General features: G+C 71.8%; 54 protein-coding genes and 1 pseudogene. 33 read left to right on the top strand and 22 right to left on the bottom strand.

From position 1 onward, the window contains the following. Positions 1-100: 100 nt before the first annotated feature. Positions 101-739, bottom strand: coding sequence for a hypothetical protein (locus ABZW11_RS18960; protein WP_355418674.1), 639 nt, complete (start codon positions 737-739; stop codon positions 101-103). A 141-nt stretch (positions 740-880) separates the two neighbouring features. On the opposite strand from ABZW11_RS18960, the gene ABZW11_RS18955 reads away from it, so the two are divergent. The 3 genes from ABZW11_RS18955 to ABZW11_RS18945 are packed head-to-tail and all read left to right on the top strand — an operon-like array spanning position 881 to position 2776. Further along, positions 881-1654 carry a DUF4184 family protein gene (locus tag ABZW11_RS18955; protein WP_355418672.1) on the top strand — a complete coding sequence of 258 codons (774 nt, stop codon included), beginning with the start codon at positions 881-883 and terminating at the stop codon, positions 1652-1654. Beyond that, complete coding sequence (locus ABZW11_RS18950; RefSeq protein WP_355418670.1) at positions 1602-2483, top strand: RNA methyltransferase; 882 nt, start codon at positions 1602-1604, stop codon at positions 2481-2483. The genes ABZW11_RS18955 and ABZW11_RS18950 overlap by 53 nt, the downstream gene beginning before the upstream one ends. Positions 2484-2533: 50 nt before the next feature. Next, entirely contained in the window at positions 2534-2776 is a 243-nt protein-coding gene (locus ABZW11_RS18945) for a DUF4235 domain-containing protein (RefSeq protein ID WP_355418668.1), read from the top strand. Positions 2777-2783: 7 nt separating this feature from the next. On the opposite strand, the gene ABZW11_RS18940 is transcribed toward ABZW11_RS18945, so the two are convergent. Further along, positions 2784-3077 carry a hypothetical protein gene (locus ABZW11_RS18940; RefSeq protein WP_355418666.1) on the bottom strand — a complete coding sequence of 98 codons (294 nt, stop codon included), beginning with the start codon at positions 3075-3077 and terminating at the stop codon, positions 2784-2786. Positions 3078-3270: 193 nt separating this feature from the next. On the opposite strand from ABZW11_RS18940, the gene ABZW11_RS18935 reads away from it, so the two are divergent. Next, positions 3271-4062: a hypothetical protein gene (locus ABZW11_RS18935; protein ID WP_355418664.1), complete on the top strand. Its 792-nt coding sequence runs from the start codon at positions 3271-3273 to the stop codon at positions 4060-4062. Between the two features lie 37 nt (positions 4063-4099). On the opposite strand, the gene ABZW11_RS18930 is transcribed toward ABZW11_RS18935, so the two are convergent. Beyond that, a complete protein-coding gene (locus ABZW11_RS18930) occupies positions 4100-4939 on the bottom strand; it encodes a serine hydrolase (protein WP_355418662.1) in 840 nt (279 codons plus the stop codon). Between the two features lie 110 nt (positions 4940-5049). Here ABZW11_RS18930 and ABZW11_RS18925 point away from each other — a divergent pair, with 110 nt between their 5' ends. Next, positions 5050-5250: a DUF1508 domain-containing protein gene (locus ABZW11_RS18925; RefSeq protein WP_355418660.1), complete on the top strand. Its 201-nt coding sequence runs from the start codon at positions 5050-5052 to the stop codon at positions 5248-5250. A 7-nt stretch (positions 5251-5257) separates the two neighbouring features. On the opposite strand, the gene ABZW11_RS18920 is transcribed toward ABZW11_RS18925, so the two are convergent. Then, a complete protein-coding gene (locus tag ABZW11_RS18920) occupies positions 5258-5803 on the bottom strand; it encodes a VTT domain-containing protein (RefSeq protein ID WP_355418658.1) in 546 nt (181 codons plus the stop codon). Between the two features lie 154 nt (positions 5804-5957). Here ABZW11_RS18920 and ABZW11_RS18915 point away from each other — a divergent pair, with 154 nt between their 5' ends. Next, positions 5958-6479 carry a hypothetical protein gene (locus tag ABZW11_RS18915; RefSeq protein WP_355418656.1) on the top strand — a complete coding sequence of 174 codons (522 nt, stop codon included), beginning with the start codon at positions 5958-5960 and terminating at the stop codon, positions 6477-6479. On the opposite strand, the gene ABZW11_RS18910 is transcribed toward ABZW11_RS18915, so the two are convergent. The 3 genes from ABZW11_RS18910 to ABZW11_RS18900 form a co-directional block, all read right to left on the bottom strand. Beyond that, complete coding sequence (locus tag ABZW11_RS18910) at positions 6448-9843, bottom strand: BTAD domain-containing putative transcriptional regulator (protein WP_355418654.1); 3396 nt, start codon at positions 9841-9843, stop codon at positions 6448-6450. The genes ABZW11_RS18915 and ABZW11_RS18910 overlap by 32 nt on opposite strands. Positions 9844-9924: 81 nt before the next feature. Then, positions 9925-10980 (bottom strand): lysylphosphatidylglycerol synthase domain-containing protein, encoded by a 1056-nt coding sequence (locus ABZW11_RS18905; RefSeq protein WP_355418652.1) that lies wholly within the window; start codon positions 10978-10980, stop codon positions 9925-9927. Between the two features lie 62 nt (positions 10981-11042). Continuing rightward, positions 11043-11861, bottom strand: a complete 819-nt coding sequence (locus tag ABZW11_RS18900) for a PIG-L family deacetylase (protein ID WP_355418650.1) — start codon at positions 11859-11861, stop codon at positions 11043-11045. A 38-nt stretch (positions 11862-11899) separates the two neighbouring features. Here ABZW11_RS18900 and ABZW11_RS18895 point away from each other — a divergent pair, with 38 nt between their 5' ends. Further along, positions 11900-12991 carry a glycosyltransferase gene (locus ABZW11_RS18895; RefSeq protein ID WP_355418648.1) on the top strand — a complete coding sequence of 364 codons (1092 nt, stop codon included), beginning with the start codon at positions 11900-11902 and terminating at the stop codon, positions 12989-12991. Positions 12992-13145: 154 nt separating this feature from the next. On the opposite strand, the gene ABZW11_RS18890 is transcribed toward ABZW11_RS18895, so the two are convergent. Further along, the gene (locus ABZW11_RS18890) at positions 13146-13517 is read right to left on the bottom strand and encodes a hypothetical protein (RefSeq protein ID WP_345388751.1); all 372 of its coding nucleotides are present in this window, start codon (positions 13515-13517) and stop codon (positions 13146-13148) included. Positions 13518-13605: 88 nt separating this feature from the next. Beyond that, on the bottom strand, positions 13606-14169 hold the full coding sequence (locus ABZW11_RS18885) for a TetR-like C-terminal domain-containing protein (RefSeq protein WP_355418646.1): 564 nt from the start codon (positions 14167-14169) through the stop codon (positions 13606-13608). A gap of 51 nt (positions 14170-14220) precedes the next feature. Here ABZW11_RS18885 and ABZW11_RS18880 point away from each other — a divergent pair, with 51 nt between their 5' ends. Then, the gene (locus ABZW11_RS18880) at positions 14221-15312 is read left to right on the top strand and encodes an NAD(P)/FAD-dependent oxidoreductase (protein ID WP_355418644.1); all 1092 of its coding nucleotides are present in this window, start codon (positions 14221-14223) and stop codon (positions 15310-15312) included. Between the two features lie 64 nt (positions 15313-15376). Then, positions 15377-16489 (top strand): aromatic ring-hydroxylating dioxygenase subunit alpha, encoded by a 1113-nt coding sequence (locus tag ABZW11_RS18875; protein WP_355418642.1) that lies wholly within the window; start codon positions 15377-15379, stop codon positions 16487-16489. Positions 16490-16559: 70 nt separating this feature from the next. Here the strand turns inward: ABZW11_RS18875 and ABZW11_RS18870 are convergent. Next, positions 16560-16706 (bottom strand): annotated as a pseudogene (locus ABZW11_RS18870) (DUF1707 domain-containing protein); the annotation flags it as partial. 155 nt (positions 16707-16861) lie between these two features. Between ABZW11_RS18870 and ABZW11_RS18865 the strand changes: the two are divergent. The 7 genes from ABZW11_RS18865 to ABZW11_RS18835 all read left to right on the top strand — a co-directional run bounded on the left by ABZW11_RS18865 (position 16862) and on the right by ABZW11_RS18835 (position 22587). After that, positions 16862-17824, top strand: a complete 963-nt coding sequence (locus ABZW11_RS18865) for an anti-sigma factor RsbA family regulatory protein (RefSeq protein WP_355418640.1) — start codon at positions 16862-16864, stop codon at positions 17822-17824. A gap of 186 nt (positions 17825-18010) precedes the next feature. Next, entirely contained in the window at positions 18011-18625 is a 615-nt protein-coding gene (locus ABZW11_RS18860; RefSeq protein ID WP_355418638.1) for a DUF998 domain-containing protein, read from the top strand. Between the two features lie 46 nt (positions 18626-18671). Continuing rightward, the gene (locus tag ABZW11_RS18855) at positions 18672-19130 is read left to right on the top strand and encodes a universal stress protein (RefSeq protein ID WP_355418636.1); all 459 of its coding nucleotides are present in this window, start codon (positions 18672-18674) and stop codon (positions 19128-19130) included. A 137-nt stretch (positions 19131-19267) separates the two neighbouring features. Continuing rightward, positions 19268-20173, top strand: a complete 906-nt coding sequence (locus ABZW11_RS18850; RefSeq protein ID WP_355418634.1) for a methionine--tRNA ligase — start codon at positions 19268-19270, stop codon at positions 20171-20173. Positions 20174-20278: 105 nt separating this feature from the next. After that, positions 20279-21256: a phosphotriesterase-related protein gene (locus ABZW11_RS18845; protein ID WP_355418632.1), complete on the top strand. Its 978-nt coding sequence runs from the start codon at positions 20279-20281 to the stop codon at positions 21254-21256. A gap of 41 nt (positions 21257-21297) precedes the next feature. Beyond that, on the top strand, positions 21298-21684 hold the full coding sequence (locus ABZW11_RS18840; RefSeq protein ID WP_169789150.1) for an STAS domain-containing protein: 387 nt from the start codon (positions 21298-21300) through the stop codon (positions 21682-21684). Between the two features lie 9 nt (positions 21685-21693). Then, the gene (locus ABZW11_RS18835; RefSeq protein ID WP_355418629.1) at positions 21694-22587 is read left to right on the top strand and encodes a sigma-70 family RNA polymerase sigma factor; all 894 of its coding nucleotides are present in this window, start codon (positions 21694-21696) and stop codon (positions 22585-22587) included. 238 nt (positions 22588-22825) lie between these two features. Here the strand turns inward: ABZW11_RS18835 and ilvD are convergent, their stop codons facing one another. After that, complete coding sequence (gene ilvD, locus ABZW11_RS18830; RefSeq protein WP_355418627.1) at positions 22826-24475, bottom strand: dihydroxy-acid dehydratase; 1650 nt, start codon at positions 24473-24475, stop codon at positions 22826-22828. A gap of 76 nt (positions 24476-24551) precedes the next feature. Beyond that, positions 24552-25772, bottom strand: a complete 1221-nt coding sequence (locus ABZW11_RS18825; RefSeq protein ID WP_355418625.1) for a saccharopine dehydrogenase C-terminal domain-containing protein — start codon at positions 25770-25772, stop codon at positions 24552-24554. 104 nt (positions 25773-25876) lie between these two features. Between ABZW11_RS18825 and ABZW11_RS18820 the strand changes: the two genes are divergently transcribed. From ABZW11_RS18820 to ABZW11_RS18810, 3 genes are read left to right on the top strand one after another with little or no spacing between them, the layout of a single operon-like run. Next, positions 25877-26635, top strand: a complete 759-nt coding sequence (locus ABZW11_RS18820; protein WP_355418623.1) for a TetR/AcrR family transcriptional regulator — start codon at positions 25877-25879, stop codon at positions 26633-26635. Between the two features lie 10 nt (positions 26636-26645). Continuing rightward, positions 26646-27392 (top strand): DNA-formamidopyrimidine glycosylase family protein, encoded by a 747-nt coding sequence (locus ABZW11_RS18815; RefSeq protein ID WP_355418621.1) that lies wholly within the window; start codon positions 26646-26648, stop codon positions 27390-27392. 36 nt (positions 27393-27428) lie between these two features. Next, positions 27429-28478 carry a spore photoproduct lyase family protein gene (locus ABZW11_RS18810; RefSeq protein ID WP_355418619.1) on the top strand — a complete coding sequence of 350 codons (1050 nt, stop codon included), beginning with the start codon at positions 27429-27431 and terminating at the stop codon, positions 28476-28478. Between the two features lie 72 nt (positions 28479-28550). On the opposite strand, the gene ABZW11_RS18805 is transcribed toward ABZW11_RS18810, so the two are convergent. The 4 genes from ABZW11_RS18805 to ABZW11_RS18790 form a co-directional block, all read right to left on the bottom strand. Next, positions 28551-29774 carry a hypothetical protein gene (locus ABZW11_RS18805; RefSeq protein ID WP_355418617.1) on the bottom strand — a complete coding sequence of 408 codons (1224 nt, stop codon included), beginning with the start codon at positions 29772-29774 and terminating at the stop codon, positions 28551-28553. 232 nt (positions 29775-30006) lie between these two features. Beyond that, positions 30007-32526, bottom strand: a complete 2520-nt coding sequence (locus tag ABZW11_RS18800; RefSeq protein ID WP_355418615.1) for a Tex family protein — start codon at positions 32524-32526, stop codon at positions 30007-30009. 27 nt (positions 32527-32553) lie between these two features. Further along, positions 32554-33768, bottom strand: a complete 1215-nt coding sequence (locus ABZW11_RS18795) for an amidohydrolase (protein ID WP_355418613.1) — start codon at positions 33766-33768, stop codon at positions 32554-32556. A gap of 151 nt (positions 33769-33919) precedes the next feature. Beyond that, positions 33920-34354 carry an RpiB/LacA/LacB family sugar-phosphate isomerase gene (locus tag ABZW11_RS18790; protein ID WP_355418611.1) on the bottom strand — a complete coding sequence of 145 codons (435 nt, stop codon included), beginning with the start codon at positions 34352-34354 and terminating at the stop codon, positions 33920-33922. A 138-nt stretch (positions 34355-34492) separates the two neighbouring features. Here ABZW11_RS18790 and ABZW11_RS18785 point away from each other — a divergent pair, with 138 nt between their 5' ends. The 7 genes from ABZW11_RS18785 to ABZW11_RS18755 are packed head-to-tail and all read left to right on the top strand — an operon-like array spanning position 34493 to position 42210. Further along, entirely contained in the window at positions 34493-35551 is a 1059-nt protein-coding gene (locus tag ABZW11_RS18785; RefSeq protein ID WP_355418609.1) for a DUF917 domain-containing protein, read from the top strand. Next, positions 35544-37073, top strand: coding sequence for a hydantoinase/oxoprolinase family protein (locus tag ABZW11_RS18780; protein WP_355418607.1), 1530 nt, complete (start codon positions 35544-35546; stop codon positions 37071-37073). Before ABZW11_RS18785 ends, ABZW11_RS18780 begins: the two co-directional genes overlap by 8 nt. Before the next feature lie 19 nt (positions 37074-37092). Then, positions 37093-38694 carry an ABC transporter substrate-binding protein gene (locus ABZW11_RS18775; protein WP_355418605.1) on the top strand — a complete coding sequence of 534 codons (1602 nt, stop codon included), beginning with the start codon at positions 37093-37095 and terminating at the stop codon, positions 38692-38694. Between the two features lie 3 nt (positions 38695-38697). Then, entirely contained in the window at positions 38698-39714 is a 1017-nt protein-coding gene (locus ABZW11_RS18770) for an ABC transporter permease (RefSeq protein WP_355418603.1), read from the top strand. After that, positions 39711-40601, top strand: coding sequence for an ABC transporter permease (locus tag ABZW11_RS18765; protein WP_355418602.1), 891 nt, complete (start codon positions 39711-39713; stop codon positions 40599-40601). The genes ABZW11_RS18770 and ABZW11_RS18765 overlap by 4 nt, the downstream gene beginning before the upstream one ends. Beyond that, positions 40598-41335 carry an ATP-binding cassette domain-containing protein gene (locus tag ABZW11_RS18760; RefSeq protein ID WP_355418600.1) on the top strand — a complete coding sequence of 246 codons (738 nt, stop codon included), beginning with the start codon at positions 40598-40600 and terminating at the stop codon, positions 41333-41335. Before ABZW11_RS18765 ends, ABZW11_RS18760 begins: the two co-directional genes overlap by 4 nt. Continuing rightward, positions 41332-42210 (top strand): ABC transporter ATP-binding protein, encoded by an 879-nt coding sequence (locus ABZW11_RS18755; protein ID WP_355418598.1) that lies wholly within the window; start codon positions 41332-41334, stop codon positions 42208-42210. The genes ABZW11_RS18760 and ABZW11_RS18755 overlap by 4 nt, the downstream gene beginning before the upstream one ends. 36 nt (positions 42211-42246) lie before the next feature. Here the strand turns inward: ABZW11_RS18755 and ABZW11_RS18750 are convergent, their stop codons facing one another. Continuing rightward, positions 42247-42603, bottom strand: a complete 357-nt coding sequence (locus tag ABZW11_RS18750; RefSeq protein WP_106249159.1) for a DUF742 domain-containing protein — start codon at positions 42601-42603, stop codon at positions 42247-42249. Then, positions 42596-44464: a nitrate- and nitrite sensing domain-containing protein gene (locus ABZW11_RS18745; RefSeq protein WP_355418595.1), complete on the bottom strand. Its 1869-nt coding sequence runs from the start codon at positions 44462-44464 to the stop codon at positions 42596-42598. The genes ABZW11_RS18750 and ABZW11_RS18745 overlap by 8 nt, the downstream gene beginning before the upstream one ends. Positions 44465-44662: 198 nt before the next feature. Here ABZW11_RS18745 and ABZW11_RS18740 point away from each other — a divergent pair, with 198 nt between their 5' ends. Beyond that, positions 44663-46222, top strand: a complete 1560-nt coding sequence (locus ABZW11_RS18740; RefSeq protein ID WP_355418593.1) for an ABC transporter substrate-binding protein — start codon at positions 44663-44665, stop codon at positions 46220-46222. Here ABZW11_RS18740 and ABZW11_RS18735 read toward each other — a convergent pair. Next, the gene (locus ABZW11_RS18735) at positions 46198-46374 is read right to left on the bottom strand and encodes a hypothetical protein (protein ID WP_355418861.1); all 177 of its coding nucleotides are present in this window, start codon (positions 46372-46374) and stop codon (positions 46198-46200) included. The genes ABZW11_RS18740 and ABZW11_RS18735 overlap by 25 nt on opposite strands. Between ABZW11_RS18735 and ABZW11_RS18730 the strand changes: the two genes are divergently transcribed. After that, positions 46373-47023, top strand: coding sequence for a hypothetical protein (locus ABZW11_RS18730; RefSeq protein WP_355418591.1), 651 nt, complete (start codon positions 46373-46375; stop codon positions 47021-47023). The two genes, ABZW11_RS18735 and ABZW11_RS18730, sit on opposite strands and share 2 nt — an antisense overlap. 28 nt (positions 47024-47051) lie before the next feature. Then, on the top strand, positions 47052-50150 hold the full coding sequence (locus ABZW11_RS18725; protein WP_355418589.1) for a BTAD domain-containing putative transcriptional regulator: 3099 nt from the start codon (positions 47052-47054) through the stop codon (positions 50148-50150). 16 nt (positions 50151-50166) lie between these two features. On the opposite strand, the gene ABZW11_RS18720 is transcribed toward ABZW11_RS18725, so the two are convergent. Continuing rightward, entirely contained in the window at positions 50167-50895 is a 729-nt protein-coding gene (locus ABZW11_RS18720; RefSeq protein ID WP_355418587.1) for an AfsR/SARP family transcriptional regulator, read from the bottom strand. Positions 50896-51030: 135 nt separating this feature from the next. Here ABZW11_RS18720 and ABZW11_RS18715 point away from each other — a divergent pair, with 135 nt between their 5' ends. From ABZW11_RS18715 to ABZW11_RS18700, 4 genes are all read left to right on the top strand, one after another. Next, the gene (locus ABZW11_RS18715; protein ID WP_355418585.1) at positions 51031-51840 is read left to right on the top strand and encodes a hypothetical protein; all 810 of its coding nucleotides are present in this window, start codon (positions 51031-51033) and stop codon (positions 51838-51840) included. A gap of 74 nt (positions 51841-51914) precedes the next feature. Then, a complete protein-coding gene (locus ABZW11_RS18710; protein ID WP_355418583.1) occupies positions 51915-52415 on the top strand; it encodes an HIT family protein in 501 nt (166 codons plus the stop codon). Between the two features lie 37 nt (positions 52416-52452). After that, positions 52453-53250, top strand: a complete 798-nt coding sequence (locus tag ABZW11_RS18705) for an exodeoxyribonuclease III (RefSeq protein WP_355418581.1) — start codon at positions 52453-52455, stop codon at positions 53248-53250. 94 nt (positions 53251-53344) lie between these two features. Next, positions 53345-53578 carry a hypothetical protein gene (locus tag ABZW11_RS18700; protein ID WP_355418579.1) on the top strand — a complete coding sequence of 78 codons (234 nt, stop codon included), beginning with the start codon at positions 53345-53347 and terminating at the stop codon, positions 53576-53578. A gap of 54 nt (positions 53579-53632) precedes the next feature. On the opposite strand, the gene ABZW11_RS18695 is transcribed toward ABZW11_RS18700, so the two are convergent. Then, the gene (locus ABZW11_RS18695) at positions 53633-54571 is read right to left on the bottom strand and encodes a cobalamin biosynthesis protein (RefSeq protein WP_355418577.1); all 939 of its coding nucleotides are present in this window, start codon (positions 54569-54571) and stop codon (positions 53633-53635) included. Then, positions 54555-55346: an aminoglycoside phosphotransferase family protein gene (locus ABZW11_RS18690; protein ID WP_355418575.1), complete on the bottom strand. Its 792-nt coding sequence runs from the start codon at positions 55344-55346 to the stop codon at positions 54555-54557. The genes ABZW11_RS18695 and ABZW11_RS18690 overlap by 17 nt, the downstream gene beginning before the upstream one ends. Between the last annotated feature and the right edge of the window lie 271 nt (positions 55347-55617).

Raw genomic sequence — 55617 nt, 5'->3', positions numbered from 1 at the left:
ACCCTAGCGGGAGATGCTCCGCAATACTCCGGGAACGATACTCGGTGCGGTCTCTGTGGCAAAACAGCCCTTTTGGTGCGACGATGACGCAGAGTGACGGTCAATGGCAACAAGTGTGACCGATCCAGGCGCGCCTCCCCTCGCGTACGGCGACCGCCGCGAGGAGCACCGCCACCGCCGGATCGACCCACCACCACCCGAGTGTGTTCAGGTACAGACCGGCCAGCACTCCGGCCGCCATGGCCGCGCACATGAGGTTCTGGGTGCCCTCGCCCGACGTGGCCGCCGACGCCAGCCGCGCCCCCAGCCGCCGCTTCGCCAGGCCCAGCGCCGGCATGCTGACCAGGCTGACCGCCGTCACCACGATGCCCAGCACGCTCGGCGTCGCCCGGTGTCCCGCGTCCAGGTCGTGCGCCACGTGCAGGATCAGGTAGGGGGCCAGCAGCCAGAAGCTCACCGCCACCGCGCGGCGGGCCGTGCGCTCAGCGTGCGGCGACAGCGTACGCGTGCCGGTGAACCGCCACACCACGATCAGGCTGGCCGCCGCCTCCACCAGGGCCGCCAGCCCCCAGCCGATCAGCGCGACCGAATGTGCCGCGAGCCCCGCGGCCAGGCCGAGCGCGCTCTCCACGCCCAGCCAGGCCAGCGTGACCAGCGAGAGCGTACGAGCGGCGCGTGCCGCGCGCAGCCAGTCCGCTGACGCGGCCGGACGCTCATGAATCCGCTGATCAGGCACCATGAACCCCCGAACTCCGGCTTATCCGGCCGTCGACAGCGATATGTACCGTACCCACTGCGGAGCGTGACGAGGAATGGCGGCGGCAAAGCCTGATCAAGATTCGCCCGCATAATGAGGGCCGATCATGAGGGGGAGGTCCTGTTGCCGTTCACGCCCAGCCACATCGCCGCCGTCTTACCGCTCATCGGGCCGTCGGCCCGGATCCGCAGGGTCCTCGACCCCTGGGCGCTGGCGTTCGGCGCCATGGTGCCCGACCTGCCGCTCTTCCTGCCGTTCCTGCCCGACTACAGCGACTGGCACTCCTGGCTGGGCGTCGTCACCATCGACCCGCTCGCCGTGCTCATCCTGCTGCCGTTCTTCCACCTCGTGCTGCGCGACCCGCTGATCGCGCTGCTGCCCGCCTCGCTCGCCGGGCGGGCCGCGCTCCTCGCCCCTGAGCGGCTGCGCCTGCTCCCGATGGCGGCCGGCGCCGTGACCGGGGCCGCCACCCACGTGCTGTGGGACTCCTTCACCCACTCCACCGGCGTCGTCGAATGGGGGGCCTGGCTGTCGGTGAGCGTTCTGGGGGTGATCAGCCTCTTCCGCCTCCTCCAGTACGTCTCGTCCGCCGTCGGGCTCGCCGTCGTGGTCTGGTGGGGATGGCGGGGTCTGTCCGGGATGCCGGCGGCGCCCGTACCCGAGCGGCTGCGCCTGTCCGCGCGCGCCCGCGCCGCCGTCCTGTCCGTGGCCGGGCTCGGCGTGCTGGCCGGCGGCCTCGTGTGGCCGATCATCGACGAGCCCAACCCCCGCTACGGCATCGCCAGCGTCATCACCAAGACCGGCGCGGGCACCGTGGTCGGCCTCTGCCTGGTCCTCGCCTGCTATGCGCTGGTCTGGCAGGTCAGGCGGCGCATGGCAGTATCGGAAGGTGCTTGAGTACGTCACCGACCCCGACGACCCCCGCCTGTCCGACTACACCCGGCTGCGGGACGTCGAGCTGCGCAAGAGCCTTGAGGCCGAGCGCGGCCTGTTCCTCGCCGAGGGCGAGAAGGTCATCAGGCGGGCCATCGGCGCCGGCTACCCCATCCGCTCCGTCCTGACCACCCGCCGCTGGCTCACCCCGCTGCAGGACGTCCTCGGCGACGCCACCGTCTACGTCGTCAGCGACGAGCTCATGTCCGGCATCGCCGGCTTCCAGGTGCATCGCGGCGCCCTCGCCTCCATGGAACGCCTCCCTCTCCCTTCCGTCGACACCCTCCTCAAAGGCCCGGCCCGCCGCATCCTCGTCCTGGAGGATTTGGTCGACCACTCCAACGTGGGCGCGATCTTCCGCTCGGCCGCCGCCCTCGGCGTGGGCGCCGTCCTCCTGTCACCCCGCTGCGCCGACCCCCTCTACCGCCGCGCCGTGAAGGTCTCGATGGGCGCCGTCTTCTCCATCCCGTACGCCCGCATGGACGACTGGTTCGAGGGCCTGACGCGCCTGCGCGAGGCCGGCTACCACACCCTCGCCCTCACCCCCGACCAGCACGCCACCCCCATGGACCGCGCCCACCTCACGGACCGCGTGGCCCTCCTTCTCGGCTCCGAAGGCGACGGCCTGTCCTCCCACTGGCTCCAGGAAGCCGACGAGGCGGTCTGCATCCCGATGAGCCCCGACGCGATGGCCGCCGGCGTCGATTCACTCAACGTCGTGGCCGCCGCCGCAATAGCCTGCCACGGCCTGATGCGCGCAACAGATCCATTGCCTGAGCTGGGGGACGTTTAAGCGTGGTTCATAGGGCACGGGCATACGCCACGTGAGGGTAAGGAGTGGAAATGCAGCCCGTGGAGAAAGTCACGTCGCTGGGGATAAGTCTGGTGAGCGGGGCGGTGGCCGCTGCGTTGTTCAGGCGGGCCTGGGCGATGGTGTCGGGGGAGGATGAGGCGCCCGATGCCGAGGACCTGAGCCGGGGGTGGACCGAGGTTCTCGTCGCCGCCGCCGTGCAGGGAGCCGTCTTCGGGGTGGTCAGGGCGGCGGTTCAGCGTACGGGGGCCAAAACCTATCAGCGGCGGCGGTGATCCCCCGTCACTGGTTGTCGTCGGTCAGCCAGTCGGGGTAGCCGTTGAAGTCGTGGGCGATCGGCTCGCGGTCGATGGGGTGGCGCGCCCCGATGCTGCGCATGTGACGTTCGAGCGCGGGCACCTGCTGCCCGGTCGTGACGAGGGTGAGCTGCCAGGTCGTCGCGTCGGCCGCGGACGGATGCGGGACCTCGGCGATGTCGATCGACGTGGCCAGCCCGGCGAGCAGGATGCCGTGCGCCAGCTCGGCCGCCGCCTCGTGACCCTCGATCATGGTGCGGACCTCGAAGAATTCCGCCATCAGGGTGTCCTTAGAGAGGGGTGTGTGGCACACCCTACTCGGCAACGGACGGCGGGCCGAATCCATCGGAAAACGTACAGCGGCGTCGTGGCGGGACGTCCGGCCGCGGACGAGGGCGGATGGCGCGGCCGATGAGGCACACTGTAATCGTTCGATTACCGTACGTGCGTCCATCGCGCAGGCCGGAGGGTCCATGAACGGGGCTTGGATCATCACGCTCACCGTCGCCACGGGGTTGCTGGCCCCGCCGTCACCCGCCACGACGGCCTCCCCTTCCGGTTCCGTGGAGGGTGGGGCGGCGCCTTTCCGGCTGGCGGCGCCGTTCTGGCCGGCCACCGCCGGGGCCCCGGGCGGGCCGGCGTTCGGGTTCTCGGCGGGACGGGGGTTCGGGCCGGCGTTCGGGGCGGCGGCCGGCCGGTCCGCGGGGGCGGACTTCGGGGCGGCGCTCGGCCGGTCCCTGGGGGCGGTGTTCGGGGAGGCGTCGGGAGCCAGGGTGGCCCGGTGGCCGGGGGAGAGGGCCAGGAGCGGGGCGCTGACCTGTGCCGTGTCGACGCCGTCGGGGCGGCCGCTGACGTTCGTGCCTAGGGTGGGGCTGACGACGCGGCGCATCTCGGCGCGCGGCTACCTGGAGTTCACCGGGTGCACCTCGCCTGACGGCTCGGCCACGTTCCTGCGGTCGGGCTGGGTGAACGTCAAGGCCACCGCCCAGGCGTCCTGCGCCACCGCCCACCGGGTACGCGGCACCGCCAGGATCACCTGGTTCGGCGCCACGGGACGCCCGGCGGGCACCTCGAAGCTGGGCATCAAGGCCGACCGCCTGGTCGCCAGGCACCCGGCCGACACGCTGCTCACCGGCACCGTACGTACGGGCTGGCTGGCCGGGCGGCGGGCCAGGGGCGGCATCGCACCGCCCACGGCCATCCTCGGCTGCGCCGCCAGCGGCCTGCACGCCTACCCCGGCCACGGCACCATCACCTTCGACTGACCGGACCAGCCGAAAACCTCATCATTGTGTCGGCCGGTCAGCCGAAGGCGACCTGTTCGCCGGCGTAGTCCAGGAGCTTCTCCGCCGTCGAGAAGCGGCGTTCGTTCTGGTCGCCGAGCAGGACGCCGACGATCTGCAGGCCGTTGCGCTCGCCCGCGAACAGCAGGCAGTAGCCGGCCGCGTTCGTGTACCCGGTCTTGACGCCCAGCACCCCGTCCGCCCGCGACAGGAGCTTGTTGGTGTTACGCCAGGTGTGCGCCCGGTGCACGGCGGTCTTGGACACCTTGTGCACCTGGGTGCCGACGACGGTCGTGAAGATGCTGCTGCGCAGCGCGTACTGCGCCAGCTTGGCCTGGTCGGCGGCGGTGGAGTAGCCGCCGTTGGCGGGAGTGGGCATGCCGTCCGCGTTCGTGTAGCGGGTGTCGGTGAGGCCGAGCGAGCGGGCGGTACGGTTCATCTTGGCGATGAAGGCCGTCTTGCCGGGGCCGTAGTGGCGGGCCAGGGCGTTGGCCGCGTCGGCGCCCGAGGGCAGCATGAGCGCGTACAGCAGATCCCTGACCGTGAACCGCTCGCCCTTGCGCAGCCCGGCGGTGGCGGCGCCGCCCTTGGCGGCGTACTTGACGTCGGCGGCGCTGATCGTGATGACGTCGCTGAGGTCGGCCTCGCGCAGCACGACGTACGCCGTCATGACCTTGACCAGGCTGGCCACCGGCACCCGCCTGGTCTCCCGCTTGCCGAGGTGGACCGTTCCTGCTGAATCGACGATGTACGCCTCTTTCGCCTTGACGGCGGGCGCGTTAGCGGCCTGGGCCGGAGTGCTGCCGAACCCGACAACCAGCGCGACCACCGCAGAGCTGATCAAACCCCCAATACGCATGACAATCATGGTGACAGGAGATCAAGGATTCGTTTGCCTAACCAGGCCACGCGTCGGCCTCAGATGGGGGTAAATCCTTCATAGATCCGATATGGCGGGGGGCGGTGGCCATGGCGGGAAAGTTCGTCATCACTGAGGATGAGCAGGGCGGATACCGGTTCGCACTTGTCGCGAACAACGGGCAGACCCTGGCGGTGGGGGAGGGATACTCCAGCAAAGTGGCATGCGTAAACGGCATCGAGACCCTCCGCAGGAACGCGCCGGAGGCGACGATCGAGGACCGTACGACGAGTCCGGCCGCTACCGGGTAGCGGGCGGTTACGAGTCCTGGGCCACCAAGGGCTGGTCGTCGGCGGTGCGGCGGCGCCGGCGGCGGATCATGAACCAGGCCACTCCGGCGACGGCCACCACCGCGACGACGGCGGCCGTGATGGGCGACCGCGCGGCCAGCTCCAGCCATCCCCACACGACGGCGGTCAGCCCGAACCACCACAAAGGCGCCCAGGTCAGGCAGCCGAGCGCGCTGGCCACGACGTACCAGGGGTAGGAGACGCGCAGCGCCCCTGCCACCCAGGGCAGCGTGTGGCGCAGCATCGGCACCCAAAAGCAGCCGTAGACGGCGAGCGCGCCCCAGCGCTCGACGACGCTCTCGATCTTCGCGATGCGATCGCGGCCGAGCTTGACGCCGACCCGCGACTCGTACAGCTTCTCGCCGAGCCTGCGGCCGACCCAGTAGTAGACCTGGAACGCGCCGAACAGGGCGATGATGAGGATGACTCCGACCTGCCAGTACTCCAGACCGAACCAGAACGGCGCAGTGGGGGCGGGGACGGCCATCGTCAGGTGCCACATGTCCAGGCCCACCCCCTCCGAAATCCTTAGGCCAGCCTTACCTTAATTCACGTCACCGGCCGGTGCCATATCGGGTTGCAAGCAGCGCGCAACGGGTGCAACTCACCGACAACCGCTACTCAACCACCCGGTCTCACTCTATGGGTGAGCAAAAGGGGTGTTGACCATGCCGACGACAAGCGCAACCGTCCTGACCAGCGGAACGTCGAACGCCGCGAAGCTGTTCGTGGCCGCTCTGGCGTTCACCAGCGCGTACGTCGGCTTCTCCGCCTACAGTAACGCCGGCACGACCGAGCCGCGGAAGGCCGCCGAGCCTGCCCCGATCGTCCTGGCCGCCCGCGCCATGCCCGCCTCCGAGCGGCTGGCCGGCGGCATCGCGGGGGAGCCCGGCGCCCTCACGGTGAGCGCCCTGCCCGCAGAAGGCTGCGCGAGGTCGTACGTGGCCCGCACCTTCCTCGCCAACCCCGACCCCGACGACACCGTCCTCTACCGCTGGAAGCTGACCCGCTACAGCCCCGCCACCAAGACCTGGCGCACCTACCTGTCGGACCACGACGGCTTCGCCACGGCAGGCAGGACCGTCGAGTGGCGCGCCGAGGTCAACGGCACCCCGGGCTGGTATCGGGTCGAGCTGTCGGCCGAGGGCGCCGAGACCGTCAAGAGCCCCCGTTTCGAAGTGAGCTGCTGACCGACTGCCGCGCCGCGTCGACCCAGCGCGGCACGCCGATCCGCTCAGCGACCTCCAGCGCCTTCTCGTAGTGCTGCCGGGCCGCGTCAGGCTGCCCCAGGCGGATCGCCAGGTCGCCGAGCGTCAGCGCCACCGGCCACAGCGCGACCACGCCGGTGCCGGCCCCCGCCACCCGGTCGGCGAACGGCTTGAGCTTGTCGTAGCAGTCGACCATCCGCTCGCGGTCGTCGAGCAGCATGCCGGCCAGCGCCCGCCAGGTCATCACCAGCTCGTAGAGGAAGTCGGGCCGCACCGGAGGCCGGGTGGCGGCCACGGCCCTGGCGTCGTCGAGCCGACCCGCGGAGGCGAGGGCCAGCGCGTACGCGTCGAGCGTCCACTTGGCGCCCCGCTGGTGCGCCTCGGCCAGCGGCGCGACCATCTCGGCCGCCCGCCCGGCCACCAGGTGCAGGCAGAACGTGGTGATCAGCGGCAGGTCCTGGCGGCCCTCCAGCATGCCGGCCCGCTCGGTCATGCGGGCCGCGTCGCGGTAGGCCCGTTCGGCGCCCTCGTAGTCGCCGGAGATCATCAGCCGCTGCCCGGCGTACCAGACCACGACGGCGGCGGGCGCGGACAGGTCGTACTGCTTGGCGAGCTGGTCGGCCGACGCCGCGTGCTCGTCGGCCGCGGCGAACTCGCCCATGGCCGCCGCGCACTCCAGCAGCACCAGGTGGGCCAGCGCCTGCGTGGCCATCTGGCCCGAGCGCTGTGCCACTTCGAGCAGCTCGCGCCCGATGCTCTCGCGCGAGTCGACGGCCGGGATGTCGTACGACTGCCGCAGCCGCCCGCTCAGCGCCGCCGCGATCAGCGCGGGGTCGCCGCTCTGCCGGGCCAGCTCCAGCGCCTCGAGCGAGGCCTGCCTGCCCCGCTCGGGCGAGGAGGAGCCCTCCAGCTCAAGGGCCAGCGTGGTCAGCAGGCTGGCGCGCAGCCGCTGCTCACCGGCCGGCAGTTCCATCAGCGCCTTCTCGGTGACGTCGACGATCTCCCACGCCGTACGGGTGAAGTCGCGCGCCATGCCCTTGTGCGGCACGGCCAGCGACGCCGCCACCTTCGCGGTGATCTCGAGGTCGCCCAGCGGCAGCGCGGCGTCCATGGCCCGGCGGCGCAGCAGCCGCGCCGCGTGCATGTCACCGCACAGCGCGAGCGCCCTGATCTGCCGCAGCATCAGGTGCAGCCGCTCCTTGGCCCGCTCGGGCGCCTGGTCACCCTGGTCGTCGGCGCGCGAGCGGTCGAACGCGGCGATCGCCTGCTCCCACAGCGTGGCCGCCTCGCGGTGGGCGAAGCGCCGCTCGGCCTGCTCGGCGGCCAGGCCCGCGTAGTGGACGGCCTTGCCGGCCGCGTCGGCCAGGAAGTAGTGGTGGGCCAGCGCCGCCACGTCGGACGGCGTGTGCCGCTCGATGACCGCCGCCACCGCCGCGTGCAGCCGGGTGCGGCGCAGCCGCGAGGCGTCGGAGTAGATCGTGTCGCGGACGAGGTCGTGGTCGAAGCGCAGCAGCCCGGGACCAGGCTCGGTCACCAGGCCGGCCAGCAGCGCCGCCTCGACGGCCTCGATGACCGCGTCCTCGTCGCCGGCCACCGCGATCAGCACGTCGAGGTCGACGTCGCGGCCGATGACGGCGGCCTGCAGCAGGATCTGCTGCGCGCCGGCGGGCAGCCGCGAGATGCGCCGCCGCAGCACGTCGCGCACGCCGGACGGCACCTGGGAGAGCACCTCGGTGGCGCTGGCGCGGTCGGCCGCGCCCTCGGAGTCGAGCAGGCGCACGGTCTCGCGGACGAAGAACGGGTTGCCGCCGGTGCGCTCGACGATGGACTCGACCGCGTCCTCGTCGATCTCGCGTACGCAGGTGGCCTTGACCAGCTCGGCCACGGCCTTCGGGTCGAGGCCCGAGAGCCCCACGCGCACGGGACCGAGCCTGGCCAGCGCGGCCAGCACGTCGGACTGGCGGTCGTCCAGCTCGCTCTCCCTGCACGTCACCACCAGCAGCACCCGGCTGGTCGCGAGCAGGCTGGGCAGCGCGCGCAGCAGCGCGAGCGTCTGGTCGTCGGCCCAGTGGAGGTCTTCGAGCGTCAGCAGCACGGGCCCCCGCCGCGCCACGCCGGCGAGGTAGCCGCCGACCGCGCGGTGCAGCCGGAACCCGCCGGACGCCTCGTCCTCGTCGGGGTCGGGGGCGGCGTCGTCGAGCAGCGGCGCGAGCAGCTGCGCGTATTCGCCCGCGCCGGTCATGTCGATCAACGTGCGCAGGAGCTCCACCCACGCCCAGCCCGGCGGGGTGGCGCTGGAGTCGGGGCAGGCGCCCGACGCGGTGGTCCAGCCGTCGGCGGCGAGTTTGCCTTCGAGCTGGCGCAGCAGCGTCGTCTTGCCCGCGCCCGCCACACCGGTGACGACCGCGACCTGGAACCTGCCGGTGCGCGATGCCGCGGTGGTGAGCCTGGCCAGCTCGGCGTCGCGGCCGACGAACGGCTCGGGCTCCAGCGGCGGCGGCTCGATGTGGGCGGCGGGCCGCGGCGGCCAGGTGTCGGTGACGGGCGCCGCGGGCCTGGCGGCGCGGGCGGGCAGGGCGAGGTCGAGCTCGGGCGACTGGGCCAGGATGTCGGACTCGAGCTTGCGCAGCGCGGGGCCGGGGTCGATGCCGAGCTCGTCGGCCAGGATGTTGCGCGCCCTGCGCAGCGCGGCCAGCGCGTCGCCCTGCCGGCCGCAGCGGTAGAGGCCGAGCGCCAGCAGCCGCCAGCCCTCCTCGCGCAGCGGATGCTCGGTGGTGAGCGCCTCGAGGTCGGGGACGGTCTCGGCGTGCAGCCCGAGCCGCAGCCCCGTGTCGGCGTGGCGCTCGCGGGAGACCAGGCGCAGCTCGGTCAGCCGGTTGACCTCGGCCTCCGCCCACGCCTGGTCGGCGAAGTCGGAGTAGGGGGTGCCGCGCCACAGCCCGAGCGCCTTCTCCAGGCGGCCTCTGGCGGCCTGCGGGTCGCCCTCTTCGAGGTGCTCGCCGGCCGCGCGGACGAGCTGCTCGAACCTGAGCGCGTCGACCTGGTCGGACGCCACGCGCAGCGCGTAGCCGGACGCGACCGTCACCAGCAGCCGGTTGGGGCCGCCGCGCGGGCGGCCCGGCTCCAGCACCCTGCGCAGGCGCGAGATGTAGACCTGCAGGCCCGACTGCGCGCCTTTTGCCGCGTCGTCGTCCCACAGATCGTAAAGAAGTGTGTCAACGGGCACGACCTGACCTCTGGCCACGAGCAGGCGGGCCAGGACGGCCCGCTGTCGCAACCCGCCGAGGTCGAGTTCGTCGTCGTGTTCGTACGCCTCGACTGGCCCCAGAACTCGGAACGCCACCATGTCAGCCGCCACGCTATGCGGGCCTACGAATCACGCACAAGGGCCGTGGTCGATTAGCACGCGATGGGTTTGGGATTGTCACTAGGTGGCCTTCGAGATCGCGGACGGGGGCTCCGCGCCGGCGTCCCGGCCGCCGCGCCTGCGCAGCAGTGCCCAGGCGCCGAGAGCCAGGCCGCCGAACGGGATCTCGATAGTGTAAGTCCAGAAGCCGAAAAGCAGTGCGGTGGCGATGGCGGGCGTGGCGCCCACGCCGAAGGCGATGAGGAGCGCGGCCACTCCGCTCTCCATGATCCCGGCGCCGCTCGGCGTGATCAGGGCGCTGGTCAGCACCCGCGACAGCGCGAAGACGGCGATCGATTCGGCGAGGCCGGGCCAGGCGCCGGTGGCCGACATGCAGGCCGCCATGATGGCCCACTGGAAGCCGAGGAAGAACACCATGCCGAGCGACAGCCCGGGCCACCGGGTGCGTACGACGCCCGCGGTGTCGGCGCGCAGCCGGTGGAACGCCTCCGAGGCGTGCACCTTCAGCCGCAGCAGCCGGGTGACGCCGTCGAGCGCCTTGCCGAGCGCCTGCGCGGCGCGGTCCCAGTAGAGGGCGGCGGCCACGACCAGGCACAGCACGAGGATGGAGATCGCGCCCGTCCAGCCCGCGTTGGCGACGGTGGCGTTGGCCGCCTTGCCCGCGGCGAGCAGCGCGATGATGCCCACGGCCGGCAGGACGAACCTGAACAACGTGTTCCAGATGCCGCTGACCAGCGTCATCACCACGAACGCCCGGCTGGTGAACCCCCAGCCCTTCGTCATCGCGAACGACAGCGCCACGCCCACCGCCCCGCCGAACGGCAGCAGGTTGCTCACCGCGCTGCCCGCCGCGTTGAGCGTCAGGCCCTGGAGGTTGTTGAGCCCCGGCAGCGAGCTGGTCAGCACGAACGTGTAGGACAGCAGGCTGAGCAGCCACAGCGCGGTCATCAGCGCGATCTCGCCGCCGCCGAGGGTGGCGAACAGCGCCCCGATCTCGCTCCACGAGACCGGCTTGCCGGTCAGCGCCCGCACGATCTCCGGCAGGTAGACCACGAGCAGCACGGCCAGGCCGAGCGAGAGCACGGACAAGGCGATCTGCAGCCACTTGTTCTTCATCGGGGTCCAGTCTGCCGGTTGGCAGCGGGCCGCGCGTCACCCCCAGGTATGAGGCGTAGGTATCAGGCGGGCCACCCGTCGAAGGGATGACGCAGGCGGGCGCCCGGCGGCAGGTCGCGGCGGACGTACCACTCGGTGCCGAAGACGAAGCGGTAGAGCGGGCCGGGGACCTTGAGCATCACGGCGAGCGTGCGGTCGCTGTCGCCCCCGCTGGCCTGCGAGGCGTGCGCGGCCATGGAGGCCCGCTTCTGGCGGGCGTAGCGGCGGACGTTGACGCGGTGGGTGATCGCCTCGCCCGGTGAGTACGCGCTCTCGAACGTGCGGACGTCGAACTCCGGCGGGAACCGGTAGACCTTCCCCGCCAGCTTCAGCAGCCGCACCAGCGGGTCGCGGTTGACCGTCGCCTCCAGGACGATCTCCGTGCCCGCGATCTTCGCCGCCCGCCTGCCCACCCGGTGCACCTGCACGTGGTCGGGGTGCCCGTAGCCGCCCGCCGGGTCGTAGATGGTCAGCAGGTCGGCCCGCTCCTCCTGGAGGATCGCGGCCAGCGCCTTCGCGGCCTCCTCGGTGTCGGCGTCGATGAAGGCGTTGTCGGGACGCTCGTCGGCGACGCCGCCCTGCGGGCTCAGACCCGAGTCACCGTAGCCGAGGCACTCGACGCGGGCGCAGCCGAGCAGCGCGGCCGACTCGTACAGCTCCTTGAGCCGGGTCTCGCCCAGCTCGTCGCCCGGCTCCATCTCGGCCAGGCCGCGCTCGCCCGCGGTGGCCACCACGAGCACCACGCGGTGTCCTTCGGCCGCGAGCATCGCCATGGTGCCCGCCGTCAGCAGGGCCTCGTCGTCGGGATGGGCATGGAAGAACACAGCGGTACGTGGAGGCACAGGCCCAGATTAGTCTGGGAGGGGTGCGGATCTTTCACGTGAGTGACTGTTACCTGCCGCGACTCGGGGGGATCGAGGTCCAGGTCGCCGATCTCGTGCGCGTGCAGCGGGAGGCCGGGCACGAGGTGTCGGTGGCCACGGCGACCAGGGGAGAGCCGCTGCCCGGTGTGCACAGGATCGTCGCCCCGATGCCGTTCGACCTGCCCGTCCACCCGTTCGGAGTGGGGCATCTCACGCGGCGCATCACCTCGGCGCGTCCCGACGTCGTCCACGTGCACGCGGGGGCGGTGTCGCCGTTCGCGTGGATGGGGGTGCGGGCCGCGCATCGCGCCGGGGTGCCGTGCGTGGTGACCGTGCACAGCATGTGGGATCCGGTGACGCGGGCGCTCTATCGGCTGCTCCGGCTGGCGTACGGGTGGGAGCGGTGGCGGCTGGTGGCCACCACGGTCAGCAACGCCGCGGCCGCTCCGATCCGCGCGGTGGCCGGGCCGCTGGTGCCGGTCCGCGTCGTCTCCAACGGGCTCGACCTGTCCGGCTGGGCGCCGCCGCCCGGCGCGCCCGCCTCCCGGCCCGACGTGCACGTGGTCGCCGTCGGGCGGCTGGCTCCGCGCAAGCAGCCGGTACGCCTGCTGAAGCTGCTGCTGGCGGCCCGGGCCCAGGTGCCCGCCCACATCCCCATGCGGGCCACGATCGTCGGTGACGGGCCGGCACGGGGGCAGATGGAGCGGTTCCTGGAGCGCCACGGCATGGCGTCCTGGGTGTCCCTTCCCGGGCGCCACACCCGGGAGCAGATCGCCAAGGTGCTGGAGTCGGCCGACGTGTTCGTGGCGCCGGCGCCACGCGAGTCGTTCGGCATCGCCGCCCTTGAGGCTCGCGCGGCCGGGCTGCCGGTGGTGGCGCGGGCGCAGAGCGGCGTCGCCGACTTCGTCAAGGACGGCGTCGAGGGCCTGTTGGGCCGCACGCTGGGCGATCTGGCCAGGGCGGTCGCCCGCCTGTGCCGCGACCCCGACCTGCGTGTGGCGATCGCCGCCCACAACCGCACCACCCCACCGACCGCCGGCTCCTGGGAAGCGGTCCTCGACGGCTTCGACCACGCTTACACCCAGGCCCTCACCCTCCGCGGAACGTAGGAAAGCCCACCACGGCGGTGGCGGGCTTTCCCCAGGCCTGAGGCGGAGGGTGGTGGTGGGTGCCCCCGTGGCGTCACGCCGCCCTCCGGGCAGGCCGGGACGCGGCCGCCGGAGCACCTGTCCCCCACAGGTGTTCACGGCGACCGCGAGTCCGCTAGGAGCAGGCCGAGACGATCTTGCTCTGGAAGCCGCTGACCTTGCCGGTGAACTCGCTGGCCTTGGACAGGTCGCCGCCCTCGATCGAGGCGAACCCGTCGGCCAGGTCGGTCAGCGCGGCGCCGACCTCGCCGTCGTACTTGCCGGCCAGCTCCTTGGTCTTGGTGGCCGCCGTCTTGGAGGCCTCACCGATCGCGTCCTTGTCGGTCGCGCTCGCGCTGATCGCCGAGCTCCACTCGGTGACGATCGTGGTGGCCTCCTGGGCCGCGGAGTTGCAGTCGACGGCCTGGCCGAACGCGCCACAAGCGGTGGTGAGAGCGGCAAGAGTGAGCGTCGCGGCCACAGCGGCGAGGCGACGAGGGGGAGTCATGTACGTGCCCTTCGTTGGTTCAACTTACGAAAAGCACCTTATGGGCGCTCGCTTGATCGTCACTTGCACCCCACTAACACCACCCGTATCAACCCAGCGTAAAGCCGTGCAGCAAAGCCCGCACGATCTCGTCCGGTTCGGGTAGCGGGAGCTCGAAAATCCCCCGGTAGGTGATGAAACCGACGAACATGTCAGTCAGCATCCACAGGTCCGCGTCGGGCCGCAGCTCGCCGCGCCCGATCGCCCGCTCGTACACGACCCACGACCGCTCCATGCGGGTGCGCATGGAGGTGCGGACGACGTCCGCGATCGCCGGGTCGCGCCCCGCCGCGGCGTACACCTGCCTGGCCAGGCGCGACACCTCGGGGCGCCGCCACAGCGCGATCGTGTCGGCGACCACCCCGCGCAGGTCGCCGGCGAGCGTGCCGGTGTCGGGCACGGCGACGTGGACGTCCATGAGGCCGCCGAGGGTTTCGAGAAGCATGTCCCGTTTGCCGCCGTATCGGCGGAACACGCTCGCCCTGCCGACGCCTGCCGCCGCGGCGACGTCGTCCATGGTGAAGTCGAGGCCGTGGGAGAGCACCAGCGTGGCAGCGGCCTGCCTGATGCGGTGATCAACCGAGGGGTCGGGTTTACGACCGCGCGCAGGCATTGTGATACTCCAAGTATCCGATATTGAGCGTCTCACTATTCAGGGGTCGTTATGAGAGTAGTCGTCATCGGGGCGGGGGTCGCGGGGCTCGCCCTGGCCAGGGGGTTGCTGCGCAAGGGCCACGACGTCGAGGTGTACGAGGAGTCGCCCGAGCCGCGCACGGCCGGCGGCTCCGTATCCCTCTGGCCCGGCAGCACGGCCATCCTGGAGGAGCTCAAGGTGGATTGGGCCGGCGTCGGCCGCCGCCTGGAGACGCTGGAGTCGTGGGCCCCCGACGGCCGCCGCCTGCTCACCCTCGACCTGACCGTCCCCGAGCGCCGCTTCGGCCACCCCGTCGTCCACGTCGCCCGCAGCGAGCTGGTGGAGCTGCTGGCCGACGGCGTGCCGGTGACGTACGGGGCCCGCGCCGAGCACGTGGTGCCGGAACGGGCCGAGGCGCGGCTGTCCGACGGCCGCACGGTACGCGGCGACGTGCTGGTGGGCGCCGACGGCCGCCGTTCGGCGGTGCGCTCGGCCCTGTGGGGCGCCGACGCGGCCACGCTGAGCCCGTGGGTCACCTGGCAGGGGTTCACCACCGAGCCGACCCTGCTGACCGAGTCGCGCAGGGCGGTGATGATCGCCGGCAGGCACGGGCTGTGCGGGCTGATCCCGGCGGGCAGGGGGCGGCTGCTGTGGTGGTTCGACGTCAGGTCGGCGCCGGGGCGGCCGTTCTGGGCCGGCGACCCGCACGTGGTGGAGCGGCTGCGGGAGCGGTTCGGGGAGTGGGCCGACCCGGTGCCGAAGGTGCTGGCCTCGATCGAGGACATCGACTTCTTCCCCCACCACCGCCAGCCGATCCCCAAGGTCTGGGGGAGGGGGCCGACCACGCTGGCCGGTGACGCGGCCCACACGATGCCGCCCACCATGGCCCAGGGCGCCAATCAGGCGCTGGAGGACGCCTGGCTGCTCAGCCGGTCGATCGGGGACCTGCGGGCGTATGAGAAGGCCAGGTCGAAGGTGGTGCGCAGGCCCGCCAGGCTGGCCGCCACGGAGGCCACCGACATGCAGCGGCCCATCGCCGGACTGCTGCCCGACGGCCTCATGACCCGCGTCTACACGCTGTTGTTGCGCCGCTACAGCAACTACCTCTTGACAGCCCCCTGAGGCCGCCTGACTATGTCGCATATAGAGCAACTCGGTGCGTAATACGCAACAAGGGCGGTGCCGGTTGACCATCACGTCCAGCCTGATCTCCACGCTCCCAGGCAGCGCCTACACCGATCCCGAGGCGTTCGCCGAGGAGCAGGAGAAGATCTTCGAGAACCTCTGGTTCTGCGCCGTCAGGTCGGCGGAGCTGGCGAAGCCGGGCGCGTTCAGGACCGTTCAGGTGGGCCGGGAGAGCGTCATCATCGTACGCGGGCGCGACGAGCAGGTGCGCGCCTTTCTCAACGTCTGCCGGCACCGCGGGGCGCGCTTGTGCCTGGAGGAGGCCGGCGAGGTCAAGCGGACGATCAGGTGCGCCTACCACGCCTGGTCCTACGACCTGGACGGCCGGCTCGCCGCCGCCCCCAACCTGGCCAGGATGCCGGACATCGACCGGGTCGCGTACGGCATGGTCCCCGTGCACCTGCGCGAGTGGCTCGGCTACGCCTGGGTGTGCCTCGCCGCCGAGCCGCCCTCGTTCGAGGAGACCGTCACCCAGGCCGCCACCGAGCGACTCGGCGACCCCGCCGCCATCGAGCGCTACCACGTCGAGGACCTCGCGCTCGGCCGCCGCATCGTCTACGACGTCAAGGCCAACTGGAAGCTCCTGGTCGAGAACTTCATGGAGTGCTACCACTGCGCCACCATCCACCCGGAGCTGACCGCCGTGCTGCCGGAGTTCGCCGGCGGCTACGCGGCGCAGTACTACGTGGGTCACGGCGCCGAGTTCTCCGAGCGGGCCGCGGGGTTCACCGTGGACGGCAGCCCCGGCTTCGGCAAGCTGCCGGACGTGGCGCAGGAGCAGGACCGCCGCTATTACGCGATCACCGTCAAGCCGCAGGTGTTCGTCAACCTGGTGCCCGACCACGTGATCCTGCACCGCATGTTCCCGCTGGCGGTGGACAGGACGGTGGTCGAGTGCGACTGGCTCTACCACCCGGACGTGGTCGCGTCGGGCGCCGACGTGTCGCTGTCGGTCGAGCTCTTCCACCGGGTCAACGAGCAGGACTTCGACGCGTGCGAGCGCACCCAGCCCGGCATGTCGTCACGGGCCTACCGGGACGGCGGCGTGCTCGTGCCCAGCGAGCACCACATCTCGCTCTTCCATCAGTGGGTGAACCAGCGCCTGCGCGGATAGCGCACGGGAGCTCCACGACGTCGCCGGCCCGCGGTTCGTCGGCGGGCAGGTCGTCGGCGGGCAGGTCGTCGATCAGGGTCAGCAGGTCGGCGTACGTCTTCGCGGTGAGCGCGCGTTCAAGCCGCTCGTCGAGCTCGGGGTGGGTGAGGCGGCCCTCGGAGAACGCGCGTTGCAGCCGCTGTGCGGTCTGCTCGCGGTCCTCATCCGAGACGCGCATCCGCAGTTCCGACATGTCCTGAGAGTAGGTTCGCTTGGCTCAGAAGGGGAGTTGCCGCCCTGAAGGGGTGCGGAGATCGAGGGGCAACGGACGGTTTCCTGGACGGGGGCGCTGAATGACCTGGACTCTCTTCACACCCAATAGGTACCCATCGGATGGCTTTGAAGACACCAACCTTAGGTAGCCTGTGGCTGATGCAGGCAGACCCTTTCCACCATCCCGCACTGCTCTATCGGAGCGATGGGGAATATGTGGCTGCCACCACGGCCTTCGTGGCCGACGGCCTGGCCGCGGGCGACCCCGTCGCGGTGGCCGTTCCCGGCGCCAGGCTCGCGCTCATCGAGGGCTCGCTCGGCGCCGCCGCCCGCGACGTGCTCATGCTCGACATGACCGAGGCGGGGCGCAACCCCGGCCGCATCATCCCCGCCGTGCTGCGCGGCTTCGCCGACCGGCATCCCGGCCGCCACGTGCGGATCATCGGCGAGCCGATCTGGCCGGGGCGCACGCGCGACGAGTACCCCGCCTGCGCGCAGCACGAGGCGCTGATCAACCTGTCGTTCGCGGGGCGGCCCGTCACGATCTTGTGTCCGTACGACGTGCGGGGGCTGAGCGACGAGGTCATCGCCGAGGCCGCGCGCACCCACCCCGTGCTGTGCGACGCGTCCGGCACGTGGGCGAGCGCCGACTACGCGCCCGAGCAGGTCGTCGAGGACCACAACCGGCCGTTCGACGAGCCCGAGAGCTGCGTCTCGCTGCACTTCGACGGCTCCAACCTGTCGGCCGCGCGAGCCCTGGCCGCCCGCGAGGCCGCCGCCCGCGGGTTCACCGGCGACCGGCTCGACGACATCAGGCTCACCGTGGCCGAGCTGGGCGCCAACAGCCTCGACCACGGCGGCGGCGCCGGGCTGCTGCGTGTGTGGCAGGCCGACGGGCGGCTGGTGTGCGAGGTCAGCGACCGCGGCCACATCACCGACCCGCTGGTGGGCCGCCGCCCGGTCGATCCGCGTATGGCGGGCTCGCGCGGCCTGCTGATCGTCAACCTGCTCAGCGACCTCGTACGCGTCCACACCCGCCCGGGCGCCACCACCGTACGCGCGTACTTCGACCCCGTTTCCTGACCCCCGCCCGGGCGTGGGGACGGCCGCCCGCACCCTGAGGGGGCCGGCCCTACCCAGGGTCACGAAACGCCAGCTCAACGACCACGGCTAGGGGCAGGTCAACCCAAGGTATTAGGGGATCCTTCAGGGCGAGTTCGGGCCGATCTCCGATGTTCGGAAAAGCCGCCTTCCACGAGCTTTGAAGGCATGAAGGGATTGCTCGTCAGTGGATTCGCGGCCATCGGCGCCGGCAGCGGCGCGATGCTCACGCTGCACGCCGCCTCGAACCTGGACCCGATGCACGCCGTGATCAGTGAGTACGTCTGGCAGTCGGCCGGCTGGCTGCTGCCCGCCGCGCTGACCCTGTTCGCCGTGGGCTCCGCGCTGATCGCGGAGGCGCTGCGCCGGGCCGGTGTGAACCGCTGGGTCGTCCTGCTGCTGCTGGGCTGGGGCGCGAGCATGTTCCTGGTGGGCGCGTTCCCGACCGACCGGCCAGGGCTGCCGCTGTCGATGTCGGGGGGAATCCATCGCTATGCCGCGTTCGCCGCTTTCGTCATGATGCCGCTCGCCGGGCTGCTGCTGGCCAAGGCGCGGGTCCGCTACGCGAAGGCGTTGCGCGTGCTCAGCGTGGTCGCCGTCGGCGCGCTGCTGCTGGTCGTGGTCCCCTACGTGGTGCGCATGTTCGGCATCCCGCTGTCCAACGACGACATCCCCGCCGGCCTGACCCAGCGCGTGGTGGTCGTCACCGAGCTGGGCGTGCTGGCCTTGGCCGGTCTGACGATGCTGCGGACCTCCGCCCGCCGCGTGCCGGCCCTCGTTTAGATCACATTGTCAGGCGTGAAAGCCGCACCTCGGGAAGAGGGAGGACATGACGATTGTGATCGCGTACGACGGGTCCGACGACGCCAAGGCCGCCATCGAGTTCGCGGGCCGGATGTTCCCGGGGGAGCACGCCGTGGTGCTGACCGTGTGGGAGCGGCTGGCGATGACCTCGGCCCGCGCGTCGGCCGGGCTCATGGTGACGATCGACCAGGCGGGCGCCGAGGACGAGGCGATCGGGCAGGCGATGAGCGAGCTGGCCATGCAGGGCGCCGAGCTGGCCAGGGAAGCGGGGCTGGACGCCACCCCGCGCTGCGACGTCGACTCCGTGGCCGTCTGGTCGACCATCGTGGACGTGGCGGAGGAGCTGGACGCCTCGCTCATCGTGACCGGCACCAGAGGACTGGGCGGAGTGCGCTCGCTGCTGCTGGGCAGCACGTCCGACCGAGTGCTGCACCACGCGCACCGGCCCGTGCTGGTCGTTCCGGGCCCCCGCAAGGACGGGTGAAACGAGGTATGGTGTCGGCATGATCGCGACGTGCCGCCGCATGATGGCCCCCTAGGGGGTTTCACCGGCACGTCCACGTTGAGGCCCTGCTAGCCGGGGCCTCTCTTCGTGTCCGGGGCCCCTTCGGGAGGCATCCGATGTACGTCACGACCACCATCCCCTACGTCAACGCCAGGCCGCACCTCGGCCACGCGCTGGAGCTCGTCCAGGCAGACGTGCTGGCCAGGCACCACCGGCGGCGCGGCGCGCCCGTACGGTTCCAGACCGGCAGCGACGACAACTCGCTGAAGAACGTGCTGGCCGCGGAGGCGGCGGGCGTGCCGGTGCGCGAGCTGGTCGGCCGCAACGCCGCCGCGTTCGAGGCGCTGCGCGGGCCGCTCGGCGTGTCGTTCGACGCCTTCATCAGGACCAGCGCGCACCCCGCACACCGCGCCGGCGTCGAGCGGATCTGGAAGGAGACCGCGCACGACCTCTACCAGCGCCACTACGAGGGGCTCTACTGCGTGGGCTGCGAGCAGTTCTATCAGGAGGGCCCCTGCCCCGACGGGCACCCCGGCCCGCTGCAGACGGTCTCGGAGCAGAACTGGTTCTTCCGGCTCTCCCGCTACCAGGACGCGCTGCTCGGCCTCATCGGCAGCGGGCGGCTGCGCATCGAGCCGGCGGCCCGGCGCAACGAGGTGCTGGCGTTCGTGGCGGCCGGGCTGTCCGACATCAGCGTCTCCCGCTCGGCCGCACGCGCCCGCGGCTGGGGCATCCCCGTGCCCGGCGACCCCGGCCAGGTGATCTACGTGTGGTGGGACGCGCTGGCCAACTACGTCACGGCGCTGGACGAGCCCGGCGCGTACGGGCGGTGGTGGGTGCGCGAGCAGGACAAGGTGCACATCGTGGGCAAGGGCGTGATCCGGTTCCACGCGGTCCACTGGCCGGCCATGCTGCTGTCGGCCGGGCGCCCGCTGCCCACCGCCATCTTCGTGCACGACTACATCACGGCCGCCTTTCCTGCCGACGGCGGCCCGCCGCGTGGCGGCGGCGGTCGGCGGTGAACGGCTGGCGAGACCGCGCCCGTTGTTCCCGCGCAGCGGCGTTTGACGATCTTGACTGTCCGGCTTAGGTTGGCGCGCAACCGACCACCTGGTATGGAGGCGCGCATGCCCACTGTCGAAACCCTTCGCGGCCCCGTCGATGTCAACACGATGGGTCAGACGCTGATGCACGACCACGTCTTCGTGCTCGCCACAGAGCACGTGGACAACTACGGCGCGGGCGCCTGGTGGGACGAGGAGACCAGGGTGGCGGACGCGGTCACCAAGCTGCGCGCGGTGGCGGCCAAGGGCGTGCGGACGATCGTCGACCCGACCGTGTGGGGGCTCGGCCGCTACGTCCCGCGCGTCAAGCGGGTCGCCGACCAGGTGCCCGAGCTGAACATCATCGCCGCCACCGGCCTCTACTCCTACGACGAGGTGCCCCACCAGTACGAGCACCGCGGCCCCGGCCTGCTCATCGACTGCCCCGACCCGATGATCGACGACTTCGTGCGCGACCTGACCGAGGGCATCGCCGGCACCGGTATCAAGGCGGCCTTCCTCAAGTGCGTGGTCGAGGCCAAGGGGCTCACGCCGGGCGTCGAGCGCATCTGCAAGGCCGTGGCGCAGGCCCACCTGCGCACGGGCGCGCCGATCACCGTGCACACCAACTCCTTCACCCAGAGCGGGCTGCTCGCGCTCGACCTGTTCGGCAAGGAGGGTGTCGACCTGACCAAGGTGGTCATCGGGCACGCCGGCGACAGCAACGACCTCGACTACCTCATGCGCCTCGCCGACACCGGCGCCATCCTCGGCATGGACCGTTTCGGCCTCGACCTCTACAACCCGACCCCGCAGCGGGTGGCCACGGTCGCCGCGCTCGCCGCCCGCGGCTACGCCGACCGCATGGTCCTCAGCCACGACACGGCCTGCTTCATGGACTACTTCGGCGGGCCCTGGGACGAGACCCGCGACGCGGTCGCGCCCAACTGGCGCTACGATCACATTCACGACGATGTCTTGGCCGCACTGCGGGACTCGGGTGTGACCGACGACCAGATTGAGCAGATGCTGGTGTTCAACCCGAAGCGCTACTTCTCATAGAGTGGTTGCGTCGGGAGAGCGACGCGGGTAGGTGGAACTGGGTGACTTCGGAGCAGGCCTTGTCGATAAGCCTCGGACTCCAAGGACCCTGCGTCATCGCACGGTTGACGGGGGACTTCGACTTCGGCTCCGCCGCCGAGGTCCGAGACCGCGTGACCAAGGCCCTCGATCTCACCCAGCCGCCGCTGCTCGTGATCGACATGCAGGCCGTGAGCGTCTGCGACTCCTCCGGCCTGTCGGTGCTGGTCTACCTGCACAAAGCGGTCACCGCCTCCGGCGGGCGGCTGCTGCTGTCCGGGCTCAACGGCCGGTGCAAGCACCTGTTCGCGATCACCGCGCTCGACAAGTTCTTCGACATCCGCAGCACGGCCGAGCTGGCCATCGCCGAACTCAACGAAGCAGGGAATTCGCCGCCGTTTACCGGGTAGGGCCCGTGCATGGCGGCAGAAGAGCCCGACCTGCTCGGCATGTACCTCGAGCAGATCGGCAAGACCCCCTTACTCTCCGCTGACGACGAGGTCGACCTCGCCCGGCGGATCGAGGCCGGCCTGTACGCGGGCCATCTCATCGAGCGCGGCGCCGGCACGCCCGAACTCGAACACATCGTCCTTGACGGGCGGCGCGCCAAGGAGAAGCTGATCAGGTCGAACCTGCGGCTGGTGGTGGCGGTCGCCAGGCGCTACTCCTACCGGGGGCTGCCGCTGCTCGACGTCATCCAGGAGGGCAACCTGGGGCTGATCAGGGCGGTGGAGAAGTTCGACTACCGGCGCGGCTTCAAGTTCTCGACGTACGGGATGTGGTGGATCAAGCAGGCCATCGAGCGCGGCATCCACGACAAGAGCCGCACCGTACGCCTGCCGACCCACGTCGCCGAGGAGCTGGCGCGGCTGCTGCGCGTCGAGCGGCGCCTGGCCGTCGAGCTGGGCAGGGAGCCGACGGACGCCGAGCTGAGCGCGGCGGCGGAACGCACGCCCGCGCAGGTGGCCACGTTACGCCGGCTGGGCCAGGAGACCGTCAGCCTCGACCTGCCCGTCGGCGAGCACGGCGAGAGCAGGATCGGCGACATGATCGCCGACGAGGACGGGCTCGCGGTGCAGGAGCTGACCGAGCGCCGCGCGCTCAGCGCCGAGCTGCGCCAGGTGGTCACGTCGCTGCCGCCGCGCGAGGCGTTCGTGATCAACCTGAGGTACGGGCTGAGCGGCGAGCAGGCCCAGAGCTACACCGCGATCGCCGCGCATCTGGGCCTGACCAGGGAACGCATCAGGCAGCTGGAGAAACAGGCGCTCAAGCGGCTCAGACAAGGGGGGCCGCTGCTGGCCTGGGCGTCGTGAAACTCTCCTGAGCCTGCCTGGATCTGCTGAGGGGGACTCGCCGGGGGTTCAGGCGGTGACGAGGAGTGCCACCCCGATCAGCACCACGACCGGGACGAGCCACATCACGACCTCGGCGGCGAACTCCTTCATCATCGGGCAGGTCTCCATTCAGGTGAGGGCACGCGAAACGTCACTGCGCAGCATAGCCGCCCCGGGCGGCTGCCCGGTCCCCGGGGCGTGCCCCCACCCTCCTGGTTCAGGCGGTGACCGCGCCGTCCGAGGCCGAGCGGACCGAGGCGACGTACTTGGTCAGGACGCCGCGCTCGACCTCCCGCTCGGGCCGCCGCCACGCGGCCCTGCGCCGGGCCAGCTCGTCCTCCGGCACCAGCACGTCGAGCGTGCCGGCCGCGCTGTCGATCACCACCGGGTCGCCGTCCTGCACGAGCGCGATCGGCCCGCCGTGGTACGCCTCGGGCGCCACGTGCCCGATCACCAGGCCGTGCGAGACGCCGCTGAACCGGCCGTCGGTCACCAGCGCAACGGAGGTGCCGAGGCCCCGGCCGACCAGCGGACCGGTGATCGACAGCATCTCGCGCATGCCGGGGCCGCCCGCCGGGCCCTCGTACCTGACCACGATGACGTCGCCCGGCACGATGCGGCCCTCCTGGATCGCGACGTAGCAGTCGTTCTCCGAGTCGAACACCTTCGCCGGGCCCTCGTGCCGGAAGTCGTCCTTGCCGCCCAGCTTGAGCACCGCCCCGTCGGGCGCCAGCGAGCCGCGCAGGATGGCCAGCGCGCCGCGCTTCTTGAACGGCTTGTCCGCGCTCGCCACCACCCGCTGGCCCGGCGTCTCCACGGCGGCCTCGGCCACCTCGGGCAGCGTGCGGCCGTCCACCAGCGTGACGTTCTCGCGCAGCAGCCCCGCCTCCAGCAGCCGGCGCACCACCAGCGACGTGCCGCCGGCCCGCCACAGGTCGAGCGCCGTCGCGTCGCCGCCGCTCGGCTTGAGGCCGGTGATGATCGGCACCTCGCGGCAGACCTCGCCGATGCGGTCGATCTCCAGCGGCAGTCCCGCCTCGCGGGCGATCGCCAGCAGGTGCAGCACCGCGTTCGTGGAGCCGCCCATGGCCGCCACCGACACGATCGCGTTGTGCAGCGCGTCGGCGGTGAGCACCCGCGACGGGCGGGCGTCGCGGGCCAGCGCGTCCATGGCGATCTCGCCGATGCGGCGGGCCGCCGCGTTCTTCTCCTCCGCCACCGCCGGGATGTCGCCGATCCCGAACGGCGCGAGGCCCAGGAAGTCGGCGACCGCGCCCATGGTGTTGGCGGTGTACTGGGCGGCGCAGGTGCCCGCGCCGGGGCAGGCGTGCCTGGCCAGGTCGTCCAGGTCGGCCTGGTCGAGGCGGCCCACCTCGCGCTCGCCGAGCGCCTCCCACATGTCCTGGATCGTCACGTCACGTCCCCGCCAGCGGCCCGGCATCATGCTGCCGCTGTAGAGCACCACCGACGGCACGTCCAGCCGGGCCAGCGCCATGATCGCGGCCGGTACGGTCTTGTCGCAGCCCACGATGGCCACCAGCGCGTCGAACTGGTGGGCCCGTCCCATCAGCTCGATCGAGTCGGCGATCACCTCGCGGCTGATCAGCGACGTGCGCATGCCGGGCGTGTGCATGGTGAGGTTGTCGGAGACGGCGATCGTGTTGAACTCCATCGGCAGCCCGCCCGCCGCGCGCACCCCCTCCGCCACGTGTTCGGCCAGGTCGCGGTGGTTGAGGTTGCAGGGCATGGTGCCGGTCCAGGTGGAGGCGATGCCCACCACGGGGCGGCGCATCTCCTCCTCCGACAGGCCCATGGCGTACAGGTGGGAGCGGGCCGGTGCGCGGTCGGGGTCGTCGGCGATGCTCAAGGGGTCTTCCTCCCAAGTACGGGTCGAGGCACCTTTATGATCCAACGTCCCGTTTCCGTGCCGTCGCCCGGCCCCCTCACTGCTCGCGCATGCCCCACGGTGAGCCGTACGCGACCAGCAGATCCAGGAACGGGCGCGGCTCGAACGCCTCGGGCCCCAGCACGCCCGTGCCCTTCCAGACCCCCTCGGCCAGCAGCTCCAGGGCGATCACCGGGTTGACCGCGGTCTGCCAGACGACGGCCTGGCTGCCGTACTCGCGCATCGTCCACTGGTTGTCCACCACGTGGTACAGGTACACCTCGCGCGGCCGCCCGTCCTTGACGCCCTTGACCCACGTGCCCGCGCACGTCTTGCCGTGCATGCGCTCGCCCAGCCCGGCCGGGTCGGGCAGCACGGCGGCCACCACGTCGCGCGGCGACACCTCGACCGTGCCGTCCCCGGTGCGCACCTCGACCGGGTCCGTGCGGTCCACGCCGATCGCGTGCAGCGTCTTCAGCGCGCCGATGAACTCCTCGCCCAGGCCGTACTTGAACGTCACCCGCCGCGCCGGGATCCATCGCGGCACCAGCACGACCTCCTCGTGCTCGACGTTCACGCACTCCACGGGGCCGATCCCGTCGGGGAAGTCGAAGACCTCGGGCTCGCTGAACGGCTCGGTGGTGTACCAGCCGCGGTCCTTCTCGTAGATCAGCGGCGGGTTGAGGCACTCCTCGATCGTGGTCCAGATCGAGAACGAGGGCGCGAACTCGTAGCCCTCGACGGTCAGGTTGCCGCCGTCCCTGATGCCGATCTCCTCGATCTCGTCGAACAGCTCGTCGGCGGCGTAGCGGGCGAAGACGTCGGCCAGGCCCGGCTCCACCCCCATGCCCACCAGCGCCAGCCCGCCGCGCTCGGTCCACGCGCCCGCCCTGGCGAACTGCTCGTCGCCCAGCTTGACGCCGACCTCCTCGTAGGGGCGCTCCGGGTGCGGCCTGGACATCGACATCGCCATGTCGAGGTAGTCAGCGCCGGCGGCGAGCGCGGCGTCGAACAGCGGCAGCACGAAACGCGGGTCGGTGGCGTTGAGCAGCACGTCGCAGCGGTGCTCGGCGAGCAGGCCGGTGACGGCGCGGGCGTCGGCGGCGTCGATCCTGGCCGGGGTGAACCTGGCGGCGGCGTCGCCGAGGGCGGCGACGGCGGCCTTGGCACGGGGGAGGTCGTAGTCGGCGACCACCATGTGGTCGAAGAACGGGCGGCGGGCGGCGATCCGGGTGATGGCGGTGCCCACGCCGCCGGCTCCCACGAGAAGGATACGCATGACGAAAAATCCCCTTTTAACAGCTTTTCTGGGGGTGTGTCCGCTCATCCAACGCCCGTACGCTGAACAACGTCAATGGCGTTGGCATAAGGAGGGCGACCTGGATGGCCAAGCGGGTGGTGCCTGAGACGGCGCGCCGGCGGCGGCGTCCCACCAAACAGGGACAGGTGCTCACGCACGGGCTCATCGTCGAGACCGCGCTGCGCATGCTGCACGAGCACGGGGCCGCCGGGCTCACCGCGCGCCGGCTCGGGCTGGCGCTCGGCGCCGACGCGAGCACCGTCTATCGGTACTTCCGCGGCATGGACGACCTGGTGCTGGCGATCGCGGACGAGCTGTTCGGGCACGCCGTCAACCGGTTCGACCCGACCGGTGACTGGCGGGGCGACCTGCGGGAGCTGGGGCTGCGCATCCACCACGCCTATCTGGCGCATCCGCAGGCGGCGCTGCTGACCGCGTCGCGGGTCACGGGGCGGCCCAACGAGGTGGCGGGGGACGAGATGATCCTGGGGATCCTGCGGGGGGCGGGGTTCGGGGATGAGGACGCAGTCCGGATTTATCACGCTTTCATTGACCAAAGCCTGGCATTCTCCATCCTCGATGCCGCCACCCTGGCCCTGCCCCCGGCGGCCCGCGAGGCCGACGAGGAGGTCTGGCGCGACACGTACGCCCGCCTCCCCGCCGCCACCCACCCCCACATCGCCGCCACCGCGCCCCTGCTGGTGGCCCGCATGAACGACAGCGCCTACCCGACAGCGCTGGACATGCTGCTGTCCAGCGCGGAGGACCAGCTCACCCGCTCGTCCGGCGCGGTGGGTCGACTCACCCGCTCGTCCGGCGCGGCGAGGCCGGGCACCGGGTAGGCACTCCGGCATGCCGGAAGGACATCTGACCCACCGCCACGCCCGCGAACAGCACGCCGACCTGGGCGGGCGGGTCGTGCGCGCGGCCGGGCCGCAGGGGCGCTTCGACGCCAGGCCGTACGACGGGCGGGCGCTGCAGTCGGTCGAGGCGCTGGGCAAGCACCTGCTCTACCACTTCGACGGCGTACCGGCCGTCCACGTGCACCTCGGCATGCGCGGCATCTTCCTGCGCCACCCCGACCCCGGCACCCCGCCCCGTGCGGGCACCCGGCTGCGGCTGGCCACGGACGACGTCGCGTACGACCTCATCGCCCCCTCCACCTGCGAGCAGCTCGACGCGGACGGCGTCGCCGCACTGCGCACCTCGCTCGGCCCCGACCCGCTGCGCGACGACGCCCCGGAGGAGGAGGCGGTACGGCGGCTGCGGGCGTTCCGGGGTCCTGTGGGCGCGGCCGTGCTCGACCAGAAGGTGTGGGCGGGCGTCGGCAACGCGTGGCGGGCGGAGCTGCTGTTCCTGACCGGGCTGCATCCCGGGGTCCGCGACCTGGACGCCGCCACGGCCGGGCGGCTGTGGGAGGCGGCGCGGACGTACATGGCCCTGGGGCGCGACGCCGGGCAGGTGGTGAGCGACCCGGCGGCGCCCGACGAGCGCTGGGTCTACAAGCGCGAGCACTGCCGCCGCTGCGGTGCAGCCGTCCTGACCTGGCAGCTCGCCTCCCGGACCGCGTACGCCTGTCCAGTGGACCAGCCCGGGTAGCCTGGAAGTGAGATGACAGTCACGATCAGTAACTCTTTGCTGGATATCCGCCGCATTTACCTCGAACCGGCCGCAGCCGAGCTGCCGCGAGGGCAGGAGATCCTCGCCCGCTTCCCCGGGGCCGAGCTGATCGAGGTCGAAAGCCACCACCGCATCCCCGAGCTGTACGGCGACGAGACCAACGTGAGCCGCTGGGTGCGCATCAAGACCGAGTCGCTCGTGCTCGGCATCAAGAAGTCGCTCACCGCCCGCCCCAACGGCCGCTCGTCCGACTTCATCGCGCCGTCCACCGCCAACGGCTGCGCCATGGCGTGCGCCTACTGCTACGTGCCGCGCCGCAAGGGCTACAGCAACCCGATCACCGTCTTCGCCAACATCGACAAGATCCTCGGCTACCTCGAACGCCACGCCGGGCGGCAGGGCGTCAAACCCGAGCCCGACCAGGTCGACCCGCGCGACTGGGTCTACGACATCGGCGAGAACTCCGACTGCTCGGTCGACGCCACCATCTCCGACAACGTGCGCGACCTGGTGGACCTCTTCGGGCGGCTGCCCAACGCCAAGGCCAGCTTCGCCACCAAGTACGTCAACCGCGACCTGCTCTCCTGGGAACCGCGCGGCGGCACCCGGGTGCGCTTCAGCCTCATGCCGGCGGCCGACTCCAAGCTGCTCGACATCCGCACCTCGCCCGTCGCCGACCGCATCGAGGCCATCAACGACTTCGTGGCCGCCGGGTACGAGGTGCACGTCAACTTCAGCCCTGTCGTCGTACGCGAGGGGTGGCTCGACGACTGGGCCGAACTCCTCACCCACCTCGACGACGCCCTCAGCCCCGAGGCCCGCGCCCAGCTCGCCGCCGAGATCATCTTCCTGACCCACAACGACCGCCTGCACGAGGTCAATCTGGGCTGGCACCCGAAGGCCGAGGAAGTGCTGTGGCGCCCGGACCTCCAGCAGCCGAAACGCTCCCAGACGGGCGGCTGGAACGTCCGCTACCGCACCGGCCACAAGGGCCGCTACGTCGCAGCGCTCACCGACCTCATCAACGACCGCCTGCCCCACTGCACCATCCGCTACGCCTTCTGACCGCCCACGCCGTCCTGTCGGCCTTCTGACCGCCCACACTGTCCTGTCAGGCAAGGACCGTTCGCTGATGGGTTAACCCTCACGGGCGGCCAGAGCGAGGCGCTTGTTGAGCGAGGCAAGGGACTCGTCCGCCATGAGAGCGGGCAGACGGGGTGCGTCGTGGTCGATCTGCCGCAACACGGCCGAGTGGCCGCCCTGACGCATCGTCCAGGCCCGCACCACGTCAGGCATCGCCTCGATCGCCGCCTCGGACAGGATGGCCTCCCGAGGCAGCCACCGCGTCAGGAACTGCGACACCCGCGCCGGACTCCACCACAGCGTCCGCTCACCGACGAACGCCATCAACACCTCGAACGCCTCCCGCGCGCCGGGCCCCTCAGGCATCTGCTCAGGCGCAGGCTCTCCCGCCACTCCAGCCGAGCCGGTGGTTTCGGCGGGTGCCGCCGTCTCAGTGATGCCGGCCGTTTCGGCACTCAGACCCGTTCGAGAGCCGGACACATCATGCTGCGGGCCGGCAGCCGATCCGGTGTCGCGAAGGTGCGCCCCTTCCAGTGCGGTGCGGGCCCGCGTGATCGCGAACGGCCGCACCCCCGGCAGGGTGTCGGCCACCTGTGCCCCCATGACGCGGTCGGTGAGCGCGAACGCATCCAGCATCCTGGCCGCCACGCTCTCGGGAGGCGTCGGCCGCAGATCCAGCTCGTCGAGGAACTTCGCCTCCTCCACCAGCGCGTCCACCGCCAGGCCGCCGCTGGGCTGGTCGATGCCGACGACGAGGATGTGCGGCTCCTTGCCGTTGTCGTACCGGAACGACAGCACCGCCAGCACCTGCTCGCCGTAGGGATCGGCCTTCCCGTACCAGCCGCCCTCGCACCGAACCCTACCCATCCGCCGCACCCACCCGGCCAAAGTGCCGGCCACCCCACGCCCAGCCACCGCGAACAGCTCACCCACGCCCGAAGCGCCCTCAGCACCTCCGGCGCCATCCACGGAGCCCTCACCCTCAGCAGCGGAAGACACCGAACCCTCGGCCTCGCCGCCAGGCGAAGTCGCGCCCTCGCCCTCGTCACCCCGAGCAGGGGCGTCGGTAGGGCGGTTGACTGCGGCGAGAGCGGCCAGAGCGAGACGAGCCTCCATCCCGCCGTCCTCGGCGGCCCGCCGCAGGAACTCCTCCACCTGCCCCGACCCCTCCAGCCCGGCCGTGAGCCTGGCCGCCCACAGCTCGGTACGCAACGGAGAGCGCCACCTGAGCAGGTCGCGAGCCTGGGTGATCGCCGTATCGAACGCAGTGCTGCTCACTCTTAGACCGTATCGCCACGCGCCTTGCCACCAGCCCGCCCAGCCCCACGTTCGCCACCAGCCGAGAGACCTTTGGCCCACCCACCTTCCCGCCACGGTTCGCCGGCTGAGCCCTACGTTGGGGCGGTCGCGGCTTGAGCGCGGGTGTGCGTGGAGATTGGGGCTGGTCAGGGCCAGCAGGGCGGCGGTCCCGGCCGGAGCGTGGGTTTCGGGCGGGACCGCCGTTCAGTTGTCAGCGGGAGTCGCCGCCGAGGCCGGCCTTTCTCAAAGCTTCGGCCATGGCGCCCGTCGGGGCCGGGCGGTCCTGGCGGCGCTGGCCGCCGCGGCCTCCGTCGCCGCGGCCACGTCCGCCGCCGTTGCCGCCCTGGCCACGTCCGCCCTGTCCGCCCTGTCCGCGGCCTCCGTCGCCACGGCCGCCCTCGCCACGCGAGCCCTGGCCGCGTCCGCCATCTCCGCGGCCGCCCTCACCGCGTCCGCCGTTGCCGCGGCCGCCCTCGCCGCGACCGCCGGCGCCGCGAGATCCGTCACCGCGTCCGCCTTCACTGCGAGATCCGTCGCGGGGGCCCTGGCGGCCGGCGCCCCTGCGGGGAGTGTCGGTGTCTTCCTGGGTGGTCTCGTCTTCCAGGCGCAAGGTCAGGGAGATGCGCTTGCGGGGGATGTCGACCCCCAGGACCTTGACGCGGACGATGTCGCCCGGCTTGACCACGTCGCGCGGGTCGGAGACGAACGTGCGGGACATGGCCGAGACGTGGACGAGGCCGTCCTGGTGGACGCCGACGTCGACGAACGCGCCGAACGCCGCCACGTTGGTGACCACGCCCTCAAGGATCATGCCGGCCGTCAGGTCGGACAGCTTTTCGACGCCCTCCTTGAAGGTGGCCGTCTTGAAGGCGGGACGCGGGTCGCGGCCGGGCTTCTCCAGCTCGCGCAGGATGTCGGTGACGGTCGGCAGGCCGAAGGTGTCGTCGGTGAAGGCGCGCGGGTCGAGGGAGCGCAGCGCCGCCGTGTTGCCGATCAGCGTTTTGAGGTCGGTCTTGGCCGAGGTCAGGATGCGGCGCACCACCGGGTAGGACTCGGGGTGCACGGCGGAGACGTCGAGCGGGTCGTCGCCGCCCCTGATGCGCAGGAAGCCCGCGCACTGCTCGAACGCCTTGGGCCCGAGTCGCGGCACGCTCTTGAGCGCGGAGCGGGTGCGGAAGGGGCCGTTGGCGTCGCGGTGGCGCACGATGCTCTCGGCGAGCGTGGCGCCGATGCCGGACACGCGGGTGAGCAGCGGGGCCGAGGCGGTGTTGACGTCGACGCCGACCGCGTTGACGCAGTCTTCGACGACGGCGTCGAGCGAGCGGGACAGCTTGGACTCGGCGAGGTCGTGCTGGTATTGGCCGACCCCGATGGACTTGGGGTCGATCTTGACCAGCTCGGCCAGCGGGTCCTGCAGCCGCCGCGCGATGGAGACGGCGCCGCGCAGCGACACGTCGAGCTCGGGCAGCTCCTGCGAGGCGTAGGGGGAGGCGGAGTAGACGGACGCGCCGGCCTCGGACACGACGATCTTGGTGAGCGACGGCATGTGCTTGACCAGCTCGCCGGCCAGCTTGTCGGTCTCGCGGGAGGCCGTGCCGTTGCCGATGGCGATCAGCTCGACGCCGTGGCGCTGGGCGAGCGCGCCGAGCACCGCCAGCGACTGGTCCCACTGCCGCTTGGGCTCGTGGGGGTAGATGGTGGCGGTGTCGACGACCTTGCCGGTGGCGTCGACCACCGCGACCTTGACGCCGGTGCGCAGGCCGGGGTCGAGCCCCATGGTCGGCCGCGCGCCGGCCGGCGCGGCGAGCAGCAGGTCGCGCAGGTTGGCGGCGAAGACCCGCACCGCTTCGTCCTCGGCGGCCTGCCACAGCCGCATGCGCAGGTCGATGCCCAGGTGGACGAGGATGCGGGTGCGCCACGCCCAGCGCACGGTCTCATTGAGCCACTTGTCGGCCGGACGCCCCTGGTCGGAGATGCCGAACCTGGCGGCGATGCGCATCTCGTAGTCGGGGCTGTCGTCGGGCTCAAGGGTGACGGAGAGGATCTCCTCCTTCTCGCCCCTGAACATGGCGAGGATGCGGTGGGAGGGCAGCTTGGGGAACGGCTCGCCGAAGTCGAAGTAGTCGGCGAACTTGGCCCCCGCCTCCTCCTTGCCCTCGCGGACCTTCGACACCAGCCGGCCGCGGGTCCACAGCTGCTCGCGCAGGCCGCCGATCAGGTCGGCGTCTTCCGCGAAGCGCTCGATGAGGATGGCCCGCGCGCCTTCGAGCGCCGCGCCCGCGTCGGCGACGCCCTCGGTGACGAAGCCCTCGGCGGTGGCGGCGGGGTCGAGCGAGGGGTCGGCGAGCAGCTTGTCGGCCAGCGGCTCGAGCCCCAGCTCGCGGGCGATCTGCGCCTTGGTGCGCCGCTTGGGCTTGTAGGGCAGGTAGATGTCCTCGAGCCTGGCCTTGGTCTCGGCCGCCATGATCTGCTCACGCAGCTCGTCGTCGAGCTTGCCCTGGGACTCGATGGACTCCAGGATCGCCGTCCTGCGCTCCTCGAGCTCGCGCAGGTAGCGCAGCCGCTCCTCCAGCGTGCGCAGCTGCGCGTCGTCGAGAGCGCCGGTGGCCTCTTTGCGGTATCGCGCGATGAACGGCACGGTCGCGCCGCCGTCGAGCAGCTCGACGGCCGCCTGCACCTGGCCGTCGCGCACGCCGAGCTCTGCGGCGATCCGCTGGTGAATAGAGAGCACTTGCCTGCCTTTCGATGGTCCCGCCGGTCAATTGTGCAGGACGACGCCGTCCTTCATGACCAGAGTGCGCGCAGGGTGAACGACCACGGCCTCCGCCGCGCTCCCGCACGGCACCACGACCAGGTCGGCGCGGTCGCCGGGGGCCAGGCCGTAGGAGCCGAGGCCGAGCAGGCGGGCGCCGCCCGTGGTGGCGGCCTCCAGGGCCAGCTCGATGTCGTCGTCCCTGCGGAAGGTGCTGCGGTAGGCGAGGTGCATGGCGCGCTCCAGCATGTCACCGCTGCCGTACGGCCCCCACAGGTCGCGGATGCCGTCGTGCCCGCACGCGAGCGTGACCCCCGCGGCCCGCAGCCGTTTCACGGGCGGCACGGGGAAGCTGTAGACCGCCGCGGTGACGAGCGCCACCCCGGCATCGGCCAGCCCGTCGATGAGCCGGCCCTGGGCGGCGTCGTCGAGCTGCCCCAGCGCGTACGCATGACTGACGGCCACCCGGCCGCCCAGCCCGAGCACGCGGGTGCGCTCGATGATCAGCTCCAGCTCCCACCCGCCCAAGGTGCCGCCGTCGTGGAGATGGATGTCGAGGCGGGCGCCGAAGCGCTCGGCCAGCCCGAAGACGACGTCGAGGTGGCGCACAGGGTCGCGGTCGATGCCCGCCGGGTCGAGCCCGCCCACGGCCTCCACGCCGTTCTTCAGCGCCTCTTCGAGCAGCTCGGCCGTGCCGGGATTGGTCAGCACGCCGTGCTGGGGGAAGGCGACCTGGCGCACGTCGATCGGCAGGCCGGCGGCGGCCTCGCGGACCGCCTCGACGCCGCGCAGCCCCACCTGCGGGTCGATGTCGGTGTGGGTGCGCACGTGGGCGGTGCCGAAGGCGCTCATGCGCTCCAGCAGCGCCCTGACGCGCGGCACGCTCGGGACGCCCAGCTCGGCGCGGCGGCCGAGGTCGTTGCCGATGCGGCCGGCGAGCGTGTCGTCGGCCGAGTGGGGCACCCAGGGGCCGCCGTGGAGCGTCTTGTCGAGGTGGCAGTGGGCTTCGACCAGGCCGGGCAGCACCACCTGCCCCGTGACGTCGACGACCCGCGCCTGCGGCGGCGCCTCGATGCGCGGCGCCACCTGCGCGATGCGCCCGTCGCGCACCAGGAGGTCGGCGGGCTCACGGGCCGGCTGACGGGCCGGCTGATGGGCCGGCTGATGGGCCGGCTGATGGGGCCGCCACACCAGCCCGCCGCGGAGCAGGACGAGGGTCATGCCCAGCACCCTACGGCCAGGGACCGACGATTTCCCGGCGTCCGTGGTGACAGGACTCTCTCCCGGCAGGGCCCTCTCCGGCCGTCCTCCCGGCCGGAGGATGCGGGGAGGGAGACTCTCCCGCGACGGCGGCCCCGACGCCCGCGGCCGGTCAGATGTGGTCGACGTGGGTGATGTTGGCCTGGTCGGCGGGGTCGTCGCTGGGACGGCCGGCGAACCAGGCGTCGAGGATCTCGTCGAGCACCACGTCCGAGGTCAGCCGCAGGCTCAGCGCGAGCACGTTGGCGTCGTTCCACTTGCGGGCCCCGTCGGCCGTGTACGCGTCCACGCACAGCGCCGCCCGCACCCCCGGCACCTTGTTGGCCGCCATCGACGCCCCCGTGCCGGTCCAGCAGCACACGACGCCCTGCTCAGCACGCCCCTCGGCGACGTCGCGCGCGGTCAGCTCGCAGGCCCACGCCCAGTCGTCGCGCTCGTGGTCGTCGAGCGCGCCGTGCGTGACGACGTCGTGGCCGCGCCTGCGCAGCTCCGCCACGACCCGCTCGGCCACGCCGTCCTTGCTGTCGGCGGCCACCGAAATCCGCATGCGGACCTCCATCCCTCGTCCCCACACATATCAGGACAACGGAATCGGTGCATGGGGATCGTTTTCACCCGTGCGAAACGTGCTGGACTGGCGGAATGTGCGCCCATGTGGTTGGTTGTGTCGCCAATGAGGATTGATGTGAGTGACATCCAGGCCCTCGCCCGTGGCTGTGCCGTGCTCGGCACCGGCGGCGGGGGCGACGTCCGTTCAGGATCGCTGGCCGCGGTGCGCGCCATCCGCGAGCACGGCCCCGTCCCGCTCGTCACCTTGGACGACCTGGCGGACGACGCTCTCATGGTGCCGCTGTCCGGCATCGGCGCCCCGACGGTGAGCCACGAGATGATCCACGGCGAGGACGAGCCCCAACGCATCGCCGAGGAGGTCGAGCGGGTCTTCGGCCGCCCGCCGAGCGCGATCATGTCATCGGAGATCGGCGGCGCGAACGGCGTCGCGCCGGTCGCCTGGGCGGCCCAGCTCGGCCTGCCGCTGCTCGACGCCGACGGCATGGGACGCGCGTTCCCCGAGGTCCAGATGATCTCCATGTACGTCGCGGGCGTCCCCGCCGACATCGTGATCATGTCGGACGTCGCGGGCAACGTGGTCACCATCCGCCCGCTCGACGGCCTCTGGTCGGAGCGCATCGCGCGGGCCGTCTGCGTGGCCGTGGGCTCGCACGCGCTGATGGCCGACTTCATCCTCACCGGCGCCACGGCCAGGGGCGCGGTCATCGAGGGTACGGTGACCCGCGCCCTGGAGGTCGGCAGGGCCACGCAGGGCGCGTCAGACCCCCTGGAGGCGCTGCGCGCGCGTCTGGGCGCGGCCAGGCTGATCACCGGCAAGCTGACCGACGTCGAGCGGCGCACGACGGGCGGCTTCGTCCGCGGCACCGCCGTCATCGAGGGCACCGGCGACGACCGTGGCCGCCGCCTGAGCCTGGAGCTGCAGAACGAGAACCTCGTCGCGATCGAGGAGGGCCGCGCCCGCGCCATGGTGCCCGACCTGATCACGGTCGTGGACACCGAGACGGCCGCCGCGATCCAGACCGAGGCGCTCAGGTACGGCCAGCGCGTGACGGTCCTCGCCTGGCCCTGCGACCCGCTCTGGCGTACGGGCAAGGGCCTGGAGACGGCCGGCCCGCGTGCCTTCGGATACGACCTGGACTACGTCCCCGTTGAGGAGCTGAACGCGCGTGGCTGACCTGCGCATCGGGATCGACGTCGGCGGCACGAACACCGACGCCGTGGTGCTGGACGCGGACGGCCGGGTGCTCGCCAAGGCCAAGCGGCCGACCACCCCCGAGGTGACCGACGGCCTGCGCGGGGCGCTGGACGCCGTACTGGAGCAGGTCGGGGACCGCTCCGACGTCACGCGGGTCATGCTGGGCACCACGCACGCCACGAACGCGATCCTGGAGCGCCGCGCGCTCGGCCGGGTGGCCGTGCTGCGGCTCGGCGCGCCCGCCACCACGGCGGTGCCGCCGCTGTCCGACTGGCCGGACGACCTGCGCAAGGTCGTCTCGGCCGGCGAGGCGATCGTGCCGGGCGGCCACTACGTGGACGGCCGCGAGATCGGCCCGCTCGACCTGGACGCCGTGCGCCGCTTCCTCGACGGCGTCGAGGCGGACGCGGTGGCGGTCACCGGCGTGTTCAGCCCGGCCGACGCCGCCCATGAGCGGCGGGTGGCGGATCTGGTGGCGGCCGAGTACGGGCTGCCGGTGTCGGTGAGCCACGAGATCGGCTCGCTCGGCCTGCTCGAACGCGAGAACGCGACCGTGCTGAACGCCGCACTGTACGGCGTCGCCGCCCAGGTCACCGACGCCCTGGTCACGGCGCTGGCCGAGCGCGGGCTGAGCGCACGCCCTTACCTGGCGCAGAACGACGGCACGCTGATGACCCTGGAGCAGGCCGCCCGCCTGCCGGTCTCCACGATCGGCTCGGGCCCGGCGAACTCGCTGCGCGGCGCCGCGTACCTGTCGGGGGTGTCGGACGCGATCGTCGTGGACGTCGGCGGCACCTCCACCGACCTGGGGGTGCTGGCCGGCGGGTTCCCGAGGGAGTCGGCGGCGGCGACCGAGATCGGCGGCGTGCTCACCAACTTCCGCATGCCGGACATCCTGGCCATCGCGCTCGGCGGCGGCACCGTGGTGCGCCCCGGCGGGCTCGGCCCCGACTCGGTGGGCTACCGGATCGCCACGGAGGCGCTGGTGTTCGGCGGGACGACGGCGACGATGACCGACGCCGCCGTCACGGCGGGCCGCGTGCCGCCGGGCGCCGGCGATTGGCGGGAGCGCCTGCGAGGTGACGACGTGCTGACGGGTGCGGTCGCGATCGCCGACGAGCTGGTCGCCGACGCCGTGGACAGGATGACGCTGGGCCGCGCCGACCGTCCCCTGGTCGCGGTGGGCGGCGGCGCGTTCCTGCTGCCCCCCGAGATCCCCGGGGTGAGCCGGGTGATCAGGCCGGAGCACGCCGAGGTGGCCAACGCGGTCGGGGCCGCCATCGCGCTCGCGAGCGGCAGAGTGGATACGATCTTGCCTGCGGGAGAAAGCCGGACACAGGCCATCGAAAGCGCTGAAGAGGAGGCGCGTGCGCGGGCCGTGGCGGCGGGGGCCGACCCCTCCGCGGTGGAGATCGTGGACCTTCTCGAGGTGCCGCTGAGCTATCTCTCCGAGCCCGCCGTGCGGGTGCACGTCAAAGCAGCCGGACCCCTCGCCCGGTGAATATCGAAAGGATCCCCCCATGCGCTGGCACAAGCGACTGTTCGTCGCCGGGGTGGCCGGTGTCCTGGCTCTGACCGCGTCGGCGTGCGCGGGCGGCCAGGTACGCGGCGCCGGCGGCACCCCAGAGCCCCGCGCGAGCACGGGCGCCCCGGCGGGCGGGCAGGTCAACGACAGCACGTTCGTCTACGCCCCCAACCACGACGTGGTCACCGACTGGGACCCCGCGACCTCCTACTCCAACGAGATCATCGCGCTGTCCAACATCTACGAGGGCCTGACCAGGTACGACGCGCAGGCCAAGCAGGCCAGGCCGCGCCTCGCCACCGAGTGGAAGTCGTCGGGCGACGGCAAGCAGTGGACGTTCACGCTGCGGCAGGGCGTCACGTTCCACTCGGGCGCCACGATGGACGCCGAGGCCGTCAAGAAGGCCATCGAGCGCACGAAGGACAAGAAGGGCGGCGCCGCCTACATCTGGGATCCGGTCGAGAAGATCGAGACGCCCGACGCGAGCACCGTCGTCTTCGACCTCAAGTACGCCGCCCCGCTCGACCTCGTCGCCGCCTCCGGCTACGCGGCCTGGATCTACGACGTGGACGCGGTGGACGCCGACGGCGAGAAGACCGCCGGGACCGGCCCGTACACGATCGACTCCTGGCAGAAGGGCAAGGAGAACGAGCTCACGCTCAAGGCGTTCGAGGACTACTGGGGCGGCTGGAAGCCTGAGCAGTACAAGAAGGTGACCTTCCGCGTCACGCCCGAGATCACCACCGCCTGGCAGCTGCTGCAGCGCGGCGAGGTGAACTTCGTGGAGCGGCTCAACCCGCAGCTGTTCGACCAGGCGCGCGACACGCAGGGCGTGCAGGTGAAGGAGACGGAGTCGTTCCAGAACCTGCTGGTGCTCTTCAACACCGCCGAGGGCCCGGCGAAGGACGTCAGGATCAGGCAGGCGCTGCAGCTCGCCATCGACTACGACGGCCTGTCGGCGGCGCTGGAGGGCGCCGGGCACAAGGCGAGCGGCCTGGTGCCGCCCGGCCTGCTCGGCCATGCCGAGAACATGCAGCCCAAGCAGGACCTCGTCAAGGCGCAGGAGCTGCTGGCCGAGGCCGGGTACGGCCCCGACAACCCCGAGCTGAAGCTCAGCCTCACCTACGGCATCGGCGACGAGGACCAGAAGCTGCTGGTCACGCTGCTCAGCTCGGCGCTGCAGAAGCTCAACGTGACGCTCCAGGCCAAGCCCATGAACTGGAGCGCGCAGTGGGACCTCGGCAAGAAGCGCGGCCAGGACATCTTCGTCATGTACTGGTACCCGGACTATCCGGACGCCTACTCGTGGTTCCTCAACGTGTTCAAGAGCGCGGACAAGCCGCAGTTCAACCTGTCCTACCTGAAGAACGCCGAGATCGACGCGGCCATCGACAAGCTGCCCGAGCTGACCGCGACGGACGTCTCGGCCGCCGCGGACTCCTATGAGGAGCTGCAGCGGAAGATCATCCAGGAGGAGGCGGCGGTGGCCGTGCCGTACGTGCAGACGTACCAGCGCGCGCTGTCGTCCGACGTCCAGGGATACACGGACAATCCCGCCTATCCCAACGTGGTCTTCTTCTACGACCTCAAGCGCTAGGCCATGCTCCGCCATCTGACCCGCCGGCTCGGCCAGGCTCTTTTGGTCGTGGCCGGCGTGGTCGTGCTCACGTTCGTCGTCATGCGGCTGGTGCCGGGCGATCCGGCGGTCGCCTTCGCCGGGCCGAAGGCGACGCCCGAGCAGCTCGCGCAGGCGCGGGCGCGGTTCGGGCTGGACGACCCGCTGCCCATGCAGCTGCTGGCCTACGTACGCGACCTGCTGAGCGGCGACTGGGGGATCAGCCTGCGCACCAGGCAGCCGGTGCTGGACGACCTCTATCTCGCGTTCCCCGCCTCGCTGGAGCTGGTGGGGGCGGCGCTGCTGCTGGCGATCGCGGCGGGCATCCCGCTCGGCGTGCTCGCCGCGCGCTACAAGACGAGATTTCCGGACTTCGGAGTACGGCTGGGCAGCATGCTGGCCGTCTCCGTCCCCGTCTTCTGGCTGGCCCTGGCGCTCCAGACCGTCTTCGCCAGCACCCTCGGCTGGTTCCCCGTCGCCGGCGAGTACGACTCCTCGCTCGACACCACCAGCCCGCTCACCCTCTGGACGAACATCACCGCCGTCGACGCCCTCATCACCGGCAACTGGCCCATCCTCACCAGCACGCTGGAGCACCTCGTGCTGCCCGCGCTGGTCGTGGCCGCCTATCCGGCGGGCGTCATCGCCCAGATGACCAGGGCCGCGCTCATCGAGGAGTCGGGGCAGGACCACGCCAGGCTGGAGCGGGCGCTCGGGTTCGGCGAGACGTCCATCCTGACCAAGTTCGCCCTGCGGCCCGCGCTCAACCCGGTGCTGTCGCTCATCGCCCTCGTCTTCGCGTACGCGATCGTCAACGGCTTCCTCGTCGAGGCCGTCTTCAACTGGCCCGGCCTGGGCCGCTACGCCGCCGAGTCGATCCGCTCGCTGGACACCCCGGCCATCGCGGGCGTCACCCTCCTCGTCGCCCTGGTCTACGTCCTCGCCAACCTGGTCGTGGACATCCTTCAGGGCTTCGTCGACCCCAGAACGAGGACCCGATGAGCGCCAAGGAGCAGACCCAGGAGCAGACCCAGGAGCAGACTCAGGACGCGCAGCCGCTGCGGCGCACGCTGCCGCGCGTCCCCGACCGCTTCGCCGCCTTCGGCGCCGTGCTCATCGTGCTCGTCGTGCTGGCCGCGGTGCTCGCGCCGTGGCTGGCGCCATACCCGGTGGACGATCCGCGCCCGCTGGAGCGGCTGATGGAGCCGAGCGCCGCGCACTGGTTCGGCACCGACCAGGTCGGCCGCGACGTGCTCACCAGGATCCTGTACGGCGGCCGCACCTCGCTGTTCGTCGCCGTGGCGGTGCTGGCCGTCTCGGCGGCGGTCGGCGTCACGCTCGGCGTGGTCGCCGGTTACGCGGGCGGCTGGATCAGGGACGTGATCATGCGGGTCACGGACGTCTTCCTGGCCTTCCCCGCGCTGCTGCTGTCGCTGGCGCTCGCGGTCGTGCTGCAGCCCAGCGTCAACACCGTCATCCTGGCCATCGCGGCGACCTGGTGGCCCTGGTACACCCGCCTGTCGGCGTCCGTGGCCGCCTCGATCGCCACCCGCCCCTACGTGGACGCCGCCCGCTGCCTCGGCGTGCCGGCCCCGCTGATCGTGCTGCGGCACGTGCTGCCCAACTCGCTCACCCCGGTCCTGGTGCAGATCTCGCTGGACGCGGGCGGGGTGATCCTGACCTCGGCGGCGCTGTCGTACCTGGGGCTGGGCGCGCAGGAGCCGACGGCGGAGTGGGGGCTGATGGTGCAGCAGGGGCAGACGCTGTTCACCACGAACTGGTGGGTGGTCACCTTCCCAGGGCTCGCGATCCTGGTGACGGCGTTCGCGTTCAACGTGCTGGGCGAGGGGTTGCGCAACGTGCTCGACCCGCGGAGGGCGGTCAGGTGATCGAGGTACGCGACCTGCGGGTCAGCTACGGCGGCCGGCCGGTCGCCGAGGTGCCCGAGCTGGACGTCGCCGCCGGTGAGTGCGTGGCGATCGTGGGCGAGAGCGGTTCCGGCAAGTCCACGACGCTGCTCTCACTGCTCGGGCTCACCGAGCACGCCGAGGTCTCGGGCCAGGTCAGGGTGTGCGGCGTGGACGTCATGACGGCCTCGCAGAAGGCCCTGCGCGAGCTGCGCGGCGCCAGGGCGGCCCTGGTCATGCAGTCGCCCCAGGCCGCGCTCAGCCCCGCCACCAGGCTCGGCACGCTGATGCGCCGCGCGCTGCGGCTGCACGGCCGCGACGACTCCGGGCGGGCCATGGCGGAGGCCGTCGAGGCCGTGCTGCTCGACCCCGCGATCCTGCGCCGCTACCCGCACGAGGTCTCCGGCGGCCAGGCGCAGCGCTTCGCCATCGCGCTCGCCATCGCGTTGGGCGCCGAGGCGATCCTCGCCGACGAGCCCACCAGCGCGCTCGACGTGACCGTGCAGGCCGAGGTGGTCGGCGTGCTGCGCCGGCTGCGCGCCGAACGCGGCCTCGCGCTGCTGCTGGTCTCCCACGACCTCGCCCTGGTCTCGACGATCGCCGACCGGGTGCTCGTCATGAAGGACGGCGCGGTGGTCGAGTCGGGGCCCGCCGCACGGGTGCTGGCCGAGCCGTCCCATCCCTACACCCGCGAGCTGCTGGAGGCGCTGCCGTGACAGGACCCGTGCTCAGGGCGGAGCGGGTGACACTCGGGTACGCCCGCCGCCCGGTCGTCCACGACGTCAGCCTGGAGATCACCGAGGGCGGCGTGGGGCTGATCGGGGAGAGCGGGTCGGGCAAGACCACGCTGGCGCGCGCGTTCCTCGGCCTCCTCACCCCCATGTCCGGAAATATCTGGTACGGCGACCAAACGCTGAAAAAGGTGGACATGAGGGCGTTCAGGAAGGACGTCCAGCCCGTCTTCCAGGCCGAGGCCCTCGACCCCCGGATGCGCGTCGGCCGCTCGATCGCCGAGGCCCTCCCGCGCGCCGAGCGCGCCCGCGTCGGCGAGCTGCTCGAACAGGTCGGCCTCGCCCCCGAACTGGCCGACCGCCGCCCCCACCAGCTCTCCGGCGGCCAGCGCCAGCGCGTGGTGATCGCCCGCGCCCTGGCCGTCGGCCCCCGCCTGCTCATCCTCGACGAGCCCACCAGCGCGCTCGACGTCACCGTCCAGGCCAGGGTCCTCGACCTGCTGGCGTCCCTGGACACCGAGCGCCTGCTCATCACCCACAACCTGGCCGTCGTCGAGCGGCTCTGCAGGACCTCGCACGTGCTGTTCGCGGGCCGGGTGGTCGAGTCGGGGCCGACCGCCGAGCTGCTGAAGAGCCCGGCGCACCCGTACACCAGGGCGCTGCGCGACGCCGTGCCGAAGCTGGGAGGGGAGCCGCCGCAGGCGAGGGGGAGGACGGAGGCGGTGCCGGCGGCGACGGGCTGCCCGTTCCGGCTGCGCTGCCCGATGGCGGTCGAGAAGTGTGAACGGGCGCCGGAGCCGCGGGACCTGGGCGGCCGCCAGGTGGCCTGTCACCGGGCCGAGGACGTCCTGGCAGCATGAAGCCGCCTGAGACCCCGTGAGGGGTTCAGGCGGCCGTCACAGCGCTTTGAGGCCGCTGATGACCTCGAGCAGCACCTTCGCGTCCGGTGCGGGCGGCGGCAGCTCGACCTGCACGAGCTGCTGCGCGTGCAGGTCGCCGACCAGGACCCGGACCACGCCGATCGGCAGGTTCAGCTCGGCGGCGACGTCCACGAGCCGGGTGGGCTGGGTGCACTTCTGCAGAATGATCAGATGTTCGGGGTCGAGGCCGCGCGGCGGCGCCAGGCCGCCCGCCGTGATGATCACCGCGATGAGGTCGATGGCCTCGCTCGCGGGCACCGTACGGCCCCTGGTCAGCAGATAGGCGGGAACGATCGGACCCGCGTCCTCGTCCAGCCAGCGCTCTTCAGTCACTTCGCACCACCCGCATCGGGCGGACCGGCTCCTTCTTCGGAGCCTCGGCCTCGGGTTCGGGTTCGGCCACGTGCTCTTCCGGGATCAACACGATCGCGGTGGTCCCTCCATATGGTGAACCGCGCAACGTCACGCGGATGTCATGCCTGGCGGCCAGGCGTGAGACGACGAAAAGGCCGAGCCGGTCACTGTCGGCCAGGTCGAACTCCGGTGGGCTGGCCAGCCGCTCGTTGTACTCGGCCAGCTCCTCTGGCTCCATCCCGAACCCGCGGTCCTCCACCTCGATGGCGAAGCCCCTGGCCGCCGCCTCGCCGCGCACGATGACCGACGTGTGCGCGGGGGAGTAGACGGTGGCGTTCTCGATCAGTTCGGCGATGAGATGGATCATGTCCCCGACCACCGGCCCCGCCAGCCGCTGGCCGGGCATCGGCTCGACGACGACGCGCTGGTAGTCCTCCACCTCGGCCGCCGCGCCGCGTGCCACGTCGAGCAGCGGCACCGGGCGGCTCCACCCGCGCCCCGGCGTGGCGCCCGACAGGATGATCAGGCCCTCGGCGTGCCGGCGCATGCGGGTGGTGAGGTGGTCGAGCTTGAACAGGTCGTCGAGCTGCTCGGGATCGGTGGCGCGGTGCTGCATGTCCGCCAGCTGGATGCGCTGGCGGTGCAGCAGCGTCTGGCTGCGCCTGGCGAGGTTGCGGAAGACGTGCCCCACGCCCTCGCTGAGCTGCGCCTGCCCGACCGCGGCCTCGACCGCGGTCTGCTGCACGGTGGAGAACGCCTGCCCCACGTCGTCGATCTCGACCGTGGTGCTGGCCACCGACAGCTCCGGCATCTCGACCGTCTCGCCCTTGCGCAGCTTGGCCACCACGTGCGGCAGCCGCTCCTGGGACACCTCGAGCGCGGCCAGCCGCAGCGCGGCCAGCTCCTTCGACAGCCGGTCGCCCAGCCGCAGCGAGAACGCGATCGACACGATCACCATCACCAGCGCGGTGCCCGCGAGCGCGAGCGCCCGCACCAGCACCTGGTCCGCGATCGGATCGGCGCGCTGGTTGAGCGTCGTGCTGGCCCGCATCTGCGCCTCGTGGAAGGCCCTGGCCAGCACCTCCGTCGTGCCCAGCCAGCTCCTGGCCGACCCGCCCGCGATGATCTGGTCCTCCATCATCCGCATCCGCTGGTAGGCGGGCGAGGTGATGAGGGCCACCTGGGGGTCGCGCAGCTCCGGGTCCAGCTCGGCCAGGCCCTGGTCGAGCAGGAAGCGCCGGTTGCCGACGATCTGCGTGAACAGCCGCCGCTCGGCCGGCTCCAGCGTGCCGAGCCCGATGGCCTGCTCCCTGGTCAGCAGTTCCTTGGCGTAGCCCATGTCGATGACCACGCGCGACTGCTCGTAGATCGGGATGTCGTCGATCAGCGCGACCCGCCGGTGCAGCCCGAACAGGGTGTCGATCATCGCGTTGAACGACTCCACGGTGTGCAGACGGTCGGACAGGCCGGTGTCGATCTCTCCCCGGATCGCATCGAGCCTGTCGACTGCCGTGTTCACCGCGTCCACCTGTTTGCGGATCTCTTCCGATCTGTCCTTGGAGTTGCTGGAGAGCTGCCTGAACGACTCCCGGGCGGCGTCCGTGCGCGTGCGCTGCGTGGCCAGGGCGGTCTTGGTCGCGGTGTTCTTGAGAAGCTGGGCCGAGACGAGACGTTCACGCTGAATCTCGTTGATCAGTTTGTACGCGGGAAGGCGCAGGTTCGTCCAGACTGTCTTGTACTGACGCAGCTCCAAGCTCTCGGTAGCGGTGACGGCGGTGATGACCCCCCACAACACCACCATGGAGGCCAGCGGCACCAGAAGGAGACCGATGATCTTCATGCGGATCGTTCGGCTACGACCCATGGCACCTCACTCCGGTCGGTCCCTTGCTGGCAACCCCGGACGGGACAAGCCCCGAGGATAGCAATACGATCACCGGAATGCCCAATTTTTCGGCACTTTTGGACACCGTGGCGCCTTCCGGGTTGATCTTGGAGTAGGTTTCCCGGGTACGTCAGGCCACCAGAGGGAGATGCGTTGCGCCGTCCACTCGCAGCGGCCGTCGCACTGATGGTGCTCGCGGCCTGCTCCCCGCCTCAGGAGGAGCAGCGGGCCCCGGCCGGCCAGTCGCCTTTCGTCTACGTCAAGAACACCGACGTCGTCACCGAATGGGACCCGAGCCGCTCCTACTCCAACGAGATCATCGCCTTCCAGAACGTCTACGAGACCCTGACCTACTGGAACCCCGTCACCAAGAAGTCCGCGCCGCGCCTGGCCACCTCGTGGCGCTCCTCGGCCGACGGCCGCACCTGGACGTTCACGCTGCGCTCCGGCGTCACCTTCCACACCGGCAGGCCGCTGGACGCCGAGGCGGTCAAGGCGTCGATCGAGCGCACGATCAAGGGCAAGACCGGCGCCAGCTACATCTGGGACGCCGTCTCCTCCATCCGGGTCGAGGGGCCGCTGACCGTCACGTTCGCGCTGAAATATCCGGTGCCGCTCGACCTGGTCGCCTCCGCCGGGTACGCCGCCTACATCTACGACACCAAGGCCGCCCCCGACCTCGCCAAGTGGTTCCAGCAGGGCAGGGACGCCGGGTCAGGGCCGTACACGGTGACGCGCTGGAACAAGGGCAAGGAGGACGAGCTCACGCTCAGCGCGTACGACGGCTATTGGGGCGGGTGGAACAGGCCGCACTACAACACCATCAAGTACCGCGTCGTGCCCGACCCCGATCGGGCGTACTCGATGCTGCGGCGCGGCGAGGCCAGCTTCGTCGACAGGCTCGACCCCGAGCTGTTCGCGCGCGCCCAGGCCGCGCCCGGCCTGCGCACCTCCGACCGGCCCTCGTTCAGCACGGCCGTGATGCTGTTCAACACCGCCTCGGGGCCGCTCAAGGACATCCGGATACGCAAGGCCGTCCAGAAGGCCGTCCCCTACCGGGGCATCGTCAAGGCGCTCGGCGGCTCGGTCATGCCGGCCAGCGGCGTCGTCCCGGAAGGGCTGCTCGGCCACATGCCGAACCGGGTGCCCGAACAGGACCTCGAGACCGCCACCCGGCTGCTGCGGCAGGCCGGCTACGGACCCGGCGGCAAGCCGCTGCGGCTGATGCTCACCTACGGCGAGGGCGAGGCCGACGAGGAGGTGCTGGCCAGGCGGCTGCGCAAGGCGCTGGCCGCGCTCAACGTCACCCTCGAAGTGCGCGGCATGAACTGGAACGCCCAATGGGAGCTGGGCAAGAAACGCGGCCAGGACATCTTCGTCATGTACTGGTGGCCCGACTACGCCGACGGCTACTCCTACTTCGGGCAGGTCTTCCACAGCGCCAACCCGCCCGTCATGAACCTGTCGTACCTCAACGACCAGCAGCTCGACGCGATGCTCGACACCGTGCCCGAGCTGACCGTGACCGACAAGCCGGCCGCGCAGCGCGTCTACGAGCGCGCCACGGCACGGGTGCTCGACCAACGGGCCGCCGCCGCGATGCCCTGGGTGGTCAAGTCGCGCCGCGCCTTCCTGGGCGGCATCCAGGGCTACGACGACAACCCCGCCTACCCCGACGTGGTCTTCGTCTACGACCTCAAACCGTCGGGCTGAGCGGCCTGCGCCTCCTCGGCGCGCTCGCGCAGCCGCGCCCTGATCTCCTCAGGGGTGTACGCGCGGCGGCGCCGCTCGGCGCGCGCGATCACCACCCCCGTGGCGGCGACGCCCATGATTCCCGCCAAACCCAGCCACTTCCACCAGCGCATGGTGCCTAGGCTATGCCCTGTGCTGACACTCGACGAGGCCGTCGGGGTGACGCGGACCGGCGACCTGTGGATCTTCCGCGGGCGTTCCGTCCCCGACCGCGCCATCCAGACGATGACCAACAGCCCGGTCAACCACGTGGGCATGGCGATCGTCATCGAGGACCTGCCCCCCATGATGTGGCACGCCGAGCTGGGCAGGTCGTTGCCCGACCTGTGGTCGGGCACCCACCAGCGCGGTGTGCAGCTGCACGACCTGCGCGACGCGGTGACCGTCTGGGCCGACCGCTACGGCCAGCGCGCCTGGCTGCGCCAGCTCGACCCCGAGGCCACCCCCGAGATGGAGGACGCCGCCCTGCGCACGGTCGCCAGGCTCGACGGCACGCCGTTCCCGTCCACGGCCCGGCTGGCCGCCCGCTGGTTCAGGGGGCGCATCCCCGGCCGGCTGACGAGGCAGCGGCACCTGGAGAGCGCCTACTGCGCCGAGGTCGTGGCGATCACGTACGAGGAGATGGGGCTGCTGCCCGCCGGGCGGCGGCCCAACTGGTACGACCCCGGCAGGTTCTGGAGCGGCGACGACCTGGAGCTGCTGCTGGGCCGCCGGCTGAACAACGAGATCACCGTGGGGGTCGAGCGCACCCGGAAGTCCTGATTCCGGGCGCCCGTTATGCTCGAACGCGATGGACATCCGCGTGCTCGGCCCCGTCGAGGTGTGCGACGACGGGACTCCGGTGCCCGTCGAGGGGGCGCAGCAGCAGTGCGTGCTCGGCGTGCTGGCGGCCAGGCACGGCTCGTACGTGCCGGTCGGCCTGCTCATCGAGGCGCTGTGGGAGGGCGAGCCGCCCAAGACCGCGAAGACCATCGTCCAGCTCAAAGTGTCGCAGCTGCGCAAGACGCTGGGGGAGCGCATCGCCAGCGGGACGGCCGGCTACGCGCTGGTCGCGCCCGATGAGGAGGTGGATCTCGTCCGCTTCCGGCGGCTGGCCGCCGAGGGCCGCGCGTCCGGGCGGCCCTCCGCCGCCGTCGCGGCCTGGGAGCGGGCGCTCGGGCAGTTCCGCGGGCAGCCGCTCCAGGGGCTCGGCACCGACTGGGTCGAGCAGCGCGTCCGCGCGCCGCTCGTCCGCGAGCGGTGGGACCTGGTCGAGGAGTACGCCGCCGCGCTGATCGAGCTGGGCCGCCACCGCGAGGTGCCCGCGCTGCTGCAGGAGCTGCGCGAGGAGGAGCCGCTGCGGGAGACGCCGCACGCGCTCGCCATGACCGCGCTCTGGCACGACGGCCGGCCCGCCGAAGCGCTGGAGCTCTTCCACGACGTGCAGCGGCTGCTCGCGGGAGAGCTGGGCGTCGACCCCGGCCCCAGCCTCCGCGACCTGCACCAGCGCATCCTCGAAGGCCACCGCCCCTCCGAGCCGCAGCCCGTTGTCGAGGAGCATCATCCCGCCGACCCGCGCCGGCCCGCCGCCGGGGGAGACCGTTCCGACTGCCCGCAGGGCGTCGGCGAGGGGCAGCCACTCGTCGTGCCGCGGCAGTTGCCGCGGGACGTGGCGGCGTTCGTGGGGCGGCGGGAGGAGGTGGAGCGGCTGCTGGCCCTGCTGCGGGACGGCCGGGTGGCGGTGGTGACCGGGGTGGCGGGCGTCGGGAAGTCCGCGCTGGCCGTGCACGTCGGGCACCGGGCCGCCGCCGACTACCCCGACGGCCAGCTGCACGTGGACCTCGGCGGCCACGGCCAGGGCGAGCCGCTGCCGCCCGAGCGGGTGCTGCCCCGCCTGCTCGGCGCGCTCGGCGTGCCCGCACCGTCGGGGACGGCCGAGCAGCTCGGTTTGTACCGCTCCACCCTGGCCATCCGCCGCGTGCTGCTCGTGCTCGACAACGCCGCCGACGCCGCCCAGGTACGCCCGCTCCTGCCTGGCGGCTCCTCCTGCGGCGTGATCGTCACCAGCCGCGACGCGCTGCGCGGCCTCGCCCTGCAGGGCGCGCAGAGCGTACGCCTCGGCACCCTCACCCCGGCCGAGTCCCGCGACCTGCTGGCCGACCTCGTGGGCCGCGACCCGATCAGCGCCGACCCCGAGGCCGCCGCCGAGCTGGCCGAGCTCTGCGGCCACCTCCCGCTGGCGCTGGCCATCGCCGGTGCCAACCTGCTCGGCAGGGCCGGACTGCGCGCCTACATCGAGGAGCTGCACGCCGACCGCTGGAGCACGCTCGCCGTCGAGGGCGACACGCGGGCCACGGTCGCCGCCGCGTTCGCCGGTTCGTACGCGGCGCTGCCGCCCGACGCCCAGGTGCTGTTCCGGCGCTTCGGGCTGGTCCCCGGCTGCGACTTCACCGCCCGCTCCGCCGCCGGCCTGGCCGGCACCGGCCCGGCCGCCGCCGCCCGGCTGCTGGCCAGGCTCGCCTCCGCCCACCTCGTCGAGGAGCACGCGCCCGGCCGCTACCGGCTGCACGACCTGGTCGCCCTCTACGCCCGCGAGCACTGCACCGGCGGCGCCGACGACCCGGCGGGGCTGCACGCGTACTATCTGCACACTGCCCGCGCCGCCGCCACGCTGCTCGCGCCCACGGTCGAGCTGCTCCCGCTGACCGCCGACGACCCGCCGCCCGGCGCCGCCGCCGAGGAGTTCGCCGACCTCGCCGCCGCCCGCGCCTGGTTCACGGCCGAGCAGCACAACCTGCTCGCCGTGATCGAGCACGCTCGGGGGCGCATGCTGTGGCGGCTCACCGAGACGCTGCGCGCCTTCATGTACGGCGGTCACCCGCCCGACGTGATCGCCAAGCTGGCCACCCGCGCCCTGACCGAGGCCGAACGCGCGAACGACGCCGCCGGCCGGGCCGGCATGCACCACACGCTGGCCAACGCCCACTACGTGCTCGACGACCCCCGCCCGGCCATCCACCACTACGAGGCAGCCGCCCGCCTCTATGACGAGGTCGGCTGGCAGACCGGCAGGCTCGCGACGCTGACCAACATCGTCGCCCTCAGCGCCAGGCTCGGCGACCTCCAGGAGAGCATGGCCGCGCACGAGCGGGTCATCCGGCTGTGGGAGAAGGTCGAGCCGTCGCTGAAGCTGGCCGCCACGCTGGAGAACTACGCCATCAAGCTGCTGTGGGCCGGGCGGCCGCGCGAGGCGCTCGAACGGCAGGTCCGCTCGGTCGGCCTGCGCCGGTCGCTGGGGCAGCCGCCCGGGTGGCAGCCCAGGGCGTACGCGGTGCTCGGCGACGTCCACCTCGCGCTGGGCGACCTGGACGCGGCCGTGCGGCTCTTCGAGCAGAGCCTGGAACACCCCAACGGCGCGCGGAACGCCGGGGCGCTGTCCAGCGCCGCCATGGCGTACCACCTCAAGGGCGGCACCGAGCACGCCGCCGAGCTGGCCCGGCGGGCCGTACGCGCCGCCCGCGAGCGCGGCCTGGGCAGCGAGCTGGCCGAGGCCCGCGCCACGCTCGCCCGCGTGGACGCCACCCTCGGCCTGGACGAACGGGTCGCGCTGCTGTCGGAGGTGCTGGCCGAGTACCGCGACCAGGCCCACCCCCACCTCGACACCCGCGCCCGCCTGTGGCTGGCCGAGGTGCTGCTGGAGGGCGGGCGGGCCGATGAGGCGGCCGGGCACGCCCGCGAGGCCCGCGACGCCGCCGTCCGGCACGGGATGCGGCGCCTGGAGGGCCAGGCGCTGACCGCGCTGGCCCGCTCCCGCCCCGAGCGCCTGGGCGACGCGCGCCGCGCGGTCGAGCTGCACCGCACGTACGGCCACCGCCTCGACGAAGCAGCCGCCGCCGCCATCCTCGCCTGAGCCACCGGCCCCGTGCTCAGGGTTGTGGGCTGAGGAGGGCGGTGAAGGTGTCGCGGAGTTCGGGGGTCGGATCGACGCCGAGTTCGTCGGCCAGCCAGCGGCGGGTGCGTTCGTACAGCTCCAATGCCTCGGCCTGGCGTCCCACCCGGGAGAAGGCCGTCATGAGCAGTGACACCAGCCGTTCTCTGTGGGGCGCGCCCGACACGACCGAGCGCAGCGGCGCGACGGCCCGCTCGGGCCGGCCCAGCCGCAGCAGCCGGCGGGCGAGGTCCTCGACCGCCGCCAGCCGCGCCTCCTCCAGCTCGATGGCCGCCATCTCCAGCTCCTTGCCGCCCCCTGGCCCGCCCAGGGCCGGCCCCCGCCACAACCCGAGCGCCTCCTCCAGCAGGTCGGCCCCCGCCGCGTCGTCCGTCCCGCGCGCGGCGGCGACCAGCCGGCGAAAGCGCAGCGCGTCCACCTCGTCGGGGTCGGCCATCAGGACGTAACCGGACGAGGTGGTCTCCAGCCGGGCGCCGCAGAGCGCGCGGCGCAGCCGGTAGACGTGTCCCTGCACGGTGATCCGCGCACTGTCCGGGGGAGCGCCGTCCCACACGGCATCGATCAGCCGCTCCACCGGCACCGGACGGTTGAGGTCCAGCAGCAGCGCGGCCAGGACATAACGACGCTTACGCGGCCCGAGCTCCAGGCGGCGTCCCCCGACACCTGCGTCAATGGACCCGAGCAGGCGAAACTCCATGCGATCCATCCAGAGCAGCATGCTGCACCCCACTAAATACGGACTAAACACGACTTCAGAGGGTGCGCACCAAGAGAACGCCAACGTCCCGTGCCAGGTTCTGTGGCTTCACCGATGCAGGCCCATACAAGGAAGAGACGAACGTTGATCACGAAGAAGTCCGCGATCACCGCCATGGCCGGCGCGCTCCTCGCGGGACCGGTCGCCGTCACCGCCATGGCGCAGCCGGCCACCGCCGCCGCCACCACCGCCACCACCGCCGCCACCGCCGCCACTGCCGGCACCGTCCAGGCCGCCGCCAAGGACCGGCTCCTGCCCGGCCAGTGGCTGCTGCCCGGGCAGTCGCTGACCTCCGGCCGGTTCAAGCTCGTCCAGCAGGCGCAGGGCAACCTGGTGTTCTACGACGGCACCAAGGCCCTGTGGACCTCGCCCACCTCGGGGCACCCCGGCGCGCGCGCCACCATGCAGAAGGAGGGCAACCTCGTCATCTACGGGCCCGGCAACAAGCCGCTGTGGTCCACGCCGACCGCCGGCAACCCCGGCGCCTACCTGCTGCTGCCCAAGCAGAGCGGCAACCTGGTGATCTACTCCAGGGACAACAAGCCGCTGTGGTCGTCGAAGGCGTACATCGGCAAGCTGCCCTCCGGCCACGTGCTGCGTTCCGGGGAGGTCGTGCAGTCGGCCAACGGCCGCTACCGGCTGATCCAGCAGGACGAGGGCAACGCGGTGCTGTACGACGGGCAGCGCAGCCTGTTCACCACCCCCACGGCCGGGCACCCCGGCGCGCGCTCGATCATGCAGGCCGAGGGCAACTGGGTGGTCGTCGGCCGGGAGGACAAGGCGCTGTGGACGACCAAGACGGCCGGCAACCCCGGCGCCTGGCTCGCGGTGAGCAACGACGGGCGGATCATCATCTACTCCAAGGCGAACAAGCCGCTCTGGACCAGCCGCTGACGCCGTGAGGCCGCCGGGTGGCCGCGTGCCCCTCCACGCCGCCGCCCGGCTGCTGTCGCTGGCATGATCACTTCATGACAGAACCCATCAAACGGGTGCCGATCGATGTGGAGAGTTACATCCGGCGCTCCCGTACGGGACCGTGTTTCATCTGCGGCATCGTCGCCCGCGACCCCGCACAGCCCGAGGAGGTCGTCTACGAGGACGGCGAGCACATCGCGTTCCTCGCCCGCTTCGCCTCCCTGCCCGGCTACGTCCTCGTGGCGCCCAAGACCCACATCGAGCACGTCGTACGCGACCTCACCGAGGACCGGTTCCTGGCCGTGATGCGGGTCGTGCGCCGGGTCGCCCTCGCCCTGGAGGCGAGCGTGCCGTGCGAGCGCACGTACCTGCTGTCCCTGGGCAGCCAGCAGGGCAACGCCCACCTGCACTGGCACATCGCCGCCCTGCCTCCCGGCGTGCCGTATGAGCGGCAGCAGTACCACGCGCTGATGGCGGAGAACGGCGTCGTCGAGCACACCCCCGAGGAGGCCGCCGCGCTGGCCGCCAGGATCCGGCAGGCCCTCGACGCCTGATCCCTTTTTTGGAGACGTGGCGTGGCAGGCTGGGAGGATGCGCCTGGCTACGTGGAACGTGAACTCGGTCAAGGCACGGCTGCCCCGCCTGCTCGACTGGCTGGCCGCCGTCGAGCCCGACGTCGTCTGCCTCCAGGAGACCAAGTGCGCCGCGGAGGCGTTCCCCGTGGCGGAGGTCGGCGCGCTCGGCTACGCCGCCGCCGCGCACGGCGACGGCCGCTGGAACGGGGTCGCCGTGCTGTCCAGGATCGGCCTGGACGAGGTGACGCCGAGCTTCCCCGGTGAGCCCGGCTTCGCGGAGCTCGACGGGGTCGGCGCCGCACGTCCCGAGGCCCGCGCGATCGGCGCCACCTGCGGCGGGCTGCGGGTCTGGTCCCTGTATGCGCCCAACGGCCGTGCCGTCGACTCGCCCCACTACGCGTACAAGCTGGCCTGGTTCGCCGCGCTCAGGGACGCGCTGGCCGCCGAGCTGCCCAGCGGCCCGCTCGTGGCCTGCGGCGACTACAACGTCGCCCCGACCGACGCCGACGTCTGGGACCCCGCCCTGTTCGCCGGCGCCACCCACGTGACGCCGCCCGAACGCCAGGCCCTCGCCTCCCTGCGGGACCTGGGGCTGCACGACGTGGTGCCGACGCCGATGAAGGGGCCGCACCCGTTCACGTACTGGGACTACCGGGCCGGGATGTTCCACCAGAACAAGGGCATGCGCATCGACCTCGTCTACGCCAGTGCGGACGTCGCGGGGCGGGTGCGGTCGGCGTACGTCGATCGCGAGGCCCGCAAGGGGAAGGGCCCGTCCGACCACGCGCCGATCGTGGTCGATCTCGACGAATAATCACCGTCACAAAACGCGGTCGTGCGAGTAGTCTGTGCTCTCAAGTGTCTCGGGTGGGATCAGGGAGTACCAAGGACCACAGGGGGGAAAGCCCGTGGAACCTGCAGACGGCCGTGTCATCCTGTTCATCCTCATCGCCATCGCCGTGTTCGCCCTCGGTCGCCGCTTCCAGACGATGATCCTCATGCGTCAGGTGTGGAAGCAGAGCGCCAAGCAGGTCACGGCCAGGAAAGTCGTCGCCAACAACGCCGCGAAGTCGATGGTCGGCATCACGCTCATCTCGATCTTCGTGGTCTGGCTCGTCCTCAACCTCAACCGCGTCATGTGACCTTCCGGCGCCCCCTGCCCGGCCCGCGGGGGCGCCCTTCCTCGGTCCGCGATCTTAGGGGCGGGTGAGGCGGCGTAGGGCCCAGGCCGTGACGACGGCGACCCCTGCGGCGGCGAGCCCCACCGCCCGGGTCAGCCTGACCGCCCGCCGGATGTCCTCGACCTGCGGGCGCGGCCCGTCACCCATGGTGGGCCGCTCCTCGGTCCTGCCCTCGTAGACGTTGGTGCCGCCGAGCGTCACCCCAAGCCCGCCGGCGAACGCGGCCTCGCACCGGCCCGCGTTCGGGCTCGGATGGCGGTGCCCGTCCCTGCGCAGCACGGCCCGCGCACCGCCCGCATCGGGCGCCGTCAGCACGGTGAGCACGCCGGTGAGCCGCGCGGGCACGTAGTTGGCCAGGTCGTCGAGCTTGGCCGCCGCCCACCCGAACCGCTCGTACCGGGGCGAACGATGCCCGATCATGGCGTCCAGCGTGTTGATCGCCCGGTACGCCAGCAATCCGGGCACCCCCGCCACCGCCCCCCAGAGCAGCGGCGCCACGACGGCGTCGGAGGTGTTCTCGGCCAGCGACTCCACCGTGGCCCGCGCCAGCTCAGGGGCCTCCAGGTGCCGCGGGTCGCGCCCGCACAGGTGGGGGAGGCGTTCGCGGGCGCGTTCGAGGTCGCCGCCCTCCAGCGCGTCCGCCATGTGCTCGCCCTCCCGGGCGAGTGTGGTGCCGCCGAGCACGGCCCAGGTGACGAGGGCGGTCAGTCCCGTACGTACGGCACGATGCGGCGCGACCCGGACCGCCAGCACCCCGAGCGCCGCCACCCCACCGACACAGACCGCGACGTGCACGACCCCGCGCGCCCGGTCGTCCTCGTACAGCACACTTTCGAGCCGCCCCGCAGCCCGCCCGAACACGGCGACGGGATGGGCGGAACTCCGCGGATCACCCAAAATCCGGTCAAGAGCCACACCGAGGGCCAGGCCGAGTGGATCACACCAAATGCGCATGAAGCTCATCTTCGTGCACATCCAGCCATGCCGCGGCCCGCCGGATGCGCTCGCCCGCCCCGCTCGCCCACATCTTGGCCCAGTTGCCACCGGAGGAGGCGCGGGTGCGCATGACCGTGTACGAGCGGTGGAAACGCAGCCTGGCCAGCTCCAGCAGGCGTCGCCGGTCGCGGGGCGGCAGGCCGTACGCGTCGCAGAACAGCCGCAACCGGGCGCCGACGTCGACGGTGCGGAGCAGCGGGGTGCGGTCGACCGGATCGGAGATGGGCGCCCAATGGCGGAGGGTGGTGACGATGTCGAAGAGGCGCGTCGTGGGGCGGGCGAGGTCGAAGTCGATGAGCGCGTAGGGGGAGGTGGGGTCGGTGGCGCGAAATATCACGTTGTGTGGCGTTAAATCACAATGTCCAATGACTTCCGGCGCTTTGTCATCATTCGACCCCCCTTCCCACCCGTCCATGGTCAGCGGGAACCCCGCGGTCGCATCATGAAACCGGCGCACCAACTCCGCCAACCCGGCCAGCGCCTCATCACTCACGCTCTCCAGCCGCAACCCGGTCGTACCAGGAAGAAAAGTGAGCACCTCACGCCCGAACCCATCGAACCCCAACACCCTGGGAGCCCCGTCGAACCCGGCGGCCTCAAGGTGTCTGAGCAGGGCGTGCACGGCGGGCGTCGACGTACTGGCCGGTCTGCGCACGGTGTCCCCGACGCGCACCACCCCGTCTGTCACATCCCCGCCCTGCAGGGGGATCTCATGCAGGAGCGTCGCGACCATGCCAAGACAGCTTAGCCCCGCCCGTACAATCCCGCCCGCCCTTTCCCCACCAACCCCCAGACCGAAACCCCCAATACCCGCACCCCACCGCCCCCGCCCTCTCCACCCCTGCAACCCCACCCGCGCCCGGGTTGCCCTGGACCCGCAGTCCCATTCGCGCCCGCGCTTCTGACCCGCTGACAGAGATGATGTAGGTGAGCACCTCCCGCCAGTCCTGACCCACCCTCTGACTGACCTCGGGTCTTCAACGGGATCTGTCGGTCTGAACGGG

The organism is Nonomuraea sp. NPDC004580, from assembly GCF_040609855.1.
GTDB classification, from domain to species: domain Bacteria; phylum Actinomycetota; class Actinomycetes; order Streptosporangiales; family Streptosporangiaceae; genus Nonomuraea; species Nonomuraea salmonea.
Note: the sequence above shows the minus strand (reverse complement) of the source record. Positions and strands in the feature narration are given on the sequence as shown.

Excerpts from the sequence above, each read along its gene's own strand:
- ABZW11_RS18960 (WP_355418674.1), bottom strand. The coding sequence starts at position 739 with ATGGTGCCTGATCAGCGGATTCATGAGCGTCCGGCCGCGTCAGCGGAC.
- ABZW11_RS18950 (WP_355418670.1), top strand. The coding sequence starts at position 1,602 with ATGCGCTGGTCTGGCAGGTCAGGCGGCGCATGGCAGTATCGGAAGGTG.
- ABZW11_RS18945 (WP_355418668.1), top strand. The coding sequence starts at position 2,534 with ATGCAGCCCGTGGAGAAAGTCACGTCGCTGGGGATAAGTCTGGTGAGC.
- ABZW11_RS18940 (WP_355418666.1), bottom strand. The coding sequence starts at position 3,077 with ATGGCGGAATTCTTCGAGGTCCGCACCATGATCGAGGGTCACGAGGCG.
- ABZW11_RS18935 (WP_355418664.1), top strand. The coding sequence starts at position 3,271 with ATGAACGGGGCTTGGATCATCACGCTCACCGTCGCCACGGGGTTGCTG.
- ABZW11_RS18930 (WP_355418662.1), bottom strand. The coding sequence starts at position 4,939 with ATGCGTATTGGGGGTTTGATCAGCTCTGCGGTGGTCGCGCTGGTTGTC.
- ABZW11_RS18925 (WP_355418660.1), top strand. The coding sequence starts at position 5,050 with ATGGCGGGAAAGTTCGTCATCACTGAGGATGAGCAGGGCGGATACCGG.
- ABZW11_RS18915 (WP_355418656.1), top strand. The coding sequence starts at position 5,958 with ATGCCGACGACAAGCGCAACCGTCCTGACCAGCGGAACGTCGAACGCC.
- ABZW11_RS18910 (WP_355418654.1), bottom strand. The coding sequence starts at position 9,843 with ATGGTGGCGTTCCGAGTTCTGGGGCCAGTCGAGGCGTACGAACACGAC.
- ABZW11_RS18905 (WP_355418652.1), bottom strand. The coding sequence starts at position 10,980 with ATGAAGAACAAGTGGCTGCAGATCGCCTTGTCCGTGCTCTCGCTCGGC.
- ABZW11_RS18890 (WP_345388751.1), bottom strand. The coding sequence starts at position 13,517 with ATGACTCCCCCTCGTCGCCTCGCCGCTGTGGCCGCGACGCTCACTCTT.
- ABZW11_RS18885 (WP_355418646.1), bottom strand. The coding sequence starts at position 14,169 with ATGCCTGCGCGCGGTCGTAAACCCGACCCCTCGGTTGATCACCGCATC.
- ABZW11_RS18880 (WP_355418644.1), top strand. The coding sequence starts at position 14,221 with ATGAGAGTAGTCGTCATCGGGGCGGGGGTCGCGGGGCTCGCCCTGGCC.
- ABZW11_RS18865 (WP_355418640.1), top strand. The coding sequence starts at position 16,862 with ATGGCTTTGAAGACACCAACCTTAGGTAGCCTGTGGCTGATGCAGGCA.
- ABZW11_RS18860 (WP_355418638.1), top strand. The coding sequence starts at position 18,011 with ATGAAGGGATTGCTCGTCAGTGGATTCGCGGCCATCGGCGCCGGCAGC.
- ABZW11_RS18855 (WP_355418636.1), top strand. The coding sequence starts at position 18,672 with ATGACGATTGTGATCGCGTACGACGGGTCCGACGACGCCAAGGCCGCC.
- ABZW11_RS18850 (WP_355418634.1), top strand. The coding sequence starts at position 19,268 with ATGTACGTCACGACCACCATCCCCTACGTCAACGCCAGGCCGCACCTC.
- ABZW11_RS18845 (WP_355418632.1), top strand. The coding sequence starts at position 20,279 with ATGCCCACTGTCGAAACCCTTCGCGGCCCCGTCGATGTCAACACGATG.
- ABZW11_RS18835 (WP_355418629.1), top strand. The coding sequence starts at position 21,694 with ATGGCGGCAGAAGAGCCCGACCTGCTCGGCATGTACCTCGAGCAGATC.
- ABZW11_RS18825 (WP_355418625.1), bottom strand. The coding sequence starts at position 25,772 with ATGCGTATCCTTCTCGTGGGAGCCGGCGGCGTGGGCACCGCCATCACC.
- ABZW11_RS18820 (WP_355418623.1), top strand. The coding sequence starts at position 25,877 with ATGGCCAAGCGGGTGGTGCCTGAGACGGCGCGCCGGCGGCGGCGTCCC.
- ABZW11_RS18815 (WP_355418621.1), top strand. The coding sequence starts at position 26,646 with ATGCCGGAAGGACATCTGACCCACCGCCACGCCCGCGAACAGCACGCC.
- ABZW11_RS18795 (WP_355418613.1), bottom strand. The coding sequence starts at position 33,768 with ATGACCCTCGTCCTGCTCCGCGGCGGGCTGGTGTGGCGGCCCCATCAG.
- ABZW11_RS18790 (WP_355418611.1), bottom strand. The coding sequence starts at position 34,354 with ATGCGGATTTCGGTGGCCGCCGACAGCAAGGACGGCGTGGCCGAGCGG.
- ABZW11_RS18775 (WP_355418605.1), top strand. The coding sequence starts at position 37,093 with ATGCGCTGGCACAAGCGACTGTTCGTCGCCGGGGTGGCCGGTGTCCTG.
- ABZW11_RS18770 (WP_355418603.1), top strand. The coding sequence starts at position 38,698 with ATGCTCCGCCATCTGACCCGCCGGCTCGGCCAGGCTCTTTTGGTCGTG.
- ABZW11_RS18765 (WP_355418602.1), top strand. The coding sequence starts at position 39,711 with ATGAGCGCCAAGGAGCAGACCCAGGAGCAGACCCAGGAGCAGACTCAG.
- ABZW11_RS18745 (WP_355418595.1), bottom strand. The coding sequence starts at position 44,464 with ATGAAGATCATCGGTCTCCTTCTGGTGCCGCTGGCCTCCATGGTGGTG.
- ABZW11_RS18730 (WP_355418591.1), top strand. The coding sequence starts at position 46,373 with ATGGTGCCTAGGCTATGCCCTGTGCTGACACTCGACGAGGCCGTCGGG.
- ABZW11_RS18735 (WP_355418861.1), bottom strand. The coding sequence starts at position 46,374 with ATGCGCTGGTGGAAGTGGCTGGGTTTGGCGGGAATCATGGGCGTCGCC.
- ABZW11_RS18725 (WP_355418589.1), top strand. The coding sequence starts at position 47,052 with ATGGACATCCGCGTGCTCGGCCCCGTCGAGGTGTGCGACGACGGGACT.
- ABZW11_RS18720 (WP_355418587.1), bottom strand. The coding sequence starts at position 50,895 with ATGGATCGCATGGAGTTTCGCCTGCTCGGGTCCATTGACGCAGGTGTC.
- ABZW11_RS18710 (WP_355418583.1), top strand. The coding sequence starts at position 51,915 with ATGACAGAACCCATCAAACGGGTGCCGATCGATGTGGAGAGTTACATC.
- ABZW11_RS18705 (WP_355418581.1), top strand. The coding sequence starts at position 52,453 with ATGCGCCTGGCTACGTGGAACGTGAACTCGGTCAAGGCACGGCTGCCC.
- ABZW11_RS18695 (WP_355418577.1), bottom strand. The coding sequence starts at position 54,571 with ATGCGCATTTGGTGTGATCCACTCGGCCTGGCCCTCGGTGTGGCTCTT.
- ABZW11_RS18690 (WP_355418575.1), bottom strand. The coding sequence starts at position 55,346 with ATGGTCGCGACGCTCCTGCATGAGATCCCCCTGCAGGGCGGGGATGTG.